Here is a 57,097-nt window from a genome sequence, read left to right on the forward strand (position 1 = left end):
ATGGCGCGCACGCTCGACCATTGCATGCCGGCGACCTTGGCGAGGATCATCACGCCCTCGGTGCGGCTCTCGATCATCATGTTTTCGGCGGTCTCGACCGCGACGCCGGCAAGCGCCGCGAGCCCGGCATTCGTCTCGTCGAACTTGCCCTGCTCGGCGAAGGTCGCGACCTGGAATTCGTTGAGGCGGCCGTCATCGTGGAGCGACTTCACCAGCGCACGTGCCATCTCGGTCTGCCGGGTCAGCGCCGCGGCACGAACCCGCTGCGCCGCTTCCTGGACGACGCTCGATACTTCGGCTGCGAGTTCGGGGTGGGCGGCCTCCAGCTTCTTGCGCACGCTCAGCGAGGCCTTGGCGACCAGCTTCAGATAATGATGCCGTGGCAGGTCGGGCCGCAGGCCGATGCAGGTGGCAAGGTCGTCGTCGCGTTCGGCGCGGGTGACGAGGTCTGCGAGAGTGTCCTCGGAGAGCCGCGCGCCCGGGCTCGCGGCGCTTGCCGGCGTCGCGGTCGAGACCGCCGAAAACATGATGATCGAGAGCCGCACCGAGGGCGTGATGATCCTCGCCAAGGTCGCCGGCATGCAATGGTCGAGCGTGCGCGCCATCATTGCCATGCGCGAAAAGCTCTCGGGCGGATCGCAGACCGACATGCTGACGCTGCGCGATACCTATGAGGCCCTGCGCAGCTCCACCGCGCAGCAGGTGATGCGCTTCCACCGCATGCAGAGCACGACGTCGGCGGCCTAATACCTCAACACCCTCGATCCCACCGCCGCGCCGATCGCGGTCACGATCGCGGTTGCGATCGTGTACCAGGTCGCGACGAACAGCGGCGAGTCGTCGGTGCAGTGCGAGGCGTAGAGCGTGGCGGCGAGCCCGGCCGACAGCAGGCCGGCGAGCGCGCCCGCAAGGGCCGGCCGCGACGGCGCGCCATGGCGCAGGCCGAACAATGCACCCGCGAGCAGCGGCAGCGACATCGCGGGGATCGCCGACAAGCACGCCCGCGAGTTCTTGCCGACGAGGCGCATCGTCATCGGCATGGCCGGCGCCATCATCGCCTCGCTGCCGATCGCCACCGCAAGCAATCCGACGGGAAGCAGCAACAGCCAGCCCCAGCCGCGCATCAGAGCCTCGGGCCGCGACAGATGCAGGCTGACGATGATCGCGGGAATCGCGAGCGAGAGCGTGACCGCGAACTTCATGTCGAAGAAGGGGTTGTGCATGGCCGTCATCACGTCCGGACGTACGCCCAGAAAGGTCGCGAAAATCAGGATCGACAACGGCGCGGCGACCAGAAGTCCCATGGTCAGCAGCGCGCCGACGCGCGGAGCGCGATGGGCGTTGTCGGCCGCGAGCGTGCGAATGAGTTGATCGGTATCCATCACGTGTGGTCCCGCAGTTTGGCGGTCAGGGCTGCAAGCCCTCGATGCAGCGCGACCCGCACCGCACCTTCGCTCATCGAAAATTTCGTCGCCGTATCCTTGATCGAGGCGCTGTCGACCGCGATCGACTGCAACACGTCGCGCTGGCGCTGCGGCAAGGTGTTGAGCTGCGCCGAGATCTCACCGGCCGAGGCCGCCTCCTGCGGCGTCTCACCGGGCAGCGTTTCGGCGAAATCGTCGATGTTGACGAACACGCGCCGGCCGCGACGCCTGAGCGCATCGATCAGCTTGTTGCGCGCGATCGCGAACAGCCAGGGAGCGAAAGGCGCTTCGCTGTCCCAGGTGTGTCGCTTCAGGTGCACCGCTAGCAAAATGTCCTGCACGATATCCTCGGCCTGGTCGGGAGGCTGCCCGGCACGAGCCAGGCCGCGCCTTGCGGCAGCGCGCAATACCGGCGTGACCGCCTTCAACAGACGATGATACGCCGCATCATCGCCTGCCATGGCCGACCGCATCAGGCCGGTCCACTCGTCCTCACGTCCGCGCACGCGCGCCCCTCACCATTGCAATTCGGCCGCTCTTTCAATTTGTTACGCCGGCACCAAGACTTCACGAAGTCGTGATCACCTCCGAACCGTGGTCTGAAGCAGCCGCATGATCCCGCCAGCGCTCTTAACACCGATCGGTCGCTGTCGCACCCCGGCCGACCGATGCGCCCGGCCCGTCTGCCCCGGTTTTGCCCGGTGTGGCCCGAAGATTCCCATTTTTTGCCCCGCTGTCGTCATGCGCCAGGGTCTCTGTTCGCTCCCGGGACGGGCGAATTGGGGAGATCGTCAACATGATGAAAGCCAGCGGGCGCGCGGCATTGGTCGCTTTGGCCGGACTATTGCTGCTGTTTGGAGCGACGGCGCAGGCCGCACCGAGCTCTGCCGCAACCACGAGCGCAAGCAAACAGGCCGATACGGGCAAGCAGGGGCGCCGCGCGTCTCGCCACCATTCCGGCAGCAAAACGGCGCAGAAGTCCGACGACAAGTCAGACAAGGCCGATGCAACGCCGCAGGCCGACGAAACCAAGGCCGACGCAAGCAAGGCCGACGCAAGCAAGGCCGGCAAAGCGGCCAGCGCCGACGCCCCGGCCTCGAGCCAGATGCCGCCGGAAGTCGCCAACGCCAATGCGCAGCTCGCTGCCGCCGACACGCCGCCCGCCGCCGCGGCCTCCGCGATGACGGGCCGCGCCAACGACAACGTTCAGGCCGCAGCCGACAACAATGCTGCTCCCAATGCCGAGAACCAGGTGGTCCCGCCCGACCAGCTCAACGACCTCGATCGGGCGCTGCAGCAGGACAACCCATCGGCGCAGAAATCCGTCATCGCGACCGCCGATGCACAGCCGCGCCCGGCGCCGGTGATCGCGAGCAGCCAGCCGAGCTCGGCCTGGGACCAGAGCTCCCTGATCGGCAAGATCTTCATCGGCGTAGGCACGCTGCTGACACTGGCCTCGGCGGCACGGATGTTCATGGCCTGATTTCCGGCCAAACTGGCCCGTCCCGGGGCGCACGGAACGTGCGTCCCGGCGGCTTCTGGCCCCTTGAAGCCCACCCCGCCAGCGGGCACATTGCCCGCCCAATCAAAGCGTGGGTGGAGCATGAGCACGTTCGAACACATCATCGTCGAAAGCAAAGGTGCGGTCGGCATCATCAAGCTCAACCGGCCGAAGATGCTCAACGCGCTCTCCTTCGGCGTCTTCCGCGAGATTGCCGCGGCCGTCGACGATCTCGAAGCCGATGACGCCATCGGCTGTATCGTCGTGACCGGCAGCGAGAAGGCCTTTGCCGCCGGCGCCGACATCAAGGAGATGCAGCCGAAGGGCTTCATCGACATGTTCTCCGAAGACTTTGCCGCCATCGGCGGCGATCGCATCGCGCGCTGCCGCAAGCCGACCATTGCCGCGGTCGCCGGCTACGCGCTCGGCGGCGGCTGCGAGCTCGCCATGATGTGCGACTTCATCATCGCCGCCGACACGGCCAAGTTCGGCCAGCCCGAGATCACGCTCGGCACCATCCCCGGCATCGGGGGCACCCAGCGCCTGACGCGCGCGATCGGCAAGTCCAAGGCGATGGATCTCTGCCTCACCGGCCGCATGATGGATGCGGCGGAAGCTGAACGCTCGGGCCTCGTCAGCCGTATCGTACCGGCCGACAAGCTGATGGAGGAGACCTTGGCCGCCGCCGAGAAGATCGCCACGATGTCGCGCCCGGCGGTGGCAATGGCCAAGGAAGCGGTCAACCGCGCCTTCGAGACCACGCTGGCCGAAGGCATGAGCGTTGAACGCAATTTGTTCCACGCGACCTTCGCGCTCGAAGACCGCTCCGAGGGCATGGCCGCGTTCATCGAGAAGCGCAAGCCGGTGAACAAGAACCGGTAAAAGCGGCGAACGGTAAGGCTGGTGTAAGACTATGCCCCTTGCCGCAAAACCCCTGTGACGCACCTGCAACAAGCACGGATTTCATGGGGGTTTTCCCCGCGGCAGTTTGCCTGCGCGACCGGCGCTGGGTAAACAGTTAAGAGAGCCGCCGTCGGCGGGGGCGGACAGCCGGGGTTTTGCGGGATTACATGATTGGGCGTGCCGCCAGAGCTGGTCGCGTGATGACGCGGCGTCGATCGGGCGTGGGTCCTGTCCTGGCGACATGGACCGCGCTTGCGCTCGGTTGCGCCCTGCCCGCCGCAGCCTACGCGGAAGCCCTGCCGGAGGCACTGGTCAAGGCCTACCAGACCAATCCGCAGCTCAATGCCGAGCGCGCGCGCCAGCGCGCCACCGACGAGAACGTGCCGCAGGCGCTGGCCGGCTACCGGCCGCAGATCGTGGCGAGCCTCAGCGCCGGCTTGCAAGCGGTGCGCGACTTGCTGCCCAACAACACCATTCAGACCGCGACGCTGAAGCCCTGGACCATCGGGGTCACGGTGTCGCAGACCCTGTTCAACGGCTTCCGTACCGCCAACAGCGTGCGGGTGGCGGAACTTCAGGTCCAGTCCGGCCGCGAGGCGCTGCGCAATGTCGGCCAAGGCGTGCTGCTTGACGCGGTCACCGCCTACACCAACGTGCTGGCCAACCAATCCCTGGTCGAGGCCCAGCGCTCCAACGTCGCCTTCCTGCGCGAGACGCTCTCCATCACCCAGCGCCGCCTCAACGCCGGCGACGTCACCCCGACCGACGCGGCCCAGGCCGAGGCGCGGCTCAACCGCGGCCTTGCCGATCTCAACGCGGCAGAGGTCGCGCTCGCGGTGAGCCAGGCGACCTATGCCCAGGTGATCGGCAACGCGCCCTCCGCGCTTCGTCCCGCCGAAGTGGTCGATCGCTATCTGCCGAAGAGCCGCGAGGATTCGATCGCGATGGCGATCCGCGAGCACCCTGCGGTGATGGCCGCGAGCTTCGACGTCGATGTCGCCTCGACCAATATTCGCGTCGCCGAAGGCGCGCTGCTGCCGAGCGCCAGCCTCCAGGGCAGCGTCAGCAAGAGCCGCGACAGCGACCAGACCCTCGGCACCTTCGCCACCGACCAGGCCTCGATCGTCGCCAACGTCACCGCGCCGATCTATGACGGCGGACAGGCCGCCTCGCAGACGCGGCAGGCCAAGGAAGTCACGGCGCAGAGCCGGCTCGTGCTCGATCAGGTGCGCAATCAGGCGCGTACGGCAGTCGTCAGTGCCTGGGTCACCAACGAGGGCGCCAAGATCGCTGTCTCGGCCTCGGAGTCCGAAGTGAAGGCCGCAACCGTTGCGCTCCAGGGCGTGCAGCGCGAGGCCGCCGGCGGACAGCGCACGACGGTCGACGTGCTGAACTCGCAGGCCGATCTGATCCAGGCGCGAGCCCGCCTGATCGGCGCGCTGCGCGACCGCGTCATCGCCTCCTACACGCTGCTCAGCGCCGTCGGCCATCTCGACGTCAAGACGTTGAGCCTGAACACCCCGGACTATCTGCCCGAGGTGCACTACCAGCAGGTCCGCGACGCCTGGCACGGCCTGCGCACGCCGTCGGGGCAGTAATCCAACAATCTTCCGGTCGACACCGATGAAGACCCGCCGCATCCACCTGATGGGAGCTTCCGGCTCCGGCGTGACGACGCTCGGCCGCGCGCTGGCAGCGCGGCTGGCGCTGCCGCATCACGACACCGACGATTATTTCTGGCTGCCGACGGCGCCGCCCTACCGGACGACGCGCCCTGCCGCGGATCGTTTGCGCCTGATGCGCGAGATGTTTTTGCCGCGTCTCGATTGGGTGCTGAGCGGAACCGTCACCGGCTGGGGCGACGGGCTCATCCCGCTATTCGATCTCGTCGTCTATGTAGCCACGCCGCGCGAGTTGCGCATGCAGCGTCTGCGTGCCCGCGAAGCCGCCCATTTCGGCGCCGATGCCGTTGCTCAGGGCGGCTGGCGTCATGACGAGACGGAGTCATTCGTCGAATGGGCTTCACATTACGAAGCCGGCGACCGCGACGGTCGCAGTCTCGCAAAGGATGAGGCATGGCTCGCGGGCCTGCCCTGCCCGCTCGTCCGCGTCGACGGCTCGCGTCCCGTTGCCGATCTTGTCGAGCTGCTATGCAGCGAAGTCCAGCGATTGCCCTGATGATGTGATATTGTCTCGTCAACGATAGATGGGCAACAGGGAGCGAAGCCATGCCTAGCCGACGCAGTGTCCTGCTCGCCTCACTCGCCGCCGGAGTAGCCATGACCACCAGAGCCCACGCCCGCGCGTCGCAACCTGCAACGCCGGTCAATTTTGATGTTCCGCCGCATGCCTGCGACTGTCACACCCACATCCATGGCGATGTCGCGAAATTTCCGTTCTTCCCGGGCCGCGTCTACACGCCCGAGCCGGCTTCGCCGGAAGAGATGGCCGCGCTGCACAAGGCGCTGCATATCGAACGCGTGGTGATCGTCACCCCGAGCGTCTACGGCACCGACAATTCCTCGACCTTGTTCGGCATGAAGGCGCGCGGCGCCAATGCGCGCGGAGTCGCCGTGATCGACGACAAGACGACGGAAGCCGAGCTCGATGCAATGCAGCAGGAGGGTTTTCGCGGCATCCGCATCAACCTTGCGACCGGCGGCATCAGCGACCCCAATGTCGGCCGCGCCCGTTTCACGGCTGCCGTCGACCGCATGAAGGCGCGCGGCTGGCACGTGCAGCTCTACACCACGCTGTCGATGATCTCGGCGATCAAGGATCTCGTGCTGGCCTCGCCGGTTCCCGCCGTGTTCGACCATTTCGGCGGCCTCGAGGCCTCGCTCGGACTCGAGCAGTCCGGATTTGCGGATCTCGTCGCACTCGTCAATTCCGGCAAGGCCTATGTGAAGATCTCGGGCGCCTATCGCTCCTCGAAGCTCGCGCCTGATTATCAGGACATGGTGCCTTATGCCCGCGCGCTGATCGCCGCGAACGCCGACCGCATCGTCTGGGGCACCGACTGGCCGCATCCGGATTCCAGTCACGTCGAGGGGCGGAAAGCCACCGACATCGCACCGTTCTACGCAATCGACGACGGCCGCCTGCTCAACCAGCTCCCGGTGTGGGCGCCGGAGGCCGATGTGCGCAAGAAGATCCTGGTCGACAATCCCGCACGACTCTACGGGTTCTGAGTCGCGACAAACCCGATCAGGTTCAAACAAAATGCGATGCGGTTCCACGTTCAACAACGGAACCGTCGTTGCGCGAGCGCAGCGATCCTGACTCACACGATCGTGTTTGCGCGCTGGTTTGTTTTTCACCCTTCCGGTTGAGGCGACGGCTCGAAATCGCAGCTACGTACCCGCACAGATTTCATTTGTTCGTGCGGATGCATGTCCCTGTCGCATTATCTTGCCGCGCTGATTTCCGGCATTGGAATTGGTTTCACCGTTGCGGCTCCGATCGGCCCCATGGGCATGCTGTGCATTCAGCGCACCTTGGCATCCGGGATGGCCACAGGCCTTGCCACCGGATTCGGCGCAGCGACCGTGCACCTGACCTACAGCGCCTTGGCGGTTTTGGGGCTCGGCGCGCTGGCGCAGCCCTGGGTCGAGGCGAATGCCGCTGGCTTCGGCATCGTCTCGGCGCTGACGCTGCTGTGGTTCGCCATTCGCACCCATCGCGGTTCCATCATGGTCCGAGACATCGGCGAGATCGACCGCGTCCATCTCGCACGCGCCTATCTCAGTGCCATCGCGCTCGGGCTGACCAATCCGCTGACGGTCATCCTTTTTCTGGCAGCGCTGCATGCGTTCTCGACGCAGGCCGCCGCCGCGCCGCTGATCGCGGGCGTCTTCGTCGGCTCTGCGGTGTGGTGGATGATGCTCAGCACGATCGTCGCGACCGCGCGATCACGGCTGACACCGCGGGTGCTGTCGCTGAGCAGCCGCTTCGCCAGCCTGATGCTGCTCGGACTCGGAACCTCGATGCTGCTGCGGATCGCGCAGCGTGCGCTGGAATAGAGCTTGATCCGGAAAAGTGCGCAGCGGTTTTCCGACAAGATCACGCGCAAATGACGCGCCTCAGCGCGCGCGGCGCGAGAAGAAGGAGATCAGCACCGGCAGCGTCACCAGGATCACGACCGGCGCCAGCATCATGCCGGTGACGACGACGACCGCGAGCGGCTTCTGCACTTGCGAGCCGATGCCTTCGGACAATGCCGCCGGCAGCAGGCCGACGCCCGCGACCACGCAGGTCATCAGTACGGGCCGGAGCTGCAGCTCGCCGGTGCGGATCACCGCACTCATCCGGTCCATGCCCTCCTCGATCAGCTGGTTGAACTGCGACAGGATGATGATGCCGTCCATCACCGCGATGCCGAACAGCGCGATGAAGCCGATCGCTGCGGAGACGCTGAAGGCGGTGCCTGATATCAGCAGGCCGAGCACGCCGCCGAAGATCGCCATCGGGATCACGCTCATGGCGAGCAGCGTATCGACCATCGAGCCGAAATTGAACCAGAGCAGGATCGCGATCAGCGCCAGCGAGATCGGCACCACGATCGACAGCCGCCGGATCGCGTCCTGAAGATTGCCGAACTCACCGACCCATTCCATGTGCGAGCCGGGCGGCAGCTGGACCTGGTCGGCGATCTTCTGTTGCGCCTCGCGGATGGCGCTGCCGAGATCGCGCTCGCGCACCGAGAACTTGATCGGCAGATAGCGTTCCTGCTGCTCGCGATAGATGTAGGCGGCGCCGGAGACGAGGCTGATGGTGGCGACTTCGCTCAAGGGAATCTGGGTGACCGAGCCGTTCGACCCGGGTGCTCCGATCCTGATGTTCTGGATCGCCTCGGCGCTACGGCGATATTCCGGCGCAAGACGAACGATGATCGGGAAGTGGCGGTCGCTTCCGGGCTCATAGAGATCGCCCGCGGTGTCACCGCCGATCGCGACCTTGATGGTGGCATTGATGTCGCCGGGGGCGAGCCCGTAGCGGGCGGCCTTGGCGCGGTCGATGTCGATCTGCACGGTTGGCTGCCCGAGCGAGGTGAAGACCGCAAGATCGGTGACGCCCTGCACCGTCGACAGCACCTGTTTGATCTTGTTGGCGGTGTCGGTCAGCGCCTGGAGATCGTTGCCGAACAGCTTGATCGAGTTCTCGCCCTTCACGCCGGAAACGGCTTCGGAGACGTTGTCCTGCAGATATTGCGAGAAGTTGAACTCGACGCCGGGGAAGCGGTCGTCGAGCTGCTTGAGCAATTGCGCAGTCAGCTCTTCCTTATCGTGCGTGCCGGGCCACTGGCTGGCGGGTTTCAGCGGCGCGAAGAACTCGGCATTGAAGAAGCCGGCAGCGTCGGTCCCGTCGTCGGGACGGCCGTGCTGCGACACCACGGATTCGACCTCGGGCCGGGCGCGGATCACCTTGCGCATCTCATTGACGTAGGAGTTGCCCTCCTGGAGCGAGATGGTCGGCGGCAGCGTGGCGCGGATCCAGAGATTGCCTTCTTCCAGCTTGGGCAGGAATTCGAGGCCGAGCAGCCGGCCGAACACCAAGGTCATCACCACGAGGCCGACCGCACCGCCGAGCACGATGTTGCGGTTGGCGACGGCCCAGTTCAGCAGCGGCATGTAGAGCCGGTGCAGAATCAGCATCACGCGGGTCTCGGTCTCCTCGACATGCGCGGGCAGGATGATCGCGGACAGCGCGGGCGTGACGGTGAAGGTCGCGAGCAGACCGCCGGCGAGCGCGTAGGCATAGGTGCGCGCCATCGGCCCGAAAATGTTGCCCTCGACGCCTGACAGCGTGAACAGCGGCAGGAAGGCCGCGATGATGATCGCGGCGGCAAAGAAGATCGAGCGCGAGACGTCGGCCGCGGCGCTGAGGATGGCGTGGCTCTTGATGCCGAACAGCGTCTCCGCCGACATCTGCTCCGATTCCGTCATCGGCGTCGTCTGCGTCAGGCGGCGGAAGATCGCCTCCACCATGATGACGGTCGCATCCACGATCAGGCCGAAATCGATCGCGCCGACCGAGAGCAGGTTCGCCGATTCCCCGCGCAGCACCAGGATGATCACGGCGAAGAACAGCGCGAACGGGATGGTGGCGCCGACGATCAGCGCGCTGCGGAGATCGCCGAGGAAGATCCACTGCAACAGCACGATCAAGAGGATGCCCACCACCATGTTGTGCAGCACGGTATGGGTGGTGAGGTCGATCAGGTCCTTGCGGTCGTAGATGCGCTCGATGCGCACACCCGGCGGCAGAATGGTCGAATTGTTGATCTGGGCGACCAATTGCTCGACGCGATTGATGGTCGGCGTGCTCTGCTCGCCGCGGCGCATCAGCACGATGCCCTGCACGATGTCGTCGGCATCGTCGAGGCCAGCGATGCCGAGGCGCGGCTTCTGGCCGACGGTGACGGTGGCGACGTCCTTCACCAGCACCGGATTGCCGTTGGTCTGGGCGACCATGGTGTTGGCGAGATCGTCGATCGACTTGATCAAACCGACGCCGCGCACCACGGCCGATTGCTGGCCGATATTGACGGTGTTGCCGCCGACATTGACGTTGGAATTGCTGACGGCCTGGAGCAGCTGCGGCAGCGTCAGGCCGTTGGCGACCAGCTTGTTGTTGTCGACCTCCAGCTCATAGGTCTTGCTCTTGCCGCCCCATCCGGTGACGTCGATCACGCCGGGCACGGAGCGAAAGCGGCGCTGCAGGATCCAGTCCTGGATGGTCTTGAGGTCAAGCACGCTGTAGTTCGGCGGGCCGACCAGGCGATAGCGGAAGATTTCGCCGATCGGGCTCAGCGGCGAGATCTGCGGCTGCACGTTGCCCGGCAGCGGCGCGAGTTGCGCCAGGCGGTTCAAGACCTGCTGCAACGCCTCGTCATAGGTGTAAGCGAAGGAGAACTGGAGTTTGACGTCGGAGAGGCCGTAGAGCGAGATGGTGCGGATGGTCGTCAGATTCTTCAGGCCCGCGACCTGGGTCTCGATCGGGATCGTGATGTAGCGCTCGATCTCTTCCGCCGACAGGCCGGGGCTCTGCGTGACGATGTCGACCATCGGCGGGGTCGGATCGGGATAGGCCTCGATGTTGAGCTGGTTGAATGCGATCAGGCCGCCGATAAACACGGCGACGAACATGCCGACCATCAGGAAGCGCCGGTTGACGGCAAGGGCGACGAGACGGTCCATCAGGTTTTTCGCAGTTTCTTAGGTCGTCGATCAGCTACCGGACGCCGCACGGTCGATGAACAGGCTGCCTTTGACGACGATCTGTTCGTCGGGCTTCAGGTTGCTGGTCACCTCGACGAGGTTGCCATTGATGAGGCCGATCTTGATCTGGCGCAGCTCGACCGATTTGTCCTCGCGCGCGACCCAGATGCGGACCTGGTCGCCTTCGTAGATCAATGCCTGCTTCGGCACCGCGGGCGCGCCGCGGTCGCCCGCCGAATAGATCGTCACGTTGGCGAACATTTCCGGCTTGAGCAGGCCGTCCTTGTTGTCGATGGTGGCACGCACCAACAGGCGGCGGGTGCTGGGATCGATCGCGGCGGCGACATAGTTGATCTTGGCGGTCAAGGGGCGGCCCGGCAGCGCCATCACGTTGACGCTGATGTCCTGCCCGACACTGACCTGGGCCGCATCGCTCTCGCGCACGAAGGCGGTGAGCCAGACCGTGGATAGATCGCCGATCACGAACACCGGATCGCTGGCGCCGGCGCTGACATACTGCCCGGGGCCGATCTTGCGCTGCACGACCGTGCCCGAGAGCGGCGCATAGATCGTGATTTCAGGGTTGATGGTGCCCTTGTTCTGGAACGTCTTGATGGTCTCGTCGGTGAACCCGAGAATGCGCAGCTTGTTGTTCGCAGCCTCCAGCGCCGTCACTGCGGAGCGCATGTCGTTCTGCGCCTGGACCTGGGTCGCTTCGGCCTGCTGATAATCCTTGAGCGGAATGGCGCGGCCTTCGTAGAGATCCTTGGCGCGCTTGTACTGGATGTCGGCAAGCTCCAGCGCAGACTTTGCCTTGTTCTGCGACGTCATCGCCGCGATGAAATCGTTCTGAGCCTGTACGGTGTCGGCGGCTTCGATTGTGAACAGCGGTTGACCTTGGGTCACGCTCTCGCCGGGCTTGGCGAGCAGCTTGGTCACGCGGCCCGCATAGGGCGAGAACACCGGCGTCGAGTGATCCTCGTCGACCGCGACCTTGCCTTCGGTGACGTACTCGGCGCGGAAGGTCTTGGCCTTGACCGGCTCGATCGTCAGCGTCGCCCATTCGGACGGCGTTGGCGTGAAATTCTGGGCGTTCTTGCGCGACTGGCTGGAGACTTCGGAGTGATTCTTCTCCTTGCCGCCCTTGAAGAAGAAGCCATAGGCGCCGGCCCCGGCGAGCGCCAGTAAAACTACGGATGCGATCACCCGTCGTTTTGTAAGCACCTGCAATCTCTTGGTATTTTCAGCTACCATGGGGCCCGGTCATGTCTGCGACGATCTCGGCAGACGACTGCCTCATCGGTCGCGCTAATAGTGCCGAATTGGGATTTCAAACAACCTAAAAAACGCTGGCCGTCCTTCGGTTTGCGTTAAAATTTTACGACACGTCAGCTTCACGTCAGCTTCCCGCCGGCCATTGCGGCGGATGGCTGCCGAGCGGCATCGCCGGTCGGCTCCATTGCGCCGGCGTCCTCGACAGCACGGCCGAATGGCGCACCGCCTTCAACATGCCGAAGCCAGATGACACGGTTTCCATGAACGCTGCATGTACGGCCTCGCCCGTGAGATCCGGGGTATCGAGACCGCCGTCGAGCCAGCCGAGATTCCACAGCCAGCGTCCGGTCTGCGCCAGCGACACGCGCACATGCCAGCTGCCGCCTTCGCGGGACTGGCGTGCCTTCCCCATCATCGCGCCGAACGCCATGAGATAGCCGGTGGCGTGGTCGAGCATATGTGCCGGCAATTCTTTCGGACCATCGATACCTGCGGCCTTGCCTTCGGCGTCGTTGAAGCCGGTGGTGGTCTGGATCAGTGAGTCGAACCCGCGCCGCTCGGCCCACGGGCCGGCATGGCCGTAGGCCGACAGCGTGACGTAGACGATGCCGGGATTGATCGCAGCGGCGTCCTCGGGCGAAAAGCCGAGGGCCGAGAGCGCACGCGGACGATAGCCTTGCGAGAAGATGTCGGCGTCTTTCAGCAGATCGCGCATCTGCGCCCTGCCCGACTCGGATTTGAGCTCGATAAAGCTGGTGAGCTTGCCGCGGCCGGTGTCGATGGTGAGCCAGGGAATGGCCGGCAGATCGGGCCCGGACACGAGCAGCACATCCGCGCCGTGTGCGGCGAGCGTGCGGCCGGCGACGGGACCTGCGATGACACGGGAGAGATCGAGCACGCGTAAGCCTGCAAGCGGTCGATCGCCCTTCGGCCATGGTTTTGGGGCGGCCTCGCCAATCTTTTCGATCGTGACCAGCGGCAATTCGGCAAGCGCGCGAGCCTGCGGCAGTGCGGACCATTCGTCATGAGAACGCATCAGCGCAACGACGCCGCCGGTGGCATAGGCCGCGGTTTCGAATTCCTCGCCTTTCCATTGCATCAGGGCGGCCTGCACGGGTCCACGCTCGGGCATGCAGCCGAGCACCTTGCAGACGGCGTCGCGGTGATGCGGGAAATTGGTGTGGCAGCGAACGAAGCGGTTATCGCCGGTCCTGTAGACGCCGGCGATGGCGTCCCAGGCCGGTGGCGGCGGCTTGTCGTCGAGACGCAGATAACGCTCGGAACGGCATTCGGCGACGGCATGGCGCATGTCGACAGTGACGTCCTGCGCCTCGCCGCTGCGCAGTCTCCAGATCTCGGCAGCGGCAAGACCTGCGGCCGCGATCGTCGTCTGCCCGGCGACGGCGACGCGAAATGAGGACGGGATTTGCGGCTCTTCGCCGGTCAGTTGCACCCGGTCGAGCGCGGCGGCATCGCCGCCGGCGGAAATCCAGATATCCTTGAGGATGTCGGCGGGGCTTTGCATGGCCACAGCTCTCCTTTAGTTTTTTGGGACCATGTCATGAGCGCTGAAAGGATTGCAATGGCCGCCATCGATCCCCTCACCGCAGGCGCCGTATTGGTGGCAACGGCGGCCACCGACGCGGTCTACGTGATGTTCACCTCCGCCGTGGTCGCGCGCAAACGCGTGCCGGCCGCGACCTGGAGCGCGATCTGGTATCTGCTCTCCTCTTATGCGGTGATCAGCTATACCGAAAACGCCTTCTATGTCGCGTTCGCGGCGATCGGTTCCTGGGTCGGCGCCTACGCATCGCTGACCTTCCTGCATCGCCCGCCCGGCGGCCCGCCGGTGGGAGCCGCGCCGGAGTGAGGGGCGCGACGCCTCACTCCGCGTCATTGAGGCTTTTGGGCGTCTCCTGAAGCAGCTACACTCTCTGCGATCAACAACAAGGACAACAAGCGAATGGATCTCGGTCTCAAAGGGAAAAACGCCGTCGTGCTTGGCGGCACACGCGGCATCGGGCGGGCGATTGCGGCAACGCTGGCCGGGGAAGGCAGCAATGTCGCGGTCTGCGCACGCAATGCCGAGCAGGTTGCGACGACCGTCGCCGAGTTGAAGGCGAGCGGCATCCGCGCCAGCGGAGGCACCGTCGACGTCACCGACGGCGCAGCGCTGAAGGCGTGGGTCGAGGGCGCGGCAAAGGAGCTCGGCGGCATCGACATGCTGTTTTCCAATGCCGGTGCCATGGCGCAAGGCCACGATCCCGCATCGTGGGAGCAGAATTTCCGGCTCGACGTGCTGGGCGCCGTGCATGCGTTCGACGCCGCGCGGCCGTTCCTCGAGACCAGCGGCGAGACGAGCGGCGATGCCGCCTTCGTCATCATCTCCTCGATCGCGGCGGCGCAGGCCGATCTCGCCAGCTCCTACGGTCCGATCAAGGCGGCGCTGATCCACATGGCCAAGGGACTGGCGCGGCAATACGCAAAGAAGAAGATCCGCGTCAACGTGGTCTCGCCCGGCACCGTGTATTTCAAGGGCGGGGTCTGGGAGATGATCGAGAAGAACATGCCCGAGCGTTACAATGACGCGATGAAGCGCAATCCGACGGGGCGCATGGCGACGCCGCAGGAGATCGCCAGTGCCGCGGTGTTTCTGGCGAGCCCGGTGTCGGCGTTCACGACGGGATCCAATCTCGTGGTGGATGGTGCGATCTCGAACCGGGTGAATTTTTAGGACGTGCTCTTGTTCCGTCATCCTGAGGTGTGAGGCTTGCGATGCGCAAGCATTGCAAACCGAACCTCGAAGGATGAACGGCCGAGCTGCAACCGGGCCGTCGCCCTTCGAGGCTCGCCGAAGAGGCGAGCCCCTCAGGGTGACGGTGAGAGGTTTGCGTGCGCAGAACCAGCTTCAATGAAAATCCCGCGACGGCGGCAGGATGCGAACGTTGCGGGGATGGCGGATCTTTTGCGCCGGCATATCCGTGAGAGCGCGAGCGTCTTCGTTGAGCGGTTCGACCACGGTGGCACCTGCCGGCACCGGAGGCTTGCGGCTCAGGGCATCATTGGCGAGGCCGACCAGATCGTGCGAGCGGTCGATCATCCGCTGCGCGATGAGATGCGTCACCTTCTCGGGGCTGCTCTGGATGTAGCCCTGGACCTCGATGAGGCGCGCGCCCATCACCTCCTTGCGGTACTGCTCCATGACCTTGGGCCAGACCACGACATTGGCGATGCCGGTTTCGTCCTCCAGCGTCATGAACACGACGCCGCTGGCGCTGCCCGGCCGCTGCCGCACCAGGACTACGCCGGCGCAGCGGACGCGGCGCCGTTCGTTCTCGTGGCAGATCTCCCTGCAGGTGACGATGCGCTCGCGCGACAACATCTCGCGCAGGAATTCCATCGGATGGCCTTTGAGTGACAGCCGGATGGTCTGGTAATCGGCAACGACCTGTTCGGGGCGCGGCATCACGGGGAGCGGTGCTGCGTGCTCGTCCGGTTGCTCCCGCGCTGTCGCCGCTTCGAACAACGGCAGCGGCACGTCGTCGGGCAACCGCCGCACCTGCCACAGTGCCTCGCGGCGATCGAGCCCGAGCGAGCGGAACGCATCGGCATCCGCCAGCAGGATCAGCGCGCGCTTGGGAAGCCCCGTATCGCGGGCGAAGTCTTCGAGCGAGGTGAAGGGCCGGCGATTACGCGCCGCGATGATGCGGTCGGCCCAGTCTTCAGGACTAACATAGGCCCTGCCCTGCTGCTTCGCCTGCTCCTTTTTGAGAAACTCCTCGTCCGGATCGAGCCAGTGAAAACCATCAATCTGGCGGAAGCCGAGGCGCACAGCGCAATATCTGCCTTCCATATTCTCCAGCGTGTTCTGCGCAAAGCTGTAGGACACGTCGATCTCGCGGACCTCGATGCCGTTCTTGCGGGCATCGCCGACGATCTGCGCCGGGGCGTAAAAGCCCATCGGCTGCGAGTTCAACAGGCCGCAGCAGAAGGCGTCGGGGTGATGATATTTCAGCCATGACGAGATGTAGACGAGCTGAGCAAAGCTCGCGGCATGGCTCTCCGGAAAGCCGTAGGAGCCGAAGCCCTTGATCTGGTCAAAGCAGCTTCTGGCGAAATTGGCATCATAGCCGCGCGCGACCATGTTGCCGATCAGCTTCTCCTCGTACTGGCCGATGGTGCCGACATTGCGGAAGGTCGCCATCGAGCGACGCAGGCCATTGGCTTCCTCGGAGGTGAATTTCGCCGCCTCGATCGCGATGCGCATCGCCTGCTCCTGGAACAGGGGCACGCCCATCGTTTTGTGCAGCACGTTATAGAGTTCGTCCTTGTCGCCATGATCCGGCGACGGAAACGGATAGCTCACCTTTTCCAGGCCATTCCGTCGCCGCAAATAGGGATGCACCATGTCGCCCTGGATCGGACCCGGCCGCACGATCGCGACCTCGATGACGAGATCGTAGAAGGTCCGCGGCTTCAGGCGCGGCAGCATGTTCATCTGGGCGCGGCTCTCGACCTGGAAGACGCCGAGCGACTCGCCGGCACACAGCATGTCGTAAACCCTGGGATCATCCTGCGGGACGGTCGCCAGAACCCAACGCTCGCCCTTGTGCTGATCGATCAGATCAAAGCATTTCCTGATACAGGTCAGCATGCCCAGAGCGAGCACGTCGACCTTCATCATGCTCAGCGCGTCGACGTCGTCCTTGTCCCATTCGATGAAGGTGCGGTCGTCCATCGCGGCGTTGCCGATCGGCACATAGGTGTCGAGCCGATCCTGGGTCAGCACATAGCCGCCGACATGTTGGGAGAGATGGCGCGGGAATTCGATCAGCTCGGTCGCAAGCTCGACCGCAAGGTTGATCATGGGATTTTTGGGATCGAGCCCGGCCTGCCGGACCTGCATGTCGTTGAGGCCCTTGCCCCAGCTGCCCCAGACGGTATCGGCGAGCGCGGCAGTGACGTCCTCGGTCAGGCCCAGCGCCTTGCCGACGTCGCGGATAGCGCTGCGCGGGCGGTAATGGATGACGGTGGCGATGATCGCTGCGCGGTGGCGGCCGTAGCGGCGATAGACATATTGCATCACCTCCTCGCGCCGCGAATGCTCGAAATCGACGTCGATGTCGGGCGGCTCCAGCCGCTCCTTGGAGATGAAACGCTCGAACAAGAGATCGACCTTGGTCGGATCCACCGAGGTGATGCCGAGCACGTAGCACACCGCCGAGTTCGCCGCCGAGCCGCGGCCCTGGCACAAAATGTTCTGGCTGCGCGCGTAATGGACGATGTCGTGCACGGTGAGGAAGTAATGCGCGTATTTCAGTTCTGATATCAGCGCGAGCTCCTTCTTCAGCGTTGCCCGCAGCTTGTCGTCGATATCGTCGTTGAAATATTTTTTCACGCCCGCCCAGGTCAGATCCTCCAGATGCCCTTGCGCGGTCTTGCCCGGCGGCACCGGCTCGTCCGGATACTGGTATTTGAGCTGGTCGAGCGAGAACTCGATCCTGTCCGCAAAGCGCATGGTCTCTGCGATCGCATCGGGAAAGTCGCGAAACAGCCGCGACATTTCCAGCGGCGTCTTCAAAAAGCGCTCGGCATTGGCCTCGAGCTTCCGCCCGATCGCCTCGATCGTGGTCTTTTCCCGGATACAGGTCAGCACATCCTGGAGCGGACGGCGGCCGGGATCATGATAGAGCACCTCATTGGTCGCGAGCAGCGGCACTTTTGCCTTGGCGGCGAGATCGTCGAGCCGCGCCAGGCGGCGCCGATCGTCGCCGCGATAGATCAGGCTCGCGGCCAGCCACACGCCTTCGGCACGGCTCGCTCTCAGCTTTGCGAGAATATCAAGCGCTTGCGCCGGCTCGAAGCGGTGCGGCAGCATCAAGACCAGGAGCTGACCTTCCGAGAACTCGAGAAGATCCGCGAAAGTAAGACGGCACTCGCCCTTCTCGATCCGCGAGATGTCGTCGCCGCGCTTGCCCCGGGTCAGAAGCTGACACAGCCGGCCATAGGCGGCGCGATCGCGCGGATAGACGAAAATGTCGGGCGTGCCGTCGATGAAGACGATGCGCGCACCGATCAGGAGTTTTGGCTTGTGCAGGACCTTGTCATTGTCGAGCTCGTTCCAGGCCCGCACCACGCCGGCGAGCGTGTTGTGATCGGCGATGCCGATCACGGGAAGGCCGAGCTTGCTGGCCTGGTGCACATAGGCGCGCGGATCCGAGCCTCCGCGCAAAAAGGAGAAATTGGTGGTGATGCCGATCTCGGCATAGGCAGGCGCGTTCATGCGAAGAGGCCGTGCACATACCAGTTGGGAGATGCGGGCTTGCCGTCGGCGTCGAACACCTCTCCCTCGTAAAGACCGTCGCGAAAGATCCAGAAACGCAGGCCCTCGGCATCCTCGATGCGGAAATAATCCCGCGTCAGCTGCTTGCCGTCCTGCCGCCACCATTCCATCGCGATACGTTCGGGCCCCTCCACCCGCACCACCGCATGTTTCGCGCGCCGCCAGGTGAATTGATGCGGCGGGCCGTCGGGCACAGTCGCGAACGGCACGGTGACCGGCTCCGGCTGGTCGAACAGCCTTAAGGGCCGCAGCGGCGGCTCGCTCTCGGCGCGCGCGGGCCATTCGGCCTGCATGGCAGCAGTGAGATGATGCTGCGCGGAGGCGGCCAGCACCGCCTGCTCGGGGATATGGGTATTCTGCGGCAGGTGCACGACGACACGCTTGCCGCCGATGCGCGCGGCGATGCGGTCGATCAGCGCGGCAAGCTCGTCACTGTCGTGGACATGGGCATCGAGGTCGCGCTGCTCCTGCACCACGATCTCGGTGCGGCTTGCCGACAGCCGCACCATGTCGAAGCCAAAGCCGGGATCGAGCGGATCGGCCAGCGCATCGAGACGTTCGCGGAACAGCCGGTCGACGACCGCGCTTCGCGTCACCGGACGTCCGGTTTCGACCATGATCGCGCGCACCACACCATCGGTGCGGAAGAAGGCGGCCTCCAGCCGCCGCGCGCCCTTGCCCTGCTTCTCCATGGCCGCGATCAACGTGTCAGCGAGCCGCGACAGCGTCATCGCGATCATGGTGTCGGTCGCGATCGGCTCGGCAAAGCGTTTTTCCACGATGTAGTCGGGCAGCGGCTTGCGCGGACTGATCGGCGCATCGCCCTGCCCCAGCGCATGCGCGAGCAGCGTGGAGAACCGCGCGCCGAAACGTGCGGTGATTTCGGAGGCGCTGCGCGATGCGACATCGCCGATGGTCTTCAGGCCGGCGCGGCGCAGGCCGGTGGTGATGGCCTCGTCCGCACCGAGCGCGGACACCGGAAACCGGTCGATCGCCGCCGCCTCCCCGCCATCGGCGACGATGCTGCCCGTGGCCTGCCGCGTCAGCGTGCGCGCGCAGACCGATGTGCCGGCAATGGCCGCGCTGACCGCAAAGCCTTGCCGCGCCAGCGCACGGACCAGTGTCTGCAACAACGCAGCCTCGCCACCGAACAGATGCGCGCAGCCGGTGATGTCGAGGAACAGCCCGTGCGGCGCATCGAGCGCCACCAGCGGCGTGAAGCGGTCGCACCAATCGGCGATGTCGCTCAGCGTTTTCGCGTCCGCCACGACATCGGCGTCGAACACTTTTAAATCCGGACACATCGCCCGCGCGTTCGCGAGCGGCTGGCCGATATACAGGCCGAGGCGCTCCGCAACCTCGTTCAGTGCATGGATCACCAATGCATTGACGTCCTTGATGACGACAATGCTGGGATCATTATTGTTTTTACCCAGCCCGGCGCTGTTGAAGAACCGCTGGATCCGGTCGATGGGCAGGCGCGGCAGCCACAGGCTGAGAATACGCCGACGGCTCACTGAACTGGCACTCATCACACTTCCATTCCATGATCCACCGGCCACACGGGCCATGACGATTGCGCAACAGCTCGGCATCGAAGCGCGGCGCGCCCCAGACACTCCACATCGGGCCCGGCGGCGAATGGGCCGCACGCAGCATCCATCGCGTCTCCGCCGTCGAGGGCATCGGTTGCGCGGCCATCCGCAACAGCAGACCGGTGACGCCGGACGATTGCGCGGCCAGCGTCAGCTTGCGGCTTGCCACCAGATCAAACTGCCTGGTCTCGCCCCAGAGCTCGAGCACGACGGCGCCGAGCGCATCGCACGCGAGCGCATCGGCCGAGGTGCGTAGCGCACTCTCCACATCGGCGGCACGCACCATCACCACGCGACGCGGATCGAGGCCGAACTCGGCGAGCCCGCTCATCGACAGCGCGCCGGTCTCCATCTCCGAGAAATCCTGGCGCACCCACAAGAGCGGCCGCTGGGCCGTGACACGGCCTGCAAGCCCGGTGACAAAGCCGGTCGCGGCTGCGCCCTGGCGCCCTTCGCAAAACACCTCGTGGATCGCCGCGCGCGCGAGCCCGCCCTTCAACGCGGCGTCGGCCTCGCTATGGCCGAGCGCGATGCGGTCGTGCCGATGCACGACCTCTGCCGTCTCGATCCGCTCGATCTGGCTGCGCAAGATCGCAAGCGCGCTCATGCGTGCGCCGCTCATGCTCGCCGCTCCTCAAAGAGTGATGCCGTGGCCTTTCAAAAAAGAACCAACGGCTGGCTCATTTGTTCATGATATGTTCTAATATAAAGCTAACGGCAGCCGGAGAGTCAATCGAATTGGTGCTCTTTCGGATTCGTAAATTGAATCAAAGGGATTCCGGAATGGACGTACAACGCAAACTGGAAATTCTCGCGGATGCCGCCAAGTACGACGCCTCCTGTGCCTCCAGTGGCACCGAGAAGCGGGATTCCAGCGACGGCAAGGGCATGGGCTCGACTGCGCCCGGCATGGGCATCTGCCATTCCTATGCGCCGGACGGACGCTGCATCTCGCTGCTCAAGGTGCTGCTGACCAACGCCTGCAACTACGATTGCCTCTATTGCGTCAACCGCGCCTCCTCCAACGTGCCGCGCGCCCGCTTCACCATCGACGAGTTGGTCAAGCTCACGCTCGACTTCTACCGGCGCAATTACATCGAGGGACTGTTTCTTTCCTCCGGCATCATCCGCAGCCCCGACTACACGATGGAGCAGGTGGTGAGCGTCGCGCGAAAACTGCGCGAGGAGCATCACTTCCGCGGCTACATCCATCTCAAGACCATTCCCGAGGCCGACGACGCGCTGATCGTGGAGGCCGGCAAATATGCCGACCGCCTCTCCATCAACATCGAAATGCCCGATGCGGCGAGCCTGCAGCAATTCGCGCCGGAGAAGGACGTGCGCGCGATCCGCCGCACCATGGGCCGGCTGCGGCTAAAGCTGGATGAGGCAGAGGACAACCGCGCGGCAAAAACAAGGGCCAAGCCACATCGTTTCGCGCCCGCAGGCCAAAGCACGCAGATGATCGTCGGTGCCGACAGCGCGAACGATCACACCATTCTCCACGCCAGTGCCAATCTCTACGGCTCATACAGGCTGCGGCGCGTCTACTACTCCGCTTTCAGCCCGATCCCGGATGCCAGCCGCGCTTTGCCTCTGGTCCAGCCGCCGCTGCTGCGCGAGCACCGGCTCTACCAGGCCGACTGGCTGATGCGCTTCTATGGTTTCGACGTTGCGGAGATCGTCGACGACAGCGCCATGCTGCCGCTCGACATCGATCCGAAGCTCGCCTGGGCGCTGCGCCATCGCGACCGCTTCCCGCTCGACGTCAACCGCGCCAGCCGCGAGGAGCTTTTGCGCGTGCCGGGCTTCGGCACCAAGGCGGTCGAGCGCATCATCGCGACGCGGCGCACCACGACGATCCGCATCTCCGATCTGGCGCGTCTGCACGTGCCCAAGCACAAGGCGCTGCCGTTCATCGTCCTCAGCGATCACCGCCCCTCGCCGCATCGCCTCGATGAAGCGCGATTGATCGAACGACTCAAGCCGAAAGCAACGCAACTGGGGTTTGGCTTCTGATGCAGTCCATCATCCTCGACACCGAAACCGATTTCGACGGCTGGCGTAAAGCCGCACGCAGCCTCGTGCTTCATCAGGTGCAGCCAACCGACGTCACCTGGACCGTGCAGGGCCGCGACGCCGATTTGTTCGCGCAGTCCGCAACCTCGCCGATCCTCGAGGTGAACGACGGCACCTTCAGCGTATCAGGCAAATTCGTCGAGCTCGCGAAATCAGCAATCCTGCATCGCGATCGCGAGCGCTTTGCGATCCTCTATCGGCTGCTCTGGCGATTGAGAGACCATCATGATCTCATGGACGTCGCGACCGATCCCGATGTCGCGCGGGTCACGGCGATGGCCCGCGCGGTTCATCGCGACGAGCACAAGATGCATGCCTTCGTCCGCTTCCGCGAGATCGGCAGAGAGCGCGCGGCGCACTATGTCGCCTGGTTCGAGCCGGAGCATCACATCGTCGAGCTCGCCGCGCCGTTCTTCGCCAGGCGCTTTGCCGACATGCCCTGGTCGATCCTGACGCCCGATCTCTGCGCGCATTGGGACGGCCACGCACTCTCTTTCACGCCTGGCGTGAGCAAGAGCGAAGCGCCGGGCGAGGACCCGCTGGAGGAAACCTGGCGGCGCTACTACGCCAGCATCTTCAATCCGGCGCGGCTCAAGGTGAAGGCGATGCAGACGGAGATGCCGAAGAAATACTGGAGGAACCTGCCCGAGGCTTCGATCATTAAACCCTTGATCGAGGACGCCGAACGCATGACCGGCGCCATGATCGCCAACGCCGCAACCGATCCGCACAAGCCTCAGAAGCGGCCGGAGGCTCCGATGACACGCAAGACGACCACTGACGATCTCGACGCGCTTCGCGAGGAGGCCGCGCATTGCCGCGCCTGCCACCTCTACAAGGACGCGACACAGACCGTGTTCGGCGAAGGCCCGAAGGATGCCACCATCATGCTGGTCGGCGAGCAGCCCGGCGACAAGGAAGACCTCGCCGGCCATCCTTTCGTCGGCCCGGCCGGCCAGATGCTCGACCGCGCGCTTGCGGAGGCCGGCGTCGATCGCAAGAAGGTCTATGTCACCAACGCGGTGAAACACTTTAAATTCGTACCGCGCGGCAAGATCCGCCTGCACCAGAAGCCGGCAACGCCGGAGATCAAGGCGTGCCGGCAGTGGTACGAGCGGGAAGTTTCGGCAATCCAGCCTGAGCTGATCGTGGCGATGGGCGCGACCGCCGCGCAAAGCGTGTTCGGCAAGATCACGCCCATCGGCAAGACCCGCGGCCGGCTCATAGACCTTCCCGACGGACGCAAGGCTCTGGTGACGGTGCATCCGTCCTACCTGCTGCGGCTACCCGATCCCGAGGCGAAGGCGATGGAATATCAGCGCTTTGTCGAAGACCTGTCGATCGCCGCTGCATTGCAAAAGAAGTCTGCGCGCGCCGCCTGAGAGGCTGTTACAGGCAGCAACAAAGACTGGATAAGTTCCATCATTTCAATTGCCTGCCCGCGATTTCAACTGCCTGTCACATGCCGCGCGCAAGATCGTCGCCTTGGGACAGGAGAATTTCCAATGAGTGACGTTGCTTTGCCGGGCTCCATCGAGCCTGCTTTGAGTAAGGGACCAGACCTCAATCGCGGATTCCATCCGCTCACCGGCGTGATCTACATGGGCGTGATCGCCGCTGCGCTGCTGTTCGTCGCCTACAGCATCTGGGTCGACGTCGATGCCGCCGGCGCGCAGGTCAAGACCTTTGCTCCCTTCCTCCTGCTCTTCGTCGCGCTTCTGATCGCGCTCGGCTTCGAGTTCGTGAACGGCTTCCACGACACCGCCAACGCCGTCGCCACCGTGATCTACACCCGCTCGCTGCCCGCTCACGTCGCCGTGGTGTGGTCCGGCATGTTCAACCTGTTCGGCGTGCTGCTGTCCTCGGGCGCCGTCGCGTTCGGCATCGTGTCCTTGCTGCCGGTCGAGTTGATCCTCCAGGTCGGCTCCAGTGCCGGCTTCGCGATGGTGTTCGCGCTGCTGATCGCCGCGATCATCTGGAACGTCGGCACCTGGTATTTCGGCCTGCCCGCCTCGAGCTCGCACACGCTGATCGGCTCGATCATGGGCGTCGGCATCATGAACGCGGTCCTGCACGGCCGCAGCGGCACCTCCGGCGTCGACTGGACCCAGGCCACCAATATCGGCAAGGCGCTGCTGCTGTCGCCGCTGTTCGGCTTCGCGCTCGCCGCCGGCCTGCTGCTGATCCTGCGCACCGTGCTGCTGCGCGCCACCCCCGCTCTGTTCGGCGAGCCGAAGGGCGACCAGCCGCCGCCGTGGTGGATTCGCGGCATCCTGATCCTCACCTGCACGCTGGTGAGCTTCTTCCACGGCTCCAACGACGGTCAGAAGGGCATGGGCCTGATCATGCTGATCCTGATCGGCACCGTGCCGACCGCCTACGCGCTCAACCGCGCGCTGCCGGAGAGCCAGATCGCAGCGTTCAGCCAGAACTCGGAAGCCGCCAGCAAGATCATCGAAGGCAAGGCTGCCGGCTACAGCGTGATCGGCAATCCGCGTCCCGCCGTAACCAACTATGTCGCGCAGCACGAGGTCAACGGCGGCACGTTCCCATCGCTCGCCGTGCTCGTGCGCGACATCTCCAAGCAGGTGACCACCTACGGCTCGCTCGCCAAGGTGCCGGCCGATCTCGTCGGCAACACCCGCAATGACATGTATCTCGCCTCGGAAGCGCTGCGCTTCCTGATGAAGGACAAGGAAGCCGAGCTCAGCGCGGCCGACGTCAGCGTACTCACCGCCTACAAGGGCTCGCTCGACAGCGCCACGAAGTTCATCCCCGGCTGGGTGAAGATCGCGGTCGCCATCGCGCTCGGCCTCGGCACCATGGTCGGCTGGAAGCGCATCGTCGTCACGGTTGGCGAGAAGATCGGCAAGACCCACCTGACCTACGCGCAAGGAGCCTGTGCCGAGATCACCGCAGCCGCCACCATCGCCGCCGCCGACGTCTACGGCCTGCCTGTTTCGACCACGCACGTGCTCTCGTCAGGCATCGCCGGCACCATGGCCGCCAACGGCTCGGGCCTGCAATGGGCGACGATCCGCAACATCGCGATGGCCTGGGTGCTGACCCTGCCGGCCGCGATGATCATTTCGGGCGTGCTCTATTATCTGTTCTCGCACCTGTTCTGAGACGCGAGACGGTCCCGACAAAAAGGGCCCGTGCGATGCACGGGCCCTTTTCATGTGCAATTTCATTCAGCGTATCACGACGCCGCAAGCTGCTCCTCGACCAGCTTGACCCAATAGGACGTGCCGAACACGATCGCCTCGTCGTTGAAATTGTAGGCGGGATGGTGCAGGCCGGCGCTGTCGCCGTTGCCGCAGAAGATGAACGCGCCTGGGCGCGTTTCCAGCATGTAGGCAAAATCCTCGCCGCCCATCAACGGCGACATTTCGAGCACGTTGGCCTCGCCCGCCACCTGCTTGGCAATGCGCATCGCGACCTCGGTCTCCGCGGCGTGGTTGTTCACGACGGGATAACCGCGCTTGTAGTGCAGATCGATCTTGGCCCCGGTGATCTGGGCGACGCCCGCGACGACCTCGCGCACGCGCTTCTCGACCAGCTTGCGCACGTCGGGCGTCAGCGTGCGGATCGTGCCCCTGAGCGTTGCGGTTTGCGGAATGACGTTGCGGGCATTGCCGGCGTGGAATTCGCAGATCGAGATCACGGCCGATTCCAGGGGATCGACGCTGCGCGCGACGATCGACTGCAAGGCCGTGATCAGCTGCGCCCCGACGAGAACGGAATCGACGCATTTGTGGGGACGCGCGGCATGGCCGCCGAGGCCTTCGATCATGATATCGACCTCGTCGGTCGACGCCATGATCGGGCCGGGCCGGATCGCGAACGAGCCGATCGGAATGCCTGGGCCGTTGTGCATGCCGTAAACCTGATCGATGCCGAAGCGCTCCATCATCCCATCCTTGACCATCGCCGCGCCGCCGGCGCCGCCCTCTTCGGCCGGCTGGAAGATCACGACGGCATCGCCGGCGAAGTTGCGGGTCTCGGCGAGATAGCGCGCAGCGCCGAGCAGCATCGCGGTGTGCCCGTCATGGCCGCAGGCGTGCATCTTGCCCGGAAGCTTGGAGGCGTAAGGCAGGTTGGTCTGTTCCTCGACCGGCAGCGCGTCCATGTCGGCGCGCAGGCCGATCGCCTTGAGCCCGCCGCCGGCCGGCTTGTTGCCCTTGATCACGCCGACCACGCCGGTCTGGCCGATGCCGCTCACCACCTCGTCGCAGCCGAACTCGCGCAGCCGATCCGCGACGAATGCTGCGGTGCGGTGGACGTCATACAGCAATTCGGGGTGCTCATGGATGTCGCGCCGCCAAGCCTGGATATCGGGTTGAAGGTCGGCGACGCGGTTCACGATCGGCATGGAGGGGTCTCAAGCTTTGTTGAAAATGCAGGATTGTCTACCATGCAAGCGCCAGTCCACCCAACGGTCTCTGGCCGGGGTTTAGCCCTGCTTGTTCGGCATGGCCGGGCTTGTCCCGATCGTCACTGTCCGCCTATTAGGATGGAACGTTAGAGACCAATTCAGGGTGGAAGCAGAATGCCGAGGCGGCTCGAAGGTGAGTTTGACTATATTGTCGCGGGCGCCGGCACGGCCGGCTGCATCGTCGCCAATCGCCTGTCGGCCGACCCCAAAAACCGAGTCCTCGTTCTCGAGGCCGGCGGGGACGACAACTGGATCTGGTTCCATATTCCGGTCGGCTATCTCTTTGCGATCGGCAATCCACGCTCCGACTGGATGTTCAAAACCGAGGCCGAGCCCGGCCTGAACGGCCGGTCGCTCGCCTATCCCCGCGGCAAGGTGATCGGGGGCTGCTCGGCCATCAACGCCATGATCTCGATGCGCGGACAGGCCGCCGATTACGATCACTGGCGCCAGCTCGGCATGACCGGCTGGGGCTATGATGACGTGCTGCCGCTGTTTAGGCGGATCGAGGATCACTTCCTGGGCGCGAGCGAGCATCACGGTGTCGGCGGCGGCTGGCGCATCGAGGCGCCGCGGCTGTCCTGGACCATTCTCGACGCCGTTGGCGATGCCGCAGAAGAGATGGGGATCAAGCGCATCCCGGACTTCAACACCGGCGACAACGAGGGCACGAGCTATTTCCACGTCAACCAGAAGCGCGGCCGACGCTGGTCCTCGGCACGCGGTTTCCTCAAGCCGGCCTTGAGACGCCCCAATCTGCGGCTTGAGAAGCATGTGCTGGTCGAGCGCCTCATCATCGAGCAGGGCCGTGCCGTCGGCGTTCACTTCATCCAGAACGGCGAGACCATCGAGGCGCGCGCCCAGCGCGAGGTGATCCTCTCGGCCGGCTCGATCGGCTCAGTGCAGGTGCTGCATCGCTCCGGCATCGGGCCAGCCGACTGGCTGTCGCCGCTCGGCATCGACATTGTCATGGACAAGCCCGGCGTGGGGCGGAATTTGCAGGACCATCTGCAGCAGCGCGCGATCTACAAGGTCGAGGGCGTGCGGACGCTGAACGAGACCTATTACAACCTGTTCCGCCGTGGCCTGATGGGCCTCGACTATGCCTTCCGCCGTCGTGGTCCGTTGACCATGGCGCCATCGCAGCTCGGCATCTTCACGCGCTCAGACGCGACGCGCGCGCGCGCCAACATCCAGTTCCACGTGCAGCCGCTGTCGCTCGACAAGTTCGGCGATCCGCTGCACCGCTTCCCGGCGATCACGGTGAGCGCCTGCAATCTCCAGCCGACTTCGCGCGGCACCGTGCGCCTGCGCTCGGCGAGCCCGGACGAGAAGCCGATCATTGCGCCGAATTACCTGTCGACCGACGACGACCGCCAGGTCGGCGCCGACGCCATCCGCACCACACGCCGCCTGATGCAGCAGAAGGCGCTGGCGAAATATCGACCCAGCGAATATCTGCCCGGCCCCACCGTCGGCGACGACGACGCCTCGCTCGCAAAGGCCGCCGGCGATATCGGCACGACCATCTTCCATCCCGTCGGCACCGCGAAAATGGGCGCGGCGAGCGATCCGATGGCCGTGGTCGACGAGCGCCTGCGCTTCTACGGCCTCGGCGGCCTTCGCGTCATCGACGCCTCGATCATGCCGACCATCACCTCGGGCAATACCAACACGCCGACCGCGATGATCGCCGAGAAGGGCGCGACGATGATCCTGGAGGATGCGAAGTAGCATCCGGTGCGACCGCCGCGCGGGCACCGGGATGGAGCGGCCCGGACGGTCCTCCCTGCAAAGACATGAAAACAACCCCATGCACAGTAGCGGCGCAGTCAAGCGACGGCCCGTCGGTGCGACCACGATCGAGCGCGCCCAAGATTCGCATTTTACGAATTTCACTTGCGACGTCGGGCAAAACAGTGGCATGATGTCACCGTGCCCATTCGAAAGCGGCATCGATGTGGTTGCCCTGTTCGGGGGCGAGGCGGACGTGAAACGCCACGGCCTCGGTCTTGGTATGGCGGACGGCAAATAGCGGATAACTCTGGACGCCTGGATGGTGCGCGCTGTCTTGGCCGAAAAAACTCTGTTCTGATCGACCAGAGATGCTATACTAGTAGTTGAATTTTTATTTTTGCTGAACCGTTGCACCCCGGTAATTTCAGCCGGGATCGTCACTGGACCCATGCGGAAAATCCAAATGCATTCTCGGCCGTAAGGACGGCCGCAGCAGAAGGACGTGTAAAGTCGCCTCATCGCTATCGCTCGCAAAGCGATCGCGGCGAGCTGCAAGGACATCCGCGCTGTGGGTTGGCGAGTTGTCATCAGACTAGAAGGCCAAAGCCGAATTCGCGAAGTTCTATCCGGATGTGAGCTGTTATTCGTTCGCGTTAAACGCTGATGTGATGTCAACCAACCGACAGATCGTGGAGGGCAAGATGCCTCGGTACAAAGCGCTCGGAGAGTGGCACGAGGTGACGCTCGTTAATCTCGGCGAGCTGGGTGGGAACGATGTCACGTTCCCTGCTGCTGCCGGCAGGCGGGCGGCTCATATCCCGGCGCCGACCTATACCCAAGCGATTCAACAGGCCGTCAGCGCTTCATCGGTTCTGCAATCACGCATCCCCGATCTGGCAAATGTTACCGTCGTGCAGGCGCACGTCGCAGCACGTCCCAGCCATGGAACGAGGCGCGGCGCGGCGTCACCGGTCTCAACCTCTTCCACGCAAATGCTCCTGACGCAGACTGTGATCGCCGAAGGCTTGAGGCAAGCTGATCTTGCTATTGCAGTGAAGGACTTTGGAGCCACCGTGATCGAGGAAGGTCTTGATGGCAAGGTGCTCCTGCGCGTCGCGTCCATCAAGCAAGTGTTTCCCCTCGTTGAACGCCTCACACAACTGGAAGTGGGATCCGTTACGCCCAATTTTATTCGACGCATTGCCTCCATCAACAAATCGGCACCGGCCGCGGCCTGGTCTCATGACAAGATCGGTGTGCCGGCCGCATGGACGGTCACCCGTGGGAGAGCCGACGTGAAAGTCGCCGTGCTCGACGAGGGGGTGGACACTGCCCACCCCGCTTTGAAAGCAGCGGTGGTTGCGCAAAAAGATTTCATCGGAAACAATGGCAGCTCGGCCATACCCGCCGGGAACGATGCACATGGCACCGCATGCGCAGGGATTGTTGTGTCACGCGACAACACTTTCCCGGGCATCGCCCCGAATTGCTCCCTCATCGCAGCGCGCATTGCCATGGGTGACGGCAGTGGGCACTGGATTTTCGACGACTTCAAGACCGCGGATGCGATCGATTGGTGCTGGCGGCAAGGCGCCGCCGTACTCTCGAATTCCTGGGGTGGCGGCGCTCCGAGTGACGCCATCAGTCGCGCCTTCGCACGTGCGCGAACTCAAGGGCGCGATGGGCTGGGTGCCGTGGTCGCTATCGCGGCAGGTAATGACCAGACTCCGATCGACTTCCCCGGCAACCTGCCTGGATATGTCACGGTCGGCGCCTCCAATCCTGCCGACGAGCGCAAGACGAAAACCTCCTCCGACGGGGAAGATTGGTGGGGCTCAAATTATGGCCCAGCCATGCATCTCCTCGCCCCGGGTGTCTTCATTTGGACCACGGATATCTCCGGACCCGCGGGCTACGACCCCGGCGATTTCACGAAGACCTTCAATGGAACCTCCTCCGCAACGCCGGCGGTCGCCGGTGCCGCGGCGTTGATGATCAGCGCGAATCCCGCGATCAGCGCTGCCAGCGTCCGCGATTTGCTCGGAACCACCGCAAAAAAGATCGAGGGCCAGACGACTTGGACGCCTGAACTCGGTTGGGGCAGGCTCGACGTTGGCAGTGCGGTGACAGCCGCGAAGGGCGCCGGAGCGCCCGCACCTGCGAAGCCACCCAAGAGAAAGGCCAAGAAAGCCAAGAAAGCCAAGAACGTTAAGAAAGCCAAGAAGGCAAAGAAGGCCAAGAAGGCACGCAAAGGGAGATAGAGTCCGATATGCCAGTGCAGGGGCGGCACAGATCCCCCCATGGCCTGTAACGCCTTTAGACTGTATACTCGCAATATGAGCACATACTACTACGCTGGCGGCCAGAAGGTCGACCTGGAGCCGGACCAGGAGCACGTCGCGGTCGACCAAGCCGCCGCCAAAGAGGCCGGACTGGACGCCAAGGTCAGTCCTGACTCCAGTACTGCGATGCGCGCAGGAGCCGGCGTCCTCGTGACGCCGCGCTCGTCGTTGGCCCCTGATATCCTTCGGCTACTTCAAGAGGCTGGCGCTCTTCAACCCGTGTACAGGCGTGACAAAGCCGTCGTCGTTGCCATGCCAGAGGTACGTGTCGAGTTCGACACCCCTGCTCAGCGCCGCAAGGTGATGAAATTTCTGTCCCCGAATGCTTCCGACGTCTCGGTCACCGAGGACACAAAAGACCGCCTGGTGCTTCGGCCTGTCTCCGGCCACGGCGAGGACGCCTTGAACCTCGCCAACAGCATTCAGGAACACGCCAAGCCCGCCGCCGCTTCAGTCCGCTTTGTGCAGTTCGTCCCCAAGCCGGGGACCATTGGGTAAACCTGACCGTGACCCGGTCCTGGGCTCCTGAACGGCAAGCCTCGGGCTCACGAAAACGTCATTCTCTTCGGTCCGCAACGCCGTGCGTGCGGGAATAAACCCGGCCTCCCCCCGATCATCTCCCCGAAGCCCAATTCCGGGCCAAAGGAGACGTTGCGATGCGCGGACATGACCACGGGGACGACGGCGTCAGCCGCCGCAAGGTGTTGGAATGCATGACCTGGGCCGGCACCGGGGTGCTCTGGACCATCACAGGCGGCGTGCCGCGCTCGCTCGGCATCATCGATTCTGCTGAAGCTGCGACCGCTGCCGCGCCCGGCATGACCTTCCTCCAGATCAGCGACAGCCATGTCGGCTTCGACAAGCCGGCCAACCCCAATGCGCTGGGCACGCTGGAGGAGGCCGTCAACAAGATCAATGCAATGCCGGCCAAGCCGTCGTTCATGATCCACACCGGTGACATCACCCATCTGTCCAAGGCCGCCGAGTTCGACAACGCCGATCGCATCATCTCGCAGTCCAAGCTCGACGTGCATTACGTGCCCGGCGAGCATGACTTCCTCGACGAGGAGGTGAAGTTCTATCGCGAGCGTTACGGCCGTGGCACCAAGGGCCAGGGCTGGTACTCGTTCGATGCCGGTGGCGTGCACTTCATCGGCCTCGTCAACGTCGTCGACCTCAAGGCCGGTGGCCTCGGCAATCTCGGCACCGAGCAACTCGCCTGGCTCGAGGACGATCTACGCGGCAAGTCGAAATCCACGCCTATCGTCCTGTTCGCACACATTCCGCTCTGGACCGTCTATCCGGAATGGGGCTGGGGCACCGAGGACGGCGGCCGGGCGCTCGAATACGTCAAGGGTTTTGGCTCGGTCACCGTGCTGAACGGCCACATCCACCAGGTGATGCAGAAGGTCGAAGGCAACGTCACCTTCCATACCGCGCGCTCGACCGCCTTCCCGCAGCCCGCGCCGGGCGCCGCCTCCTCGCCCGGACCGATGAAGGTCGAGGATGCCAAGCTCCGCGCGATGCTCGGGGTCGCCAGCGTCAACTTCAAGCAGAACGAGCAGCGGCTCGCGATCATCGACACGCCGCTCCAAGGTTGAAGAGAAGCTGACCATGAAGACACTCAGCCGCCGCGACTTCGCCGTCGACTTCGGTCTCTCCTTGGCCGCGGCCATCCTGCTCCCCGTCACGACCGCCCGTGCCGACAACACCGCCTTGGAGGTGCATATCGACAATTTCGTCTTCCAGCCGCAGGAGCTCAAGATCAAGGTCGGCACGACCGTGACCTGGACCAACCGGGACGACATCCCCCACACCGTGGTGTCGGCCGGCAAGTTCCGGTCCAAGACCCTGGACACCGACGACAAGTTCACGTTCACCTTCACCGATGCGGGCGACTACAAGTACTTTTGTTCGTTGCACCCGCACATGACCGGGATGATCAAGGTTGAGTAACGTCTCCAACCAAGGCATCTCTGTCTTGCCCGGCCGGTGGTCCCACGCCGGCCGGGCTCGCATGCCTTCGGGCAGAACTCACGACGCAACGACGTACCAAACGCAGCAAGAGGCAAAGCGAGAGGCGATGCCCGTCAGCGACGATTTCCAGAAGGCGCAGCGCTTCCGCGAGGCGGCACTGCCCTATCTCGACGACGTCTACACGCTCGCACGCTATCTGCTGCGCGATGCCTCCGACGCGGAGGACGCGGTGCAGGAATGCTATTTGCGTGCGCTGAAGCATTTCGACAGCTATCGGGGCCCGGCCATGAAGCCGTGGCTGTTCGCGATCCTGCGCAATGTCTGCAACGCCGAATATGCCAGACGCGCGCATTCGCACGCCGCGATCGAGGATACGCCCGGCGCCGCCGATCAGACGCCGATGTGGCAGGAGAACGAGGCCAGCCCGGAGACCGAGGTGCTGCGCAGCCGCGACGCCGGCGCCATCCGCAAGATGATCGACGCACTCGCCGAGCCGTTCAAGGAAACCTTCGTGCTGCGGGAGATCAACAACCTGTCCTACCGTGAAATTGCAGAAGCCGTCGGCGCCCCGGTTGGCACCGTGATGTCCCGCCTCGCCCGTGCCCGCGCCATGCTGCGCGCGGCCTGGACGGCGGAAGAGGAGCACTCGAAATGACCTGCGACGAAGCACAGATCCTGCTTCACGCGCTGCTCGACAACGAGCTCGATGCCGGCCACGCGCGCGAGGTCGAAGCCCATATCGCGACCTGCCCGGCCTGTACCGCCGAATTCACGGCACAGCGCGAGATGAAGCGCGTGCTGGCCGACACCAAGCTGCGCTACAGCGCCCCCGCGAGCCTGCGCACGCGTATCGAGGCGTCGATCCCGCAGGCGCGGCCGCAGCCGAGCCGGCGTTCCGTGCTGCGCGGTTTCGCGATGGGCTCGGCGGTCTCGGCACTCGCCGCCACCGGCGTCGTCGCCGTCGTGCTGCGCCAGGACGACCAGCAGCGCATCCTCTCGGAGGTGGTCTCCGCGCATCTGCGCTCGCTCCAGGCCGGGCACCTCATCGACGTGGTCTCGACCGACCAGCACACCGTCAAGCCGTGGTTCAACGGCAAGCTTGACGTCGCCCCGCCCGTGATCGACCTCACCGCGCAAGGTTTTACGCTGGTCGGCGGCCGGCTCGACTATGTCGACGCACGCGCCATCGGCGCGGTCGTCTACAAGCGCCGGCAGCACATCATCAACCTGTTCGTGTCGCAGACGGCGAGCACCGAGCATCGGCCCCCGAAGACACAGACCATGCAGGGCTTCAACTGCCGCCGCTGGGGCGAACGCGGCCTGAACTTCTGGGCCGTCAGCGACATCGGCGGCGACGAGCTCGCCGAGTTCGTCGACAAGTTCGAGACGGCGATGAAGGCGAATGTGGAGGGGTAGTAGTCTCCGCCGTCATTGCGAGCGCAGCGAAGCAATCCAGACTTGTCTCCACGGAGGGACTCTGGATTGCTTCGCTACGCTCGCAATGACGATTGCCGAGATACCGCGGCAAAAGATCAAGCCGACCTTCTCACCGCGTTGTCCACCAGCGTCTTGCCGAGCGACCAGATCGCGCCGGGGACCTTGTGGCTGCCGGCGATGACGTCGTCGAACGCCTTCTCGATCCAGTTGCAGTCTTCCTCGGTGATGGTGAGCGGCGGCAACAGCTTGATGGTGTGGCTGCCGTGGCCGGCGACCTGGGTCAGGATCTTGTGATCCTTGAACAGCGGCACGGTGATGAGCTGGCAGAACAGGCCCTTGTTGGCGGCCTCCAGCACGTTCCAGGACGCCCGCAGCCGAAGCGATTTCGGCGGCCCGAACTCGATGCCGATCATCAGGCCCTTGCCGCGGACTTCCTTCATCAGCTCGTAGCCCGGCACCATGCGCGTGAGCGCGAGGCGCAGCTCGGCGCCGCGCTTGGCGGCAGCCTCGATCAGCTTCTCGGACTCCATGACGTCGAGCGTGGCAATACCCGCAGCCATCGCGAGGTCGTTCTTCGAGAAGGTCGAACCGTGCACGACGGCACGATCCATCTGATTGAAGATCTTGTCGAAGATGCTCTTGCGCGTCAGCACGGCGCCGACAGGCACATGGCCGCCGGAGAGCGACTTCGACAGCAGCACCATGTCCGGCTCGACGTTCCAGTGCTCGACCGCGAGGAAGCGGCCGGTGCGGCCCATGCCGGTCTGGATCTCGTCGGCGACGAACAGCGTGCCGTACTTCTTGCAGAGTGCGGCCGCACCCGGCAGGAACTCGTCGGAGGGCATGTTGACGCCCTTGCCCTGGATCGGCTCGACGACGAAAGCGGCGACCTCACGCGAGGCCAGCGCCTTCTCGAGCGCAGCCAGATCGTTGAACGGAACCGCGGTGCAGCCCGGCAGCAGCGGCTCGAAGCCGGTACGGAAATTCGAATCCCCGGTGAGGGACAGCGCGCCATAGGTCAGGCCGTGATAGCCGTGGGAGCAATAGACGATACCGGGACGGCCGGTGGCGCCCCGCGCGAACTTGATCGCGGCCTCGACGCATTCCGCTCCCGAATTGGCAAAAAAGGCCTTGTCGAGATAAGGCACGTATTTCAACAGCCGCTCGGCGAGCACGCCGGCCAGCGTCGAGACGTCAAACTGGACCAGATTGGGCAGGTCGGCATCAAGCACGCTTTTCAGCGCCTCGCGCATGACCGGATGATTGCGCCCGATCGCAAACACGCCAAAACCGGACAAGAGGTCGAGATAACGCGCGCCCTCGCGGTCGTAGAGGTACTGCCCCTGCCCCTTCTGAAAGCCGACGTCGTAGCCGATGGTCTTGAGAACCCGGACGAACTGCTCGTTCAGGTACCGATTATGCAGGGTGCTGCGCTGGGCCTGGCGGTCCGCGAACAGCTGGGACATGTCTGGATTTGGACTGTTCATCCGCTACATACTTCGGTTGAGGGCCGCTTCGTCAACTGAAAACGGTCAGCAAACGGAAAAGGATCTGTGCGGCCTTTTGCCCTTTTTCGGACCATCTTCGCAAGCACAGCTTTAGACCATGTTGCACTGCCGAGGAACACATATGCGTTTGGCCATTTACACCGGAATAATACTGGCAGGTTACGCCGGCCTTACACCGGCGCTTGCCGCCGATCCCACGGGAGACTGGCGGGTCGCCGATGGCGTCGCCAATATCCGTGTCGCCCAATGCAATGGGAGCATGTGGGGCGCGGTTTCCTGGGAAAAGCAGCCGGGCGGCCGCGACGAGAACAACCCGGATGTCTCAAAAAAGAACAGGCCCACACTGGGCATGGCGACCCTGATCAACATGAAGAAGGTGTCCGGCGCCGAGCAATGGGAAGGTCAGGTCTACAACGCCAAGGATGGTCAGATGTATAGCGCGACCATCACGCCCACTGGCACCGATCAGCTCGAGATCAAGGGCTGCGTGCTGGGCTTCCTGTGCGGCGGAGAGACCTGGACCCGCGTCGGTCCGCCGATCCCCCCGAGCACTGCCAACGCCATGGCCAAGAGCGCGCCAAAAACCACCGGAACGGCGCCCAAGGCGGCACCCGCGCCGGCTGCCGCAGCACCTGTGCCGACGGCGGTCGCTCCGAAGAGTGCCACCGCGGCCAAGCCCGGTCAGAAAGGCGCCGCCGACCCCGTCGGCGATATCTGCCTACTGCCTGAGATTGCGGGGTTTGCCCATTAGGGCGGGCTGGAACAGCAGCACTGCGGCAAGCGTCGTCACCAGCGAGAGTGCGAGCAGCTTGCCCATGCTGGATGTGCCCGGATGGCTGGACAGCCACAGGCTGCCGAAAGCGGTGGCCGTGGTCAGTGCGCTGAAAAAGATCGCACGCGTCAGGCTGGTCTGAAGCAGATTCGTCCTGCCGGAGCGCCAGGCCACGACATAATAGATCTTGAAGGCAACGCCGACGCCGAGCAGCAGCGGGAATGCGACGATGTTGGCGAAGTTGAGCGGCAGGCCGATCAGCACGCAGATTTCGAGCGTCACCGCGCCCGCAACCAGAAGCGGCACCAGCGTCATCAGCACGTCGACGATGCGGCGCAGTGTGATCCACAGCAACAGGCCGATCACCAGCAGCGCATAGATGCCTGCATGGATGAACGCGTTCACCACGGTGTCGCCGGACTTCAGGATCGAAACCGGACCGCCGATCGCGGTCGGTTCGGCCTCGAGCACGGCTGCCGCGAACTTGCGCAAGGTATCGTTGTCGTTGGGATCGCCCTTCGGCTGAGCCTCGACGCGGATGATGCCGTCCTTGCTTTTCCAGGCGCTGACGAGGTCGGGCGGCAATGATTTAAGCGTGACCGGCTCGGCCTGCATCGCGTTCCTGAGCTGGTCGAACACGATCTTCATCGGCGTCACGAACACGTCCTGCGCCCTGTTGCGGGTCGCCTCATCGGAGTTGGCGAGCTTCTCCAGCGCGTCCGCAAGGCGGCGCGAGGCGACCGCGCCCGGCCCGTTGGCGTCACCTGCGGTGCGGCGGAGATTGTCGACCGAGGATTTCAGCGACTCGACGTTTTCCTGATCCGACGGCGCCGCGTCGACCTGATCCGGGTTCAGCGCGGGGTTCAGGATCTTGGCGCCCTGCGCGATCAGCTTCAGCTTCGGCTGCTGGTCCTCAGGCACGAAACTGTCCAGCGACATCACCCGCAGCACCTCCGGCACCTTCTCGAGCTTCGCCTCGACCTGCCTGGCCTGCTCTTCCGACCTGGTCATCACGTTGATGGCATTGGCGCCGGTGTTCGGATCCTTGCGCAGGTCGAGGAAGGTCGCGATCGATTCGGCCTTCGGGTTGCGCAGATTCATCGGATTGAAGTCGAACTTCATGAAGTAGAGCAGCGGCAGGCCCGCGACCGCGAGCAGCAGCGTGCCGCCGACGACCAGCACACGGTGCGTCTCCAGGAAATGATCGAGCGGCGCCAGGAAGGCGTAGCCAACCGGCTCCACCTCGCCGGGCGGGTTCAAAAGCTTCAAGAGGGCCGGCAGGACCGTGATCGAGGACAGGAAGGCCACCAGCATGCCGACACCGGCGATCTGGCCGAGCTCCGAGATGCCCTTGTATGCGGTCGGCAGGAAGCAAAGAAAGCCCGCCGCGGTCGCCATCGCCGCGAGCGACAACGGCACCGCCGAGCGTTTTGCCGCGAGCACCAGCGCACCGGTGAGATCGTCGTGCTTGTATCGCTCCGAGCGGTAGCGGACGCTGTACTGGATGCCGAAATCGACGCCGAGGCCGACGAACAGCACCGCGAAGGCGATCGACAGGAGATTGAGCGAGCCGACCATCATCAGGCCCGCAGCGGTCGTGATCGCCAGGCCGACGAAGAGATTGACGAACACCGCAAAGATGATCTTCGCGGAATGCAGCGCGAGCCACAGGATCACGAGCACGACGAGCACAGTGCCGACGCCGTTGACGACGGCGCCTTCCTGGACGGTGGCGTATTCCTCGTTGGCGATCGGAACCGGTCCCGTCAGCCGCACGCGCGCCTGATATTTCGTCGCGAAATCGAGATCGAGCGCAGCCTTGCGGATCGCGTCGGTCGCGCCCTTGCCGGGCTCCAGCGCGTTGTAATCAAGGATCGGCTTGAACTCGATGAAGGCCCGCTTGTCCGAATCCTTCAGAGGTTCGTCGCTGACGAGCTCGCGCCAGGAGAAGCTGGCATTGCCCTTGTTGAGCACGGTCTCGACCGTCTGCGCGATCTGGTTGAACGGCCGCTCGGTGTTGTCGAGCTTGACTTGGCCGCGCTTGACGCCGGCAAGCCCGGTCTCGAGCGCGCCGGTGAGGCCGCGGATCGAGGGATCGCCGGCCATGATCTCGATCAGGGGCGCTGCGGATTCGAACTGGCCGGTGATCTTGCCGACTTCCTCGGTCGGCAGGAACAACAGGCCGTTCTTCTCGAAGAACTCGCCGGTGCCGAGCTGCTGGATCGACTGGAATTCGGTCTTGTTGTCCTTCAGCCTGGCAAAGAGCGCATCGGCAGCCGCGGTCGCCATCTCCGGAGTCCTGGCCTCGACAACGGCGAGAATCGTGGCGTCGCGGTCGAAGGCGCGGTCGAATTGCTGGTCGCGCTGACGCCAGTCCAGATTCTGGGCAATCAGCGAATTGATGTCGGTGTTGATGGCGAAGTGCCGGGACGTGTAATAGCCCGCCCCCACCGCCAGCAGGAGCCCGAGAACGACGACGAGGGAGGCAAACCGGGTACAGGCCCTGACGATGGCAACGACTACGCTCTGCAGCACATCTTTTCTTTCTGGTGTTAACAGCTTGCCGGAAACGCCCGCTGTTTAGCGGAGTTCCCGGGCGAAACCTATTGCCGTTTTGGGTCGTTCCCGCCGGAACAAGGTTCGAGGTAAACGGCGAAAGAGCTTGGCAAAATCATGCGGGGCGGCCGGTATTGCCGCCGAGTTGAGGCGGCAAAGTGACGAAGGGGTGAGCAGGGAAATCGGCGTCTTGCGCGCCAGATGTGCTGTATTATAATACCTGCAATCAACCCGACGCGGACCTGCGGCTCGTTCCAACCTTTCCTTGTCGCCGATTTTTTGACACAAAGTGCTGTGCCTGCATGCGTCGGGGCCCGGAGGGGGTGGTCGGTTACCCGCGGTCGCGAACCAATGGTGCGGATATTGCAAATGCGCCCGTATCGGGGTGCCGCCGGGACAATTGAGCGATTGGTGCAACTTGCGTGATGGGCGTCCAATGGAAGTTTATCTAGCGCAGCCGCGCGGCTTTTGTGCCGGCGTGGTGCGCGCGATCGAGATCGTGGAGCGGGCGCTGGAGAAATACGGCCCTCCGGTCTACGTGCGCCACGAGATCGTGCATAACAAATACGTCGTCGAGAGCCTGAAGAACAAAGGCGCGATCTTTGTCGAGGAGCTGTCCGAGGTTCCGCCGAAGGCCGTCACCGTTTTCAGCGCCCATGGGGTTGCCCGCAGCGTCGAGGAGGAGGCTGCGGCCCGCGACCTTCCGGTGCTGAATGCCACCTGCCCGCTGGTCACGAAAGTTCACAATCAGGGGAAGCGCTACATCACCAAGGGCCGGACCCTGATCCTGATCGGCCACGCCGGCCACCCCGAGGTCGAGGGCACGATGGGCCAGGTTCCAGGTCCCGTTCTGCTGGTTCAGAGTGTCGACGAGGCCAAGGCGCTGACGCTGCCGGCCGATACGCCAGTGGCCTACATCACCCAGACCACCCTGTCGGTCGACGACACCAGGGGCATTATTGAGGCCCTTCAAGCCAAATTTACAGATATTCAAGGCCCAGACATCCGGGATATCTGCTATGCGACACAGAACCGCCAATCTGCGGTAAGGGACTTGAGCAAGCTGGTCGACGTGATCTTGGTGGTGGGCGCTGCCAATAGCTCGAACTCGAACCGGCTCCGCGAAATCGGCACTGAGGCCGGCGTCGCGAGTTATCTGATCGCCGATGGAAGCGAGCTCAATCCGGAGTGGTTGAAGGGTGCGAGGACCGTCGGCCTCACGGCCGGCGCCTCGGCGCCCGAGGTGCTGGTGGATGACGTGATCGAAGCGCTGCGGCGGATCGGACCGGTGACGGTCTCGGTGCTCCCGGGCCGCGAGGAAAACATCGAATTCAGGCTTCCGGCCGAGCTGGCTGCAAGCTGACCTACCCGAATTTCAAGCCCAGAAAGAAACGTGTAATGGCAATCCCCTTCTTCAAGGAAATGCGTATCGGCGGCTATTTGCTCAAGCAGAAACTGCTTGGCCGCAAACGCTATCCGCTCGTGCTGATGCTGGAGCCGCTGTTCCGCTGCAACCTCGCCTGCGTCGGCTGCGGCAAGATCGACTATCCGGATGCGATCCTCAACCGCCGCATGACCGCACAGGAATGCTGGGACGCGGCCGACGAATGCGGCGCGCCGATGGTTGCCATTCCCGGCGGCGAGCCGCTGATTCACAAGGAGATCGGCGAGATCGTGCGCGGCCTCGTCGCGCGCAAGAAGTTCGTCTCGCTCTGCACCAACGCGCTGCTGCTCGAGAAGAAGCTCGACCTGTTCGAGCCCTCGCCGTACCTGTTCTTCTCGGTGCATCTCGACGGCCTGCGTGACCACCACGACAAGGCGGTGTCGCAAGTTGGCGTGTTCGACCGCGCCGTCTCCGCGATCAAGGCGGCGAAGGCGCGCGGCTTCACCGTCAACGTCAATGCCACCATCTTCGACGGCCACCCCGCCGAGGAGATCGCCAAGTTCCTCGACCTCACCGTCGAACTCGGTGTCGGCGTCTCGATGTCGCCCGGCTACGCCTATGAGCGCGCGCCGGACCAGGAGCACTTCCTCAACCGCACCAAGACCAAGAAGCTGTTCCGCGACGTCTTTGCTCTGGGCAAGGGCAAGAAGTGGAATTTCATGCATTCCGGCCTGTTCCTCGACTTCCTCGCCGGCAACCAGGAATACGAGTGCACGCCGTGGGGCATGCCCGCGCGCAACATTTTTGGTTGGCAGAAGCCCTGCTACCTCCTGGGTGAAGGCTACGCAAAGACCTTCAAGGAGCTGATGGACACCACCGACTGGGAGACCTACGGCACCGGCAAGTACGAGAAGTGCGCCGACTGTATGGCCCATTGCGGCTACGAGCCGACGGCGGCGACCGCCGCCCTCAACAACCCGCTGAAGGCGATGTGGGTGTCGCTGCGCGGCATCAAGACCACGGGTCCGATGGCGCCGGAGATCGACATGTCGAAGCAGCGCCCGGCGCAGTACATCTTCTCGGAGCAGGTCCAGAAGAAGCTCTCCGAGATCCGCAAGGACGAAGCCGAGGCGGCCGCGGCGAAGGCCGCGCGAAAGGCTTCGACGGCGGCGTAAGCGCACGCGCACGCACGAACGAAAAGGCCCGGTCGCCGATGGCGACCGGGCTTTTTGTTTTGTCCGCTCAATCGCAACGCTGTCGTCGCCAACCGCGATGATGCGTTCGGCCACGGTCAGACGTCCTGGGCGGTGAGGCCGGATCAATACGGCGGATAAGAAACCAGGCGTTCAGGCTTCGCGGTAGTCCAGGAGGATCAGCCCGACCAGAACGAAAGCGACGGGCCAGATCCAGGCCGCGACCCGGTGGACCCGACCATCGAGACGCAATTCGAGCCAGCGCGCCCAGCCCGCGGCGACGCCGCACAACGCAAGCGGGGTATGACTCATCTCGATCAGAAGCTGATCCTTGATGTTGGCGATCGCGTGGGAATGCGTGAGCAGCAGGGCGCCGCCAAGCGCCGTCGTCAAGGGAAACACCAGCGCCGCCGGGCCCGCATTGCTGCCGCGCAGCCGGACGCGCCATTCGAACAGGCCGAACACGGCAATGAGCAGCACGAAGATGCGATGCTGTGCCACCTCCGGATCGCGAAACGACTCGAAGAAGCCGGCCGGCCCGAGCGGCCAGGCCTGTTCGTCGGCGCGGAAGAACAGGAAGGCGGCCATCCCGAGAAAGAGCAGCGGCCAGTGCCTTGCCCAGCGGCCCCAGCGAAAATGCTCGATCAGCGCCAGCAGCCCGATCAGCACCACGAAAACGCCGGCCCAGTGATGATTGTACTCCGACCAGGCGATGTCCTCGGCATTGCGCGGAAGGATCGTACCCTCGCCGGGAATGTAGGCGGCCTGTGCGCTTGCACGCCCGGCGTCGGCCAGGGTGATCTTCGCCTGGAGCTGCGCAACGGTGAGCTTGTCGTAATCCGGACTTGTCAGGCGCGGCAGCGATTGCGGGATGGCGCGCTCGACGATCTCCTGCCAGTTCAGGCGATCGTGGGCGAGATCGACGCCGGGCGGCAGTGACGTGAGGGACGCAGCCGCCAGGAGAACGGTGAGGCCGATGCCGATCTCGACCTCGGCGAAGCGCTTCAGGCGCAGGATCGGCGTCGAGGGGTCGCGGCGCAGCCGCTCGACGAGGAAATAGTTGCCGGCGCCGAGCGTCAGCAACATCAAGAGCAGCCCGACCTTTGCCAAGGTCATGACGCCATAAGCGGTGCCGTAGATCGCGTCGATGGAGCCGATGTAGTTGATAGCCATGACCAGGCCGCCTGCAACGATCGCCGCGACTGCGGCCATGGACATCAACGAATAGCGCCGTGCGATGAGACGCCAGTCGTCGGCGGCCTTGCAGCCGTTCAACGCGATGAGGAAATAAGGAAGACCTCCGATCCAGACGGACGCCCCCAGCATGTGGCCCGCGTCGGACAGCAACAGCGGCCAGCGCAAATCCGGCCGGCTGGCCGCATGTGTCAGTCGGGTCTGCATGGCGAGCGCGAGCAGGGAGAGCGCAAGAAGAGCCGCCGAACGCACCCTGTGTGCGGGTCCGTTCACCAGAACAGCGAGGCCCAATGCGCAAGCCGCAATGACCAGATCTGCCCGGCCGAAATCGGCACTGACCGCTTCGCTCCAAGGCAACTGGAGTGTGCCGACCAGCGCGGCTGCGTCGAGGGCCAGCGAGGCGATGGTGAGGAGCGCCCATGCAAAGGCGCTGAACCTCAGCAGCGTCCGGCATCTTTCCTCGATCACGAGGCCGCCGACGGAGAGCTTTGGCTGCAACGGCCCCCACAGCAACATCTGAAAGGCAAGACCGCCAAGCGTGAAGGACTGCGCGATCAGGGTCAGGCCCCGCAGGACCACCGACAGATAGCCGAAGATGTCGAGAAACAGATACAAGGCAGTGTCAGTGAACCGTGAATGGAATATCGCCTCGCGTGATGTGGCCGTCGACGCTCAACACCTGCCAGCGCAGGCGCCACGCGCCGCTCGACAGGCGCGTCGCTTCGGCGTTGAGCTCGTCGACGGGCGCATCGGCTGCAGGCGTCAGCGTTTGCGAGGTGCCGTCCGGAGCGAGCAGCGTCAGCTTGGAACGGGCATGATCGATCCGGCTGTTGAAGTGCAGGCGGATCGCGACGGCATCGCCGGACACGGTCGCGCCGGCGCTCGGCGCGGACGACAGGATGATGGCGTGGGCCAGGGATGCGTTGGAATGAGCAAGAAGCCAGATGGCCGAAAGGAAGATCGCGAACTGAAAGAACGCGCGCATGGTGCTCACTCGTGGTCGACAGCCGTTTCATCACCCGCCGCCTGCGGCGCGTGGTCTTTGCGTGGTGCTATGTTGGAACCAGATCGCTCCGCACAAGATGTGCGAAGGTCCGCGGCTCACGGAAAGACGCCGGCTGTTGCTCTTGCGACACACTTGAGCATCGAGACGAACGAGCGACCGGGGCGGAGGATCGAACCTCCGTGCCCGGCCTTCATGGTTCGCCCGCGAAATTCCGGGCATGCCCGTCGACGGGCATGCCCCACCCTTTTGCCATGAGGGAGAACAGCCGCGCAGTCTGCGCTAACGCGGCTCTTCAAGCCCGGATCATGGTCTGGCCTCACATCAGAAATGGACCTCGGTGCGCATGCCGAGAACCACGGCATTGTCGGTTTTCACGCCAGCGGCGTTGAAGCCGCGTCCGCCGGGATTGATCACATATTGCGCGTCGAATTTGAGGTTCATCCAGCCGGTCGCCTGCCATCCGTACCAGACTTCGAGCGGGACTTCGTTGCCGCCGGCGTTGGGGCTCAGCGCCGCCGAATTCACGTGGGTGGTGCCCACCGCGAAGCCGACTTCGTCCTGGGGACGCCAGGCGAACGTTCCGGTGTGCCGGAAGCCGCCCGCGATCTGGTAATCCTGGTACGACGTCCGGTGATCCGCAACGGTCGTATTGAGGAAGGTGTACCAACCCACCGCGCCCGGGCCGTCAACGGTCAAGCGCTGCACGATCGATTCGTAGACGCCGAAGCGGCCGCGCTGATCGCCGAGATTTTGATCCGGCACACCGCCGACGCCCGGGATGGTCGCGATGATTCCCGGAAGGCCACCGTCGATCGTCGAGGCGCTGTCATACCAGCCGCCGAGTCTCCATGTCCCGTTCAGCGGGCCTTTGGGAGCCCAGACCAACTCCACCGGCACCAGCACGCCGCTGGCCGGACTCGAGTGAGGTACGCCCGGCAGGAAATAGACCGTCGGATCGTCCGTCGTCAGATAATTCGGGTTGGCGTCGTAGACGCCGACCGAGATCGTGAACTCCGGCGCGATCTTGTAGTGGGCGACGCCGGCCCACTGGCTCACCGGCCAGTTGTAGATGTAGCCGCCCTGGATGTTGCCGGGCTGGCCGCCGCAGAAGGTCAGGTTGATGAACTCGCACAGGCCGAAGAAGAAGTCGGAGCCGACAGGCAGACGGCCGCCCTTGACTTCAAGGCGATCGTCGAAGAGCTTCTGTGAGTAGTAGAGCTGCGTCAGGCGCAGAATGTTGCCGCGGCCGAACACTTCGTTGGTCAGCTGCAAGGCGGGAATGCCCGCCTGGTCATTCAGGTTGCGCCCGAAGCGATCGACCAGCGTCAGGCCGATGGTGCCGCCCTGGATGCCGGCAAGCTTCCCCATGTCGAATTTCGCGCCGAACCACAACTGACCGGCATTGGCTGCCGTATTCTTGCTTCCGCCCGTGACGTTGCCGACGGATTCGTTACCCAGCGTCAGGCCCAGCTCGATGCCCCGCTCCTTCAGCTTGGTCCTGCCGAGATCGCCGAACAGATAAGGCCGCGTCCAGAAATCATCGGTTTCAGCATAAGGAACGGGCGCAGCTTTCGTCACCATATCCGCCGCATGCACTCCACCAGCCATCAGCGATGACAAAGCAACCCCCACACCGCACGCACATGCGGTGTTTACAAACCTGCGCAACATGTTTTTCGTCCTCCCGCCGTTTCGGGCTTTGTCATTCTTGCCTCACGCTCCTGCCAAGCCCTCGAGCCTGGAGCGTGCTCCTTCTCCAGCACACGATCACAGCCGCGCGCCCACCAAGCGGCTGTGTGTGTCGACTGGAGCCTGGATCCGTCATGCCTGGTCGCCCGTTCGCGCCGGCAGCGCGTCCACGCCGCGCGGTGCCGCGCCCTGCTGTCCTTCGAATGCCGATCTCGGCGCCGTGCGGGCGAGACCTGCCAGCGCCATCTTGCGCCGCCGCCGGGCCTGCAACTGATGATCCGCCAGCACGCCGATCAGAATCACCGTCCCCATCACCGCGAAGTTCAGGGAATTGGGGATGCCGAGGATGTTCACGAGGTTCTGCAGGACCTGCAGCAGCGCAGTCCCCAGCACGATTCCGAGAATGGAGCCTTCGCCGCCGCGCAGGCTGCACCCGCCGAGGACCGCAGCCGCGATCGCGTAGAGTTCATAGAAATTGCCGAAGGAGCTTGGAGACACCGAGTTCGTGTAGAACACGAACAAGACCGTCGAAACGCCGGCGAGCCCACCGCTGATGATATAGGCGGTCGCGATCACCATGTTGGTGTTGATGCCGGAGAAGCGCGCCGCCTCCTCGTTCTTGCCGACGGCATAGAGCCAGCGCCCGTAGACCGACCGGTGCAGCAGCATTCCGAGGACGAGCGCAAGGATGATGAGAAGGATAAAGGTGTTCGGGATGCCTGCCACATGGCCGGAGGCGATGCTGCTCAGCGTCGCAGCCTCGTCGCCATAGCCGAAGCCACGTGTGGAGTCGGACGTGTAGTAGCGGGCGGCGCCGCGATAGATCAGCAACCCGCACAGCGTCACGATGAAGGGCTGCATCTTCAGCCGGGTGACGAGGAAGCCCTGAATTGCTCCCAGCAGCAGCCCGCCCAGCAATACGACCAGCAGCGCCAATGGCCAGGGAACCTGATACGTCGTCAGAAGGTCGATGAACACGACACCGAGCAGCGCGAACATCGAGCCGAGCGAAAGGTCGATGCCGCCGGTGATGATCACGAGCCCCTCGCCAAGGGCGAACACACCGAACAGGCCGATCAGGTTGGCCATGTTCAGCAGGTTCACCAGCGACAGGAAGGCCGGATTGATCACGCCCGTGACGGCGGAAATCACCAGGAGCAGCAAACCCAGGCCGAGTTCTTTCTTGTTCATGGTGCAGCCGCTTCCACGGCTTCCGGCGTCTGGCCGATCGCAAGCTGCAGCACGTTGTATTCACTGAACTGCGGACGCTCCAGCACGCCGCTGACACTGCCTTCATGCATCACCGCGATCCGGTCGGAGACGCCGATGACTTCTTCCATGTCCGAGGAAATCATCACGATCGCGACGCCCTTGTCGGCGAGCTCGCGCATCAAGGCGTAGATCTCGCTCTTGGCGCCGACATCGACGCCGCGGGTGGGCTCGTCGAAGAACATCACGCGCGGCTGCATCGAAAGCCACTTGCCCAGCACGACCTTTTGCTGGTTGCCGCCGGAGAGCGTCACGGCCTCCATGTCGATGCTCGGCACCTTGATGGAAAGACGCCTCACTTGCTCTTTTGCGACCTTGCGTTCCGCCGGGCCGCTCACGAGCCACATCCGCGCATAATTCAGCAGGCTGGCCAGCGTCACGTTCTCCCGGATCGGCAGCTCCAGCACGAGGCCGGATTTCTTGCGGTCTTCCGGCATCAGATAGATGCCTTGCCTGATCGCGTCGCGCGGCGTTGCGACCTCGACCGGCGCGTCGTCGATCCTGATCTCGCCGCCCAGCGGCGGGTCAATGCCGAACGCCGCGCGGGCAAGAGACGTGCGACCGGCGCCGACGAGCCCTGCCAGCCCGAGTATCTCGCCATGCCGCACGGAAAGATCGACCTGCCGGTCGGGAAAGGCCGATGTCACGAGGCCGACGATGTCGCAGCCACCCGGCTGCGGTGGCCGCTTCGGCGCCGTATGCAGCGCCTTCAGGTCGCGACCGATCATCAGCCGGATCATTGCGGCATGGCTCAGCCCGTCCCGCGCCAGCTCTCCCACCGTGCGTCCGTCGCGCAGCACCACGACACGGTCGGCACAAGTCATGATCTCGCCGAGCCGGTGAGAGATGTAGATCACCGAGATGCCGTGCGCCTTCAGGTCGGCGATCACGTCCAGCAGCCGTTCGGTCTCCGAAATCGTCAGGCTGGAGGTCGGCTCGTCCATGATGATCACGCGGGCGTCGATCGAGAGCGCCTTGGCGATCTCGACGAGCTGGCGCTCGGCGATCGACAGATTGTCGACCAGCGTGTCCGGAGTGAAATCGGCCCCAAGCCGCTCGAGCAGCGGCGTCACGCGGGCGCGCATCTGTGCATCATCCACCAGCTTCAGCGGGCCGCCGACAAGTCGCTCCCGTCCAATGAAGACGTTCGCGGCAACGTCGAGATTTTCGAAGAGGTTCAGTTCCTGATGCACGAAGGCGATGCCGGCCTGCGTCGCCTCGTTCACCGTCAGCCGGTCGTGCTCGGTGCCGCCGATGCGGATCACACCCTTGGTCGGCGCGATCACGCCACCCAGCACGCGCATCAGCGTGGATTTGCCGGCGCCGTTCTCGCCGATCAAGCCCAGCACCTCGCCGCGATACACATGCAGGCTGACGTCGTCGAGGGCCATGACTCCGGGATAGGACTTGCTGATCCCGGCGAGCTCGAACAGGGTTTCGGCCATTCGTTCCTCCCGCACGACGCCCGACTGTGCCAGCCGGGCGTCGAAGGCGCTGACGTTACTTCTTCAGCAGCGCCTTCAGGTTTGCGGTGAATTCCGCGACATTGGACTTGCTGATCACTTGAGTAGGCACGATCAGCTTGCCGTCAGCCGGGATCCAGGACTTGTCGCCGTTCAGCGTCTTGATGATGTTGGTGGCGGAGAGATACCCGAATTCGTACGGCTGCTGCACGACAGTGGATTCGATTGTCCCGTCGGATATTCCCCGCAGCGTGCGCTGGTCCTCGTCGAAGCCGACGATTTTCACCTTGCCGGCCTTGCCCGCCGCCTTGACCGCGTCATAGATCAGCGGCGTCTCGTAGCTCCAAAGGCCGGACAACAGCGCAATGTCGGGATATTTGACGAGCACGTTTTCCATGTTCGCCTTGGCCTTGGCGAAGTCGACCTGATCGGTGAACACGTCGACCAACTCGACCTTGGTGCCGGCAATCGCGTCCTTGATCCCCTGCACCCGCTCGCGGGCGTTGTCCGCGTCCATCGTGCCGACGAACAGCGCGATCTTGCCGCCGTTCGGCAGCGCCTTCTTGATCTCCTCGCCTGCCTGCCGCCCGGCCGCGACGTTGTCGGTGCCGATATAGGCAAGGCGCTTGCTCTGCGGCGCGTCGCTGTCCGTCGAGATCAACACGGTCTTGGCCGCAACCTTGTTGAGCTGCTCGGTCGCATGAGGCGCATCGTCGACCGAGATGGAGATGCCGGCGACGCCGCGCACCAGAAGGTCGTCCAGCTCACGCCGCTGGCCGGCCGCCGTGCCCTCGTTGGTGACGATCAATTCGATATTGTAGTCCGGGTGCTCCTTCTGGGCCTTTTCGAGCCCACGACCGGCGATGGTCCAGAAATCGGCCGCAACGTTGGTGACGAGCGCGATGGTCTTCTTCTGCTGGGCCTGCGCCATATCAGGCGCCATTGCGAACGCGGCAGTCGCGAGCAACGGCACTAGCAATTTCTTCATCAATCCGTTCATCTGCACCTCCCTTTGCCCCCTGACGGGGGATTTCCCGGCGCTTTTGCGCCCTATTTTATTCACGTAGAGAAGAAATGTCGCAGAGCAAAAACACCAAAAACAGGATGTACTGGCTCTCTCTTCAAGCGGAAATAGTACATGAGGTATGATAATAGTAAATATGGCCCGCAAACGGAGCCGTATGGTTGTGCCTTTCTGGTCACACTACCCTTCTGCCTCTAAATTAATTTCACGTAATAAATTAAAGAGACAACATGGTTGACCCAATCGAGCCACCGAGACGCGCCTCAAGCATCGGCCGCGGCTCCAACCGCGGCCGCCTGGTCGAAGTCTTACGGCGCCAGGGACCATTGCCGCGCGTCGAGCTGGCCCGGAGCACGGGATTGAGCTTCCCCGCCATCTCAGGCCTGACGTCGCGACTGATCGCGGAAGAGTTGCTGCGCGAGACCGAAGCAGCGGCAACCTCATGGTCCGACGACACGGATGAGGACGATACGGACGGGCTGAACGGCCGCCGCCGCGGCCGGCCCGCCGTGCTGCTGACGCTGAACCCGGAATTCGGCCGCATCATTGCGATCTCGCTGCGCATGAATCTGATTGAAACGCTGATCGCGGATTTCAGCGGCTCGAGCCTGGCGCAATCGCGGCTCGAAATCGCGACGCGGGCTCTCGATGCAGGCGCGTTGTGCGATCTCGTGATTGCGCAGATCGATGCGATGCTTGAAGCAACCGCCACACCGCGCCATCGCCTGCTCGGAATAGGGATCGCCCTCCAGGGCATCGTCAACGCGGACACCGGCCGGCATCTCTGGAGTCCGGCGCTGTCCGTCACCGATGTCGATCTGGTGACGCCGGTGCGCCAGGCTTTCGACGCCGAAGTCGTGATGGCGAATGACGCCGTCGCGGTTGCGCTCGCCCTCACCGCCGCAGAGCCGTCGCTGGCGCAGGGCCTCTCGGCCACGATCATGGTCGGCCACGGCGTCGGCATGGGCGTCGTGGTCGACGGTGAAGCGCGCTGGGGCGCCGGCGCCGGCAGCGAGATCGGCCACATCAAATTGGGATCGAACGGACCGCAATGTCGCTGCGGCCAGCGCGGCTGCATCGAGGCCCATCTCGCCGATTATGCGCTCTACCGCGACGCCCGCACCTTTCTCGACCTGCCGCCGGCAGCGGCGCAACAGCCTTCCGAGGCGCAGATGGCCCTCCTGCGCGAGCGAGCGCGCAGCGGCGATTCCCGCCTCGAGCACGTCTTCCAGCAGGCCGGTCGTGCCCTTGCCGAGGCGGTCGCGGCAACGATATCCGTGCTGCGCCCGCATCACGTGATCCTGGCGGGACCCGGCCTGCAGGCCTTCGACATGATGCGCCGCGCCTATGAGGAGCGGCTCGAGCAAGCGGTGCTGCCCTGGCTGCTCAAGTCCACGGCGATCTATCTGCGTCCCAGCGAGGCGGCGGCCATCGTCGAGGGCATGATGCGGCGGACGCTGTTTGTGGTGGACCGCAACCGCATGGAGGCGACCGAGTGAGCACGGCCGCCCAAACCACACAGCAAAAGGCCCGGTCGCCCACGCGACCGGGCCTTTGTTTTATCGCATCAACAGGTCAGGCCGCCTTGGAGACCAGGGCCTCGCTGTCGATGAGCTCGGTGCCGATCAGATAGTCGCGGCAGCCGCGCAAAGACCGCAGCGCGCGGTTGAAGTCGATGCCGGTCGAGACCAGGGCATGCAGCATCGCCGGGTTGCGCACGATGCCGCGCAGCACGGCGGCGAGGTCGATCTGGCCGTTCGGCTTGATGGCGGCGCGGGCGATGGCCGGCAGCGCGCGATGGGCGGGATCGCTGATGACGCGGACCGCGGCGAACGGCAAGCCGGCTTCGGCGGCGTAGGCCGCGGCGATGTGGCTTTCCATGTCGACGGCGGAGGCGCCGGTCTCGGAATGCAGCGCCGCCTTGCAGGAGCTCTTCGTGACCACCTCCTCGGCGCCGGCGAGGCTGCCGCGCACGACGCGGCGGCGACCTGACGTTAGGCGGTCGATGAGGTCGTCGCCGAGCGACAGGCCGGCGGCCCAGCGGGCGTCGCCGGCGAGCACTTCGGTCGCCAGCACGACGTCACCGGAGCGCAGCGTCGGGTCGAGCCCGCCGGCCACTCCGAACGAAATCACGCCGCGAATCGTCTCGGGATCGACCACGGTCAGCAGCGCCCGCAACTGGGTCGGGCTGCTGGATGAACAGATGACCGCCATTCCGGGCCCGGCCGCAATGCGGGCCTCCTGGACCAAACCGGTCACAATCAATATCGGCCGCGGGTCGATGGCATTGCCCGCGGTAGCGTAGTCCCCCGTCCCCAAAGTCACATCCCGACCCCTACCACCCTGCTGTTGGTGTTCCGCAAGTTCCGATACCGCGCCAGCGCCCATAGCGGAAAGAACTTCGGGTAACCATGATATCGCAAATAGAATACACGCGGAAAGCCTGTGGCGGTGTAGCGCTGCTCGTCCCACAGCCCTTTTTTGTTCTGTGTTGCAATCAGGTACTCCACCCCGCGGGCGACGGCCGGGTGATCAACCTCGCCTGCCGCCATCAGCGCAAGCAAGGCCCATGCCGTTTGCGAGGCGGTCGAGGGAGCCGATTCCCAGCCCTGGTAATCCAGCCGGTAGCTGACCGCGTCCTCGCCCCAGCCGCCGTCCTTGTTCTGGATCGAGGCGAGCCAGGCCGCGGCCTTCCGGATCATGGGATCGGTGTGGTCGACGCCGGCCATGTTGAGGGCGCAGAGCACCGACCAGGTCCCATAGATGAAGTTCATGCCCCAGCGGCCATACCAGGACCCCTCGGGGTGCTGGGTCTTCCTGAGATAGGCAACGCCATCGGCGACGTGCTTGCTGGTTGTCTCGGTCTCGCCGAGCTGGCCCAGCATGGAGATGCAGCGCGCGGTCACGTCCTCGGTCGGCGGATCGAGCAGCGCGCCGTGGTCCGAGAACGGGATGTTGTTGAGGTAATATTCGAAATTGTTGACGTCGAAGGCGGCCCAGCCGCCATCGTCGCTCTGCATGCCCTCGATCCACTCGCGGGCCCGGTCGATCGCGGCGTCGTAGCCGGCGATGCCGTGCTCCTTGCGCATGCGATCCATCGACATCACCACGACGGCGGTGTCGTCGAGGTCGGGGTAATGGGCATTGTTGTACTGGAAGGCCCAGCCGCCGGGGCGCACGTCCGGCCGCTTCACCGCCCAGTCGCCCTTCACCGTGAGCTCCTGCTTCGGGATCAGCCAGTCAAGGCCCTGCCTCGCCGCTGGCACCGCCTTGTCGCCGCCGGCCTCCAACAGCGCATGTGCCGTCAGCGTCGTGTCCCACACCGGCGAGACGCAGGGCTGGCAATAGGCCTCCTCGCCGTTGATGACGAGCAGCTTGTCGAGACCGCGCCGCGTCGTGGCGCGCGGCGGATAGTTCTCATCCTTGCCGAGCGCGTCGTACATCATGACGATGTTGGCCATCGGCGGATAGATCGCGCCCATGCCGTCCTCACCGTTGAGGCGCTCCTCGGTGAAAGCGAGCGCCGCGTCGATCGCGCGTTGGCGCAGGCTCTTCGGAAACATCGGCTCGATGACGCGCAGGATCGCATCGAGCGAACGGAAAAGCAGGAACCACGCCAGGCTCTGATGCGGCGCCTTCGCGGTCATGCCGATCGTGCGCGGGTCCTCCAGGAAGAGCTCGTCGATGCCGACGCCCTTGGGATTGCGCGCGCGCGGCTTCAGCGCCGCGAGCACCAGGAGCGGCACCATGGTGGTGCGGGCCCAATAGGAGATCTTGTTGAGGTGGAACGGCGACCAGAATGGCAGCAGCACGATCTCGACCGGCAACACCGGCACCGCGCGCCAGGTCAGCACGCCGAACATCGCCAGCGTGAAGCGGGTGAAGACGTTGCTGTGGACGGCACCGCCGCGCGAACGGATCGCCTCGCGCGCCCGCACCATGTGCGGGGCGTCGACGGAATCGCCGATCATCTTCAGCGCGAAATAGGCCTTCACGCTGGCGCTCATGTCGAAGGCGCCGTCATGCACCAGCGGCCAGCCGCCATGGGCGCCCTGGATGCGGCGCAGATAATTGCCGATCCTGGCCTCGAGCTGCGCATCGACCGGTTCGCCGAGATGATGCCGCAACAGCACGTATTCCGCCGGGATGGTGGCGTCGGCTTCGAGCTCGAACACCCAATGGCCGTCGGATTGCTGCAAGCCGAGCACGCCTTGCGTGGCCGACGCAATGCTCGATTCCAAAGCTTCGCGGCTGGTCGTGTCCACCGAATCCATGTCGCTCGATTGCTCCTGACGTCGATTGAATATGACCGGCATTGCCCGTCAGGGCCGCTTTGCGGCGAGAACCAGATCGGCCGCGCGGTCACCTGACCGGACCGATCCCTCGATCGTTGCAGGCAATCCCGTAGCAGTCCAGTCGCCGGCAAGGAACAGGTTTTTCAGCGCAGTGACCGGCCCCGGACGCAGGGCGTTCTGCGCCGGCGTCGCCGCAAATGTGGCGCGGCGCTCGCGTACGATCTGCCAGGGGGGCAATGGAGGGGGCATTTCGCCGGAAACACCGCCCGCCTTGCAGACGTCATTCCAGATCGCCTGCGCCAGTTCCTCGCGCGGCATGTCGACCAGACGATCGCCGTTGCTGATGGTGACGGACAGCCGGTTCGGGAAGGCAAACAGCCATTCCACGACGCCGCCGATGACGCCGAGGATCGGCGCTGAGCCCGCCGGCGGTTCAAAGCGGAAATGTGCGTTGACGATGGCGCGGAATTCGGTCGGCGCCGTCAGGCCCGGCAGCAGGCTCGTCGCGGCGCGCGGCGGCACCGCCATCACGATCATGTCGCCCGCAGCCAACTGGACCACGTCCTCGCCGCCGAAGTTCAGCGCGGTGACCTTGCCTTCGGTGGCGACGAAGGAACGCAGCTCATGGCCGAGCTGAACGGTGTGGCTACGCTCGGTGAGGAATTTTACGGCAGGCTCGATCAGCACGGCACTGAGGCCATCGCGCGCGATCAGCGGGCGGCAGGCCTGCCCGCCCGCGAGCAGCGTCTCCCGCACGATCGCGCCGGCAAGCCCGGCCGAGCCCTCGGGCGGATCGACGTTGAGCGCGGCCAGCAGCAGCGGCTGCACCAGGCGCTGATAGAGAATGCCTTCCGTCGGAATGGATTTGCCGACCAGCGTCCGTTCCGACGCCCAGATCAGCGGCGCCAGCTTGAGATAGTCGGTAAGGCCCGTATCAGGGACGCGGCGGCCCTCGTCGAACACCCAGGTCGGCAGCCGGCCGTTGCCGAGATCGATCTGCCAGCGCTGCCCGGTCTTGATGTCGACGAAGGGAAACTGAGCGCTGTCAGGGCCGACCAGGCCGGCCTCGGTGCCGATCGCGCGCGCATAGGCGCGCGCGTGGCTGTTGCCCGACAGCAGCAGATGATTGCCGTTGTCGATGGTGAGATTGGTGGCGCCGTCGAAATAGGAGCGGCAGCGGCCGCCGGCCTGGTGGGTCGCCTCGTGCACGGCGACCTTGAAGCCGGCATTGGCGAGCCGCACAGCGGCGGAGAGGCCGGAAATTCCAGCGCCGATGATGTGAGCTGTGTTTTGCATCAGATAAAAGCGTAGCGGAACAGGATCGCGAAGCGTGTGATCTTGGACACACGCACCGGCTGGCGCGGCGCGTTGAAGCCGCGGGCGATCAGGAGGTCAAGAATGGCGTGGTAATATTTCGACATGATCCGCGGCGCGCGCACGACGCGGCGCTTGTTGCGGTTCATGATCTCGTCCGCCTTCTCGAAATGCGCCTTCGCGCGCTGCGTCAGCGACAGGCACACTTTCGGCAGCGCGCGTTCGGCGATCACGCGGCTCGGATCGTTGGAGGTGATGCCGGCATGCAGCAGCGCTTCGCGCGGCAGATAGAGCCGGCCGAGGCCCGCATCCTCGTCGATGTCGCGCAGGATGTTGGTGAGCTGGAGCGCGCGGCCGAGATGATGGGCGAGCAGGATGCCGTCCTCTTCCGGCAGGCCGAACACCCGCACCGACAGCCGTCCGACGGCGCTGGCGACGCGGTCGCAATAGAGATCGAGCGTCGCCATGTCGGGCGCGCGGATGTCCTGCGGCACGTCCATCTCCATGCCATCGACGATGGCAAGGAAATCTTCGCGCTTCAGCCCGAACGTCTTCACCGAGGCGACATAATCCTTCAGCCGCGGCGGCGGATTGCCCTGGTAGAGCGCGTCGATGTCGTTGCGCCACTCTTGAAGCGCGGCAAGCCGCTCGTCGCGCGGTCCGTCGGAATCGGCGATGTCGTCGACCTGGCGGCAGAAGCTGTAGATCTGGAACATCGCCTCGCGCTGGTCGCGCGGCAGAATGCGCATCGCAGCGTAGAAGGAGCTGTTCGATGCGGACGAGCCATAATTGGCGCCGGGCGCGGTCGCCTCAAGCGTCATGGGCGGTCCCCGGTCTCGAGATGGCCTTGCGGCCGATCGCACGGCGGCCGAGCTCTCCGGCGATGCCGGCAAGGCTGAAGGTGAGCAGTTCGAGCTTGTTCAGATGCACGCGCTCGCGCAGGGGATCGCGCACCTTCAAGAGGCGCACGATGCGGTCGGCGTAAGCCTGGATCACCGCGACGTCGACGCCGAGGCGAACATCCCGGATTTCCGCAGCCAGCGACCTGCCCTCATTGAGCAGAGCTTCGTTGCGCGCCGCGAGGCCCTGAAGGCAGGCCAGCATCGCCGGCGGCGACTGCGCCAGGCCGAGCTGCTCAACCGAGGCGCCGCTTGCGGCCAGCGCGTCGCGCGGCAGATAGACCCGATTGAGCTCGCGAAAATCCTTGCCGCAATCCTGGAGGTGGTTGTTGATCTGCAGGCCCGCGCAGAGCGCGTCCGACGCAGCCCAGGTCGAGGTCGCCTCGCCATGGACATCGAGCATGAAACGCCCGACGGGCATCGCCGAATAGCGGCAATAGTGGATGACCTCGTCCCAGGTCTCATAGCGCAGCTTGGTCACGTCCATGCGGAACGCGATGAGCACATCGAGCGCGTGGCGGGGCGCCATGCCGCGCTCGGCCAGCGCACGCCGCAGCGCGACGGCCTCCGCCTGGGTGTCGCCCTTGCCGAGCAGTTCCGCCTCGAGCAGGTCGAGGTAGCGAAGCTTTTCGTCGGCCGGCAGGGTGGCGTGGTCGGCGATGTCGTCGGCGGTCCGGACGAAATTGTAATAGGCCAGGATCAGCGCGCGATGACGCGGATGAATGATCCAGGACGCGACGGGAAAATTCTCGTCGCGGTCACCCTTGCCGGATCGCAATTCGCTCGCAGAGGTCATCGAGGGCTGATCAACAATCGTTTGGACAGAAAGGGCTTTTGCGCTCGCGGGCTGATGCCGGCGACGCCGCCGCGGCCCCCATATAGGGGAATACGGCCGCAAAACCAATCCTGTCGCGCGATGGCAGCCCTATGCGGATCCGGCCTGAAAAGGCGGCCCGCGGCCGCCTTTGTGGGCCAGTGGCCGAGCTTACTGGTTGTGGTTCTTCAGGACTTGGTCGCAGGCCTGCGAGATCTTGGCCCGGTTCTCCTTGAGGCAGGCCAGGATGGTGAAATCGCCCTGGTCGATAACCGGACGGCAGAACTTCTGCACGTCGCGCGTGCAGGCCTTCTGCTCGGCGTCCGTGCCACGCCCCTGCTGGGCGAACGCAGCCGTGGACAGGGTTGCCGACAGCACGGTGAGAGCGACGAGAAGCTTACGCATTGTATTCCTTCATTCTGACGGCAGAATCGCACCAATCCCGG

The 57,097-nt window shown here is 64.4% G+C and carries 46 protein-coding genes and 2 pseudogenes; 24 read left to right on the forward strand and 24 right to left on the reverse strand.

What is annotated here, in order from left to right:
- Window positions 1-485, reverse strand: a pseudogene (locus G8O24_RS19025) (DUF2336 domain-containing protein); the annotation flags it as partial.
- Between G8O24_RS19025 and G8O24_RS19030 the strand changes: the two are divergent.
- A pseudogene (locus G8O24_RS19030) lies at window positions 481-747 on the forward strand (DUF2336 domain-containing protein); the annotation flags it as partial. The pseudogenes G8O24_RS19025 and G8O24_RS19030 overlap by 5 nt on opposite strands.
- Here the strand turns inward: G8O24_RS19030 and G8O24_RS19035 are convergent.
- Both G8O24_RS19035 and G8O24_RS19040 read right to left on the reverse strand, forming a co-directional pair.
- Window positions 744-1,382 carry an NrsF family protein gene (locus tag G8O24_RS19035; RefSeq protein ID WP_188101912.1) on the reverse strand — a complete coding sequence of 213 codons (639 nt, stop codon included), beginning with the start codon at window positions 1,380-1,382 and terminating at the stop codon, window positions 744-746. The pseudogene G8O24_RS19030 and the gene G8O24_RS19035 overlap by 4 nt on opposite strands.
- Complete coding sequence (locus tag G8O24_RS19040) at window positions 1,382-1,930, reverse strand: sigma-70 family RNA polymerase sigma factor (protein ID WP_188101914.1); 549 nt, start codon at window positions 1,928-1,930, stop codon at window positions 1,382-1,384. The genes G8O24_RS19035 and G8O24_RS19040 overlap by 1 nt, the downstream gene beginning before the upstream one ends.
- 290 nt (window positions 1,931-2,220) lie before the next feature.
- Here G8O24_RS19040 and G8O24_RS19045 point away from each other — a divergent pair, with 290 nt between their 5' ends.
- From G8O24_RS19045 to G8O24_RS19070, 6 genes are all read left to right on the forward strand, one after another.
- Window positions 2,221-2,907, forward strand: a complete 687-nt coding sequence (locus G8O24_RS19045; protein ID WP_188101916.1) for a hypothetical protein — start codon at window positions 2,221-2,223, stop codon at window positions 2,905-2,907.
- A gap of 120 nt (window positions 2,908-3,027) precedes the next feature.
- Window positions 3,028-3,807 (forward strand): enoyl-CoA hydratase, encoded by a 780-nt coding sequence (locus tag G8O24_RS19050; RefSeq protein WP_188101918.1) that lies wholly within the window; start codon window positions 3,028-3,030, stop codon window positions 3,805-3,807.
- 188 nt (window positions 3,808-3,995) lie between these two features.
- Window positions 3,996-5,426, forward strand: coding sequence for a TolC family outer membrane protein (locus G8O24_RS19055; RefSeq protein ID WP_188101920.1), 1,431 nt, complete (start codon window positions 3,996-3,998; stop codon window positions 5,424-5,426).
- A gap of 25 nt (window positions 5,427-5,451) precedes the next feature.
- Window positions 5,452-6,006 (forward strand): P-loop NTPase family protein, encoded by a 555-nt coding sequence (locus G8O24_RS19060; RefSeq protein ID WP_188101922.1) that lies wholly within the window; start codon window positions 5,452-5,454, stop codon window positions 6,004-6,006.
- Window positions 6,007-6,056: 50 nt separating this feature from the next.
- Entirely contained in the window at window positions 6,057-7,019 is a 963-nt protein-coding gene (locus G8O24_RS19065; protein ID WP_188101924.1) for an amidohydrolase family protein, read from the forward strand.
- A gap of 201 nt (window positions 7,020-7,220) precedes the next feature.
- Window positions 7,221-7,850 carry a LysE family translocator gene (locus G8O24_RS19070; RefSeq protein WP_188101925.1) on the forward strand — a complete coding sequence of 210 codons (630 nt, stop codon included), beginning with the start codon at window positions 7,221-7,223 and terminating at the stop codon, window positions 7,848-7,850.
- Window positions 7,851-7,910: 60 nt separating this feature from the next.
- On the opposite strand, the gene G8O24_RS19075 is transcribed toward G8O24_RS19070, so the two are convergent.
- From G8O24_RS19075 to G8O24_RS19085, 3 genes are all read right to left on the reverse strand, one after another.
- Window positions 7,911-11,027, reverse strand: coding sequence for an efflux RND transporter permease subunit (locus tag G8O24_RS19075; RefSeq protein ID WP_188101927.1), 3,117 nt, complete (start codon window positions 11,025-11,027; stop codon window positions 7,911-7,913).
- Window positions 11,028-11,057: 30 nt separating this feature from the next.
- The gene (locus tag G8O24_RS19080) at window positions 11,058-12,302 is read right to left on the reverse strand and encodes an efflux RND transporter periplasmic adaptor subunit (protein ID WP_188101929.1); all 1,245 of its coding nucleotides are present in this window, start codon (window positions 12,300-12,302) and stop codon (window positions 11,058-11,060) included.
- 145 nt (window positions 12,303-12,447) lie between these two features.
- The gene (locus G8O24_RS19085; protein ID WP_188101931.1) at window positions 12,448-13,848 is read right to left on the reverse strand and encodes a CoA transferase; all 1,401 of its coding nucleotides are present in this window, start codon (window positions 13,846-13,848) and stop codon (window positions 12,448-12,450) included.
- 57 nt (window positions 13,849-13,905) lie between these two features.
- Between G8O24_RS19085 and G8O24_RS19090 the strand changes: the two genes are divergently transcribed.
- Window positions 13,906-14,193: a hypothetical protein gene (locus G8O24_RS19090; protein WP_188102089.1), complete on the forward strand. Its 288-nt coding sequence runs from the start codon at window positions 13,906-13,908 to the stop codon at window positions 14,191-14,193.
- Window positions 14,194-14,286: 93 nt separating this feature from the next.
- Window positions 14,287-15,057 carry an SDR family NAD(P)-dependent oxidoreductase gene (locus tag G8O24_RS19095; protein ID WP_188101932.1) on the forward strand — a complete coding sequence of 257 codons (771 nt, stop codon included), beginning with the start codon at window positions 14,287-14,289 and terminating at the stop codon, window positions 15,055-15,057.
- Window positions 15,058-15,231: 174 nt separating this feature from the next.
- Here G8O24_RS19095 and G8O24_RS19100 read toward each other — a convergent pair whose 3' ends face one another.
- The 3 genes from G8O24_RS19100 to G8O24_RS19110 are packed head-to-tail and all read right to left on the reverse strand — an operon-like array spanning window position 15,232 to window position 20,883.
- Window positions 15,232-18,606, reverse strand: coding sequence for an error-prone DNA polymerase (locus tag G8O24_RS19100; RefSeq protein ID WP_188101934.1), 3,375 nt, complete (start codon window positions 18,604-18,606; stop codon window positions 15,232-15,234).
- Window positions 18,603-20,198, reverse strand: coding sequence for a Y-family DNA polymerase (locus tag G8O24_RS19105; RefSeq protein ID WP_188101935.1), 1,596 nt, complete (start codon window positions 20,196-20,198; stop codon window positions 18,603-18,605). Before G8O24_RS19105 ends, G8O24_RS19100 begins: the two co-directional genes overlap by 4 nt.
- Window positions 20,095-20,883 carry an ImuA family protein gene (locus G8O24_RS19110; protein ID WP_188101936.1) on the reverse strand — a complete coding sequence of 263 codons (789 nt, stop codon included), beginning with the start codon at window positions 20,881-20,883 and terminating at the stop codon, window positions 20,095-20,097. Before G8O24_RS19110 ends, G8O24_RS19105 begins: the two co-directional genes overlap by 104 nt.
- Window positions 20,884-21,044: 161 nt before the next feature.
- Between G8O24_RS19110 and G8O24_RS19115 the strand changes: the two genes are divergently transcribed.
- The 3 genes from G8O24_RS19115 (at window position 21,045) to G8O24_RS19125 (ending at window position 25,468) form a co-directional block, all read left to right on the forward strand.
- Window positions 21,045-22,280 carry a putative DNA modification/repair radical SAM protein gene (locus G8O24_RS19115; protein ID WP_188101937.1) on the forward strand — a complete coding sequence of 412 codons (1,236 nt, stop codon included), beginning with the start codon at window positions 21,045-21,047 and terminating at the stop codon, window positions 22,278-22,280.
- The gene (locus G8O24_RS19120) at window positions 22,280-23,722 is read left to right on the forward strand and encodes a UdgX family uracil-DNA binding protein (protein ID WP_188101938.1); all 1,443 of its coding nucleotides are present in this window, start codon (window positions 22,280-22,282) and stop codon (window positions 23,720-23,722) included. Before G8O24_RS19115 ends, G8O24_RS19120 begins: the two co-directional genes overlap by 1 nt.
- 123 nt (window positions 23,723-23,845) lie before the next feature.
- On the forward strand, window positions 23,846-25,468 hold the full coding sequence (locus G8O24_RS19125) for an inorganic phosphate transporter (RefSeq protein ID WP_188101939.1): 1,623 nt from the start codon (window positions 23,846-23,848) through the stop codon (window positions 25,466-25,468).
- Window positions 25,469-25,542: 74 nt separating this feature from the next.
- Here the strand turns inward: G8O24_RS19125 and G8O24_RS19130 are convergent, their stop codons facing one another.
- Entirely contained in the window at window positions 25,543-26,715 is a 1,173-nt protein-coding gene (locus tag G8O24_RS19130; protein ID WP_188101941.1) for a M20 aminoacylase family protein, read from the reverse strand.
- 177 nt (window positions 26,716-26,892) lie between these two features.
- On the opposite strand from G8O24_RS19130, the gene G8O24_RS19135 reads away from it, so the two are divergent.
- From G8O24_RS19135 to G8O24_RS19170, 8 genes are all read left to right on the forward strand, one after another.
- Window positions 26,893-28,512 carry a GMC family oxidoreductase gene (locus tag G8O24_RS19135; protein WP_188101943.1) on the forward strand — a complete coding sequence of 540 codons (1,620 nt, stop codon included), beginning with the start codon at window positions 26,893-26,895 and terminating at the stop codon, window positions 28,510-28,512.
- A 79-nt stretch (window positions 28,513-28,591) separates the two neighbouring features.
- Complete coding sequence (locus G8O24_RS19140; protein ID WP_188101945.1) at window positions 28,592-28,813, forward strand: hypothetical protein; 222 nt, start codon at window positions 28,592-28,594, stop codon at window positions 28,811-28,813.
- Window positions 28,814-29,216: 403 nt separating this feature from the next.
- On the forward strand, window positions 29,217-30,776 hold the full coding sequence (locus tag G8O24_RS19145; RefSeq protein ID WP_188101947.1) for a S8 family serine peptidase: 1,560 nt from the start codon (window positions 29,217-29,219) through the stop codon (window positions 30,774-30,776).
- 75 nt (window positions 30,777-30,851) lie between these two features.
- Window positions 30,852-31,355, forward strand: a complete 504-nt coding sequence (locus G8O24_RS19150) for a hypothetical protein (RefSeq protein ID WP_188101950.1) — start codon at window positions 30,852-30,854, stop codon at window positions 31,353-31,355.
- A gap of 158 nt (window positions 31,356-31,513) precedes the next feature.
- On the forward strand, window positions 31,514-32,458 hold the full coding sequence (locus G8O24_RS19155; protein WP_188101951.1) for a metallophosphoesterase family protein: 945 nt from the start codon (window positions 31,514-31,516) through the stop codon (window positions 32,456-32,458).
- A 13-nt stretch (window positions 32,459-32,471) separates the two neighbouring features.
- Window positions 32,472-32,813, forward strand: a complete 342-nt coding sequence (locus tag G8O24_RS19160; RefSeq protein WP_188101953.1) for a cupredoxin domain-containing protein — start codon at window positions 32,472-32,474, stop codon at window positions 32,811-32,813.
- 127 nt (window positions 32,814-32,940) lie between these two features.
- Window positions 32,941-33,489: a sigma-70 family RNA polymerase sigma factor gene (locus G8O24_RS19165; RefSeq protein ID WP_187437320.1), complete on the forward strand. Its 549-nt coding sequence runs from the start codon at window positions 32,941-32,943 to the stop codon at window positions 33,487-33,489.
- Window positions 33,486-34,250 carry an anti-sigma factor family protein gene (locus G8O24_RS19170; protein ID WP_188101955.1) on the forward strand — a complete coding sequence of 255 codons (765 nt, stop codon included), beginning with the start codon at window positions 33,486-33,488 and terminating at the stop codon, window positions 34,248-34,250. The genes G8O24_RS19165 and G8O24_RS19170 overlap by 4 nt, the downstream gene beginning before the upstream one ends.
- A gap of 116 nt (window positions 34,251-34,366) precedes the next feature.
- Here the strand turns inward: G8O24_RS19170 and hpnO are convergent, their stop codons facing one another.
- The gene (hpnO, locus tag G8O24_RS19175) at window positions 34,367-35,758 is read right to left on the reverse strand and encodes an aminobacteriohopanetriol synthase HpnO (protein WP_188101957.1); all 1,392 of its coding nucleotides are present in this window, start codon (window positions 35,756-35,758) and stop codon (window positions 34,367-34,369) included.
- Between the two features lie 142 nt (window positions 35,759-35,900).
- Here hpnO and G8O24_RS19180 point away from each other — a divergent pair, with 142 nt between their 5' ends.
- Entirely contained in the window at window positions 35,901-36,530 is a 630-nt protein-coding gene (locus G8O24_RS19180; RefSeq protein ID WP_188101960.1) for a DUF2147 domain-containing protein, read from the forward strand.
- Here G8O24_RS19180 and hpnN read toward each other — a convergent pair.
- Window positions 36,498-39,086, reverse strand: a complete 2,589-nt coding sequence (hpnN, locus tag G8O24_RS19185; protein ID WP_188101962.1) for a hopanoid transporter HpnN — start codon at window positions 39,084-39,086, stop codon at window positions 36,498-36,500. The two genes, G8O24_RS19180 and hpnN, sit on opposite strands and share 33 nt — an antisense overlap.
- A gap of 457 nt (window positions 39,087-39,543) precedes the next feature.
- Here hpnN and ispH point away from each other — a divergent pair, with 457 nt between their 5' ends.
- The gene (gene ispH, locus G8O24_RS19190) at window positions 39,544-40,470 is read left to right on the forward strand and encodes a 4-hydroxy-3-methylbut-2-enyl diphosphate reductase (RefSeq protein WP_188101964.1); all 927 of its coding nucleotides are present in this window, start codon (window positions 39,544-39,546) and stop codon (window positions 40,468-40,470) included.
- Between the two features lie 35 nt (window positions 40,471-40,505).
- Window positions 40,506-41,666 carry an adenosyl-hopene transferase HpnH gene (gene hpnH / locus G8O24_RS19195; protein WP_188101966.1) on the forward strand — a complete coding sequence of 387 codons (1,161 nt, stop codon included), beginning with the start codon at window positions 40,506-40,508 and terminating at the stop codon, window positions 41,664-41,666.
- Window positions 41,667-41,837: 171 nt separating this feature from the next.
- Here the strand turns inward: hpnH and G8O24_RS19200 are convergent, their stop codons facing one another.
- The 6 genes from G8O24_RS19200 to G8O24_RS19225 all read right to left on the reverse strand — a co-directional run bounded on the left by G8O24_RS19200 (window position 41,838) and on the right by G8O24_RS19225 (window position 49,305).
- The gene (locus G8O24_RS19200; RefSeq protein ID WP_188101968.1) at window positions 41,838-43,493 is read right to left on the reverse strand and encodes a CopD family protein; all 1,656 of its coding nucleotides are present in this window, start codon (window positions 43,491-43,493) and stop codon (window positions 41,838-41,840) included.
- A gap of 7 nt (window positions 43,494-43,500) precedes the next feature.
- A complete protein-coding gene (locus G8O24_RS19205; protein ID WP_188101970.1) occupies window positions 43,501-43,863 on the reverse strand; it encodes a copper resistance CopC family protein in 363 nt (120 codons plus the stop codon).
- 342 nt (window positions 43,864-44,205) lie between these two features.
- Window positions 44,206-45,555 carry a carbohydrate porin gene (locus G8O24_RS19210; protein WP_188101972.1) on the reverse strand — a complete coding sequence of 450 codons (1,350 nt, stop codon included), beginning with the start codon at window positions 45,553-45,555 and terminating at the stop codon, window positions 44,206-44,208.
- Between the two features lie 150 nt (window positions 45,556-45,705).
- On the reverse strand, window positions 45,706-46,764 hold the full coding sequence (locus G8O24_RS19215; protein ID WP_188101973.1) for an ABC transporter permease: 1,059 nt from the start codon (window positions 46,762-46,764) through the stop codon (window positions 45,706-45,708).
- Window positions 46,761-48,287 carry a sugar ABC transporter ATP-binding protein gene (locus G8O24_RS19220; RefSeq protein WP_188101975.1) on the reverse strand — a complete coding sequence of 509 codons (1,527 nt, stop codon included), beginning with the start codon at window positions 48,285-48,287 and terminating at the stop codon, window positions 46,761-46,763. The genes G8O24_RS19215 and G8O24_RS19220 overlap by 4 nt, the downstream gene beginning before the upstream one ends.
- A 55-nt stretch (window positions 48,288-48,342) precedes the next feature.
- Window positions 48,343-49,305 (reverse strand): sugar-binding protein, encoded by a 963-nt coding sequence (locus G8O24_RS19225; protein WP_188101977.1) that lies wholly within the window; start codon window positions 49,303-49,305, stop codon window positions 48,343-48,345.
- 254 nt (window positions 49,306-49,559) lie between these two features.
- Between G8O24_RS19225 and G8O24_RS19230 the strand changes: the two genes are divergently transcribed.
- Window positions 49,560-50,828: an ROK family protein gene (locus G8O24_RS19230; protein ID WP_188101979.1), complete on the forward strand. Its 1,269-nt coding sequence runs from the start codon at window positions 49,560-49,562 to the stop codon at window positions 50,826-50,828.
- Window positions 50,829-50,904: 76 nt separating this feature from the next.
- On the opposite strand, the gene G8O24_RS19235 is transcribed toward G8O24_RS19230, so the two are convergent.
- The 6 genes from G8O24_RS19235 to G8O24_RS19260 all read right to left on the reverse strand — a co-directional run bounded on the left by G8O24_RS19235 (window position 50,905) and on the right by G8O24_RS19260 (window position 57,056).
- Entirely contained in the window at window positions 50,905-51,717 is an 813-nt protein-coding gene (locus G8O24_RS19235; protein WP_244645905.1) for a phosphorylase, read from the reverse strand.
- A complete protein-coding gene (gene shc / locus G8O24_RS19240; RefSeq protein WP_188101983.1) occupies window positions 51,651-53,603 on the reverse strand; it encodes a squalene--hopene cyclase in 1,953 nt (650 codons plus the stop codon). Before shc ends, G8O24_RS19235 begins: the two co-directional genes overlap by 67 nt.
- A 48-nt stretch (window positions 53,604-53,651) precedes the next feature.
- Window positions 53,652-54,920 (reverse strand): hydroxysqualene dehydroxylase HpnE, encoded by a 1,269-nt coding sequence (gene hpnE / locus G8O24_RS19245; protein ID WP_188101984.1) that lies wholly within the window; start codon window positions 54,918-54,920, stop codon window positions 53,652-53,654.
- Window positions 54,920-55,759: a presqualene diphosphate synthase HpnD gene (gene hpnD / locus G8O24_RS19250; RefSeq protein ID WP_188101987.1), complete on the reverse strand. Its 840-nt coding sequence runs from the start codon at window positions 55,757-55,759 to the stop codon at window positions 54,920-54,922. Before hpnD ends, hpnE begins: the two co-directional genes overlap by 1 nt.
- A complete protein-coding gene (hpnC, locus tag G8O24_RS19255; RefSeq protein WP_188101989.1) occupies window positions 55,749-56,633 on the reverse strand; it encodes a squalene synthase HpnC in 885 nt (294 codons plus the stop codon). The genes hpnD and hpnC overlap by 11 nt, the downstream gene beginning before the upstream one ends.
- A 189-nt stretch (window positions 56,634-56,822) precedes the next feature.
- Window positions 56,823-57,056, reverse strand: coding sequence for a hypothetical protein (locus tag G8O24_RS19260; RefSeq protein ID WP_188101991.1), 234 nt, complete (start codon window positions 57,054-57,056; stop codon window positions 56,823-56,825).
- Window positions 57,057-57,097: the final 41 nt, after the last annotated feature.

Origin of the sequence: Bradyrhizobium campsiandrae, from assembly GCF_014529705.1 — a bacterium.
In the GTDB taxonomy this organism is placed as follows: domain Bacteria; phylum Pseudomonadota; class Alphaproteobacteria; order Rhizobiales; family Xanthobacteraceae; genus Bradyrhizobium; species Bradyrhizobium campsiandrae.

Excerpts from the sequence above, each read along its gene's own strand:
- G8O24_RS19035 (WP_188101912.1), bottom strand. The coding sequence starts at position 1,382 with ATGGATACCGATCAACTCATTCGCACGCTCGCGGCCGACAACGCCCAT.
- G8O24_RS19045 (WP_188101916.1), top strand. The coding sequence starts at position 2,221 with ATGATGAAAGCCAGCGGGCGCGCGGCATTGGTCGCTTTGGCCGGACTA.
- G8O24_RS19050 (WP_188101918.1), top strand. The coding sequence starts at position 3,028 with ATGAGCACGTTCGAACACATCATCGTCGAAAGCAAAGGTGCGGTCGGC.
- G8O24_RS19055 (WP_188101920.1), top strand. The coding sequence starts at position 3,996 with ATGATTGGGCGTGCCGCCAGAGCTGGTCGCGTGATGACGCGGCGTCGA.
- G8O24_RS19060 (WP_188101922.1), top strand. The coding sequence starts at position 5,452 with ATGAAGACCCGCCGCATCCACCTGATGGGAGCTTCCGGCTCCGGCGTG.
- G8O24_RS19065 (WP_188101924.1), top strand. The coding sequence starts at position 6,057 with ATGCCTAGCCGACGCAGTGTCCTGCTCGCCTCACTCGCCGCCGGAGTA.
- G8O24_RS19070 (WP_188101925.1), top strand. The coding sequence starts at position 7,221 with ATGTCCCTGTCGCATTATCTTGCCGCGCTGATTTCCGGCATTGGAATT.
- G8O24_RS19075 (WP_188101927.1), bottom strand. The coding sequence starts at position 11,027 with ATGGACCGTCTCGTCGCCCTTGCCGTCAACCGGCGCTTCCTGATGGTC.
- G8O24_RS19080 (WP_188101929.1), bottom strand. The coding sequence starts at position 12,302 with ATGGTAGCTGAAAATACCAAGAGATTGCAGGTGCTTACAAAACGACGG.
- G8O24_RS19085 (WP_188101931.1), bottom strand. The coding sequence starts at position 13,848 with ATGCAAAGCCCCGCCGACATCCTCAAGGATATCTGGATTTCCGCCGGC.
- G8O24_RS19090 (WP_188102089.1), top strand. The coding sequence starts at position 13,906 with ATGGCCGCCATCGATCCCCTCACCGCAGGCGCCGTATTGGTGGCAACG.
- G8O24_RS19095 (WP_188101932.1), top strand. The coding sequence starts at position 14,287 with ATGGATCTCGGTCTCAAAGGGAAAAACGCCGTCGTGCTTGGCGGCACA.
- G8O24_RS19100 (WP_188101934.1), bottom strand. The coding sequence starts at position 18,606 with ATGAACGCGCCTGCCTATGCCGAGATCGGCATCACCACCAATTTCTCC.
- G8O24_RS19105 (WP_188101935.1), bottom strand. The coding sequence starts at position 20,198 with ATGAGTGCCAGTTCAGTGAGCCGTCGGCGTATTCTCAGCCTGTGGCTG.
- G8O24_RS19110 (WP_188101936.1), bottom strand. The coding sequence starts at position 20,883 with ATGAGCGGCGCACGCATGAGCGCGCTTGCGATCTTGCGCAGCCAGATC.
- G8O24_RS19115 (WP_188101937.1), top strand. The coding sequence starts at position 21,045 with ATGGACGTACAACGCAAACTGGAAATTCTCGCGGATGCCGCCAAGTAC.
- G8O24_RS19120 (WP_188101938.1), top strand. The coding sequence starts at position 22,280 with ATGCAGTCCATCATCCTCGACACCGAAACCGATTTCGACGGCTGGCGT.
- G8O24_RS19125 (WP_188101939.1), top strand. The coding sequence starts at position 23,846 with ATGAGTGACGTTGCTTTGCCGGGCTCCATCGAGCCTGCTTTGAGTAAG.
- G8O24_RS19130 (WP_188101941.1), bottom strand. The coding sequence starts at position 26,715 with ATGCCGATCGTGAACCGCGTCGCCGACCTTCAACCCGATATCCAGGCT.
- G8O24_RS19135 (WP_188101943.1), top strand. The coding sequence starts at position 26,893 with ATGCCGAGGCGGCTCGAAGGTGAGTTTGACTATATTGTCGCGGGCGCC.
- G8O24_RS19140 (WP_188101945.1), top strand. The coding sequence starts at position 28,592 with ATGCACAGTAGCGGCGCAGTCAAGCGACGGCCCGTCGGTGCGACCACG.
- G8O24_RS19145 (WP_188101947.1), top strand. The coding sequence starts at position 29,217 with ATGCCTCGGTACAAAGCGCTCGGAGAGTGGCACGAGGTGACGCTCGTT.
- G8O24_RS19150 (WP_188101950.1), top strand. The coding sequence starts at position 30,852 with ATGAGCACATACTACTACGCTGGCGGCCAGAAGGTCGACCTGGAGCCG.
- G8O24_RS19155 (WP_188101951.1), top strand. The coding sequence starts at position 31,514 with ATGCGCGGACATGACCACGGGGACGACGGCGTCAGCCGCCGCAAGGTG.
- G8O24_RS19160 (WP_188101953.1), top strand. The coding sequence starts at position 32,472 with ATGAAGACACTCAGCCGCCGCGACTTCGCCGTCGACTTCGGTCTCTCC.
- G8O24_RS19165 (WP_187437320.1), top strand. The coding sequence starts at position 32,941 with ATGCCCGTCAGCGACGATTTCCAGAAGGCGCAGCGCTTCCGCGAGGCG.
- G8O24_RS19170 (WP_188101955.1), top strand. The coding sequence starts at position 33,486 with ATGACCTGCGACGAAGCACAGATCCTGCTTCACGCGCTGCTCGACAAC.
- hpnO (WP_188101957.1), bottom strand. The coding sequence starts at position 35,758 with ATGAACAGTCCAAATCCAGACATGTCCCAGCTGTTCGCGGACCGCCAG.
- G8O24_RS19180 (WP_188101960.1), top strand. The coding sequence starts at position 35,901 with ATGCGTTTGGCCATTTACACCGGAATAATACTGGCAGGTTACGCCGGC.
- ispH (WP_188101964.1), top strand. The coding sequence starts at position 39,544 with ATGGAAGTTTATCTAGCGCAGCCGCGCGGCTTTTGTGCCGGCGTGGTG.
- hpnH (WP_188101966.1), top strand. The coding sequence starts at position 40,506 with ATGGCAATCCCCTTCTTCAAGGAAATGCGTATCGGCGGCTATTTGCTC.
- G8O24_RS19205 (WP_188101970.1), bottom strand. The coding sequence starts at position 43,863 with ATGCGCGCGTTCTTTCAGTTCGCGATCTTCCTTTCGGCCATCTGGCTT.
- G8O24_RS19210 (WP_188101972.1), bottom strand. The coding sequence starts at position 45,555 with ATGTTGCGCAGGTTTGTAAACACCGCATGTGCGTGCGGTGTGGGGGTT.
- G8O24_RS19215 (WP_188101973.1), bottom strand. The coding sequence starts at position 46,764 with ATGAACAAGAAAGAACTCGGCCTGGGTTTGCTGCTCCTGGTGATTTCC.
- G8O24_RS19220 (WP_188101975.1), bottom strand. The coding sequence starts at position 48,287 with ATGGCCGAAACCCTGTTCGAGCTCGCCGGGATCAGCAAGTCCTATCCC.
- G8O24_RS19225 (WP_188101977.1), bottom strand. The coding sequence starts at position 49,305 with ATGAACGGATTGATGAAGAAATTGCTAGTGCCGTTGCTCGCGACTGCC.
- G8O24_RS19230 (WP_188101979.1), top strand. The coding sequence starts at position 49,560 with ATGGTTGACCCAATCGAGCCACCGAGACGCGCCTCAAGCATCGGCCGC.
- G8O24_RS19235 (WP_244645905.1), bottom strand. The coding sequence starts at position 51,717 with ATGGGCGCTGGCGCGGTATCGGAACTTGCGGAACACCAACAGCAGGGT.
- shc (WP_188101983.1), bottom strand. The coding sequence starts at position 53,603 with ATGGATTCGGTGGACACGACCAGCCGCGAAGCTTTGGAATCGAGCATT.
- hpnE (WP_188101984.1), bottom strand. The coding sequence starts at position 54,920 with ATGCAAAACACAGCTCACATCATCGGCGCTGGAATTTCCGGCCTCTCC.
- hpnD (WP_188101987.1), bottom strand. The coding sequence starts at position 55,759 with ATGACGCTTGAGGCGACCGCGCCCGGCGCCAATTATGGCTCGTCCGCA.
- hpnC (WP_188101989.1), bottom strand. The coding sequence starts at position 56,633 with ATGACCTCTGCGAGCGAATTGCGATCCGGCAAGGGTGACCGCGACGAG.
- G8O24_RS19260 (WP_188101991.1), bottom strand. The coding sequence starts at position 57,056 with ATGCGTAAGCTTCTCGTCGCTCTCACCGTGCTGTCGGCAACCCTGTCC.